The sequence below is a fragment of the Priestia sp. P5 genome (assembly GCF_029522155.1).
In the GTDB taxonomy this organism is placed as follows: Bacteria; Bacillota; Bacilli; order Bacillales; family Bacillaceae_H; genus Priestia; species Priestia megaterium_E.
Genome location: NZ_JAKWFJ010000003.1, coordinates 1 through 56,232 on the forward strand (window position 1 = coordinate 1; position 56,232 = coordinate 56,232).

68 protein-coding genes, 1 rRNA gene and 1 riboswitch (1 of these 70 only partly in view) are annotated in these 56,232 nt (G+C 37.9%); of the genes, 28 read left to right on the forward strand and 41 right to left on the reverse strand.

Going from position 1 to position 56,232, the window contains the following annotated elements; all coding sequences use genetic code 11:
* A 16S ribosomal RNA gene (locus MMB69_RS21510) occupies positions 1-110 on the reverse strand; the annotation flags it as partial.
* 350 nt (positions 111-460) lie between these two features.
* Here MMB69_RS21510 and MMB69_RS21515 point away from each other — a divergent pair.
* From MMB69_RS21515 to MMB69_RS21525, 3 genes are all read left to right on the forward strand, one after another.
* The gene (locus tag MMB69_RS21515; RefSeq protein WP_013059575.1) at positions 461-655 is read left to right on the forward strand and encodes a hypothetical protein; all 195 of its coding nucleotides are present in this window, start codon (positions 461-463) and stop codon (positions 653-655) included.
* 245 nt (positions 656-900) lie between these two features.
* Positions 901-2,487 carry an AMP-binding protein gene (locus MMB69_RS21520; RefSeq protein ID WP_277448426.1) on the forward strand — a complete coding sequence of 529 codons (1,587 nt, stop codon included), beginning with the start codon at positions 901-903 and terminating at the stop codon, positions 2,485-2,487.
* A 119-nt stretch (positions 2,488-2,606) separates the two neighbouring features.
* Positions 2,607-3,284, forward strand: coding sequence for an MgtC/SapB family protein (locus MMB69_RS21525; RefSeq protein WP_042991842.1), 678 nt, complete (start codon positions 2,607-2,609; stop codon positions 3,282-3,284).
* A gap of 27 nt (positions 3,285-3,311) precedes the next feature.
* Here MMB69_RS21525 and MMB69_RS21530 read toward each other — a convergent pair whose 3' ends face one another.
* From MMB69_RS21530 to MMB69_RS21560, 7 genes are all read right to left on the reverse strand, one after another.
* Complete coding sequence (locus tag MMB69_RS21530; RefSeq protein ID WP_277448427.1) at positions 3,312-3,920, reverse strand: NAD(P)-binding protein; 609 nt, start codon at positions 3,918-3,920, stop codon at positions 3,312-3,314.
* On the reverse strand, positions 3,901-4,668 hold the full coding sequence (locus MMB69_RS21535) for a sirohydrochlorin chelatase (protein ID WP_042991840.1): 768 nt from the start codon (positions 4,666-4,668) through the stop codon (positions 3,901-3,903). Before MMB69_RS21535 ends, MMB69_RS21530 begins: the two co-directional genes overlap by 20 nt.
* 13 nt (positions 4,669-4,681) lie before the next feature.
* Positions 4,682-5,461: a uroporphyrinogen-III C-methyltransferase gene (gene cobA / locus MMB69_RS21540; protein WP_014457933.1), complete on the reverse strand. Its 780-nt coding sequence runs from the start codon at positions 5,459-5,461 to the stop codon at positions 4,682-4,684.
* A gap of 91 nt (positions 5,462-5,552) precedes the next feature.
* Positions 5,553-6,152, reverse strand: coding sequence for an adenylyl-sulfate kinase (gene cysC, locus MMB69_RS21545; RefSeq protein WP_014457932.1), 600 nt, complete (start codon positions 6,150-6,152; stop codon positions 5,553-5,555).
* A 12-nt stretch (positions 6,153-6,164) separates the two neighbouring features.
* Positions 6,165-7,316, reverse strand: a complete 1,152-nt coding sequence (gene sat / locus MMB69_RS21550; protein WP_025752727.1) for a sulfate adenylyltransferase — start codon at positions 7,314-7,316, stop codon at positions 6,165-6,167.
* A 52-nt stretch (positions 7,317-7,368) separates the two neighbouring features.
* The gene (locus MMB69_RS21555) at positions 7,369-8,448 is read right to left on the reverse strand and encodes an inorganic phosphate transporter (RefSeq protein ID WP_277448430.1); all 1,080 of its coding nucleotides are present in this window, start codon (positions 8,446-8,448) and stop codon (positions 7,369-7,371) included.
* 19 nt (positions 8,449-8,467) lie between these two features.
* A complete protein-coding gene (locus tag MMB69_RS21560) occupies positions 8,468-9,181 on the reverse strand; it encodes a phosphoadenylyl-sulfate reductase (RefSeq protein WP_025752724.1) in 714 nt (237 codons plus the stop codon).
* A gap of 254 nt (positions 9,182-9,435) precedes the next feature.
* Positions 9,436-9,538, reverse strand: a riboswitch (SAM riboswitch).
* Between the two features lie 313 nt (positions 9,539-9,851).
* On the opposite strand from MMB69_RS21560, the gene cdaS reads away from it, so the two are divergent.
* From cdaS to MMB69_RS21575, 3 genes are all read left to right on the forward strand, one after another.
* Entirely contained in the window at positions 9,852-10,478 is a 627-nt protein-coding gene (gene cdaS, locus MMB69_RS21565; RefSeq protein WP_025752722.1) for a sporulation-specific diadenylate cyclase CdaS, read from the forward strand.
* A gap of 97 nt (positions 10,479-10,575) precedes the next feature.
* Complete coding sequence (locus MMB69_RS21570; protein WP_013085297.1) at positions 10,576-10,959, forward strand: VOC family protein; 384 nt, start codon at positions 10,576-10,578, stop codon at positions 10,957-10,959.
* 67 nt (positions 10,960-11,026) lie between these two features.
* Positions 11,027-11,815, forward strand: a complete 789-nt coding sequence (locus MMB69_RS21575; protein ID WP_028409582.1) for a potassium channel family protein — start codon at positions 11,027-11,029, stop codon at positions 11,813-11,815.
* Positions 11,816-11,824: 9 nt separating this feature from the next.
* On the opposite strand, the gene MMB69_RS21580 is transcribed toward MMB69_RS21575, so the two are convergent.
* From MMB69_RS21580 to MMB69_RS21590, 3 genes are all read right to left on the reverse strand, one after another.
* Positions 11,825-12,229 (reverse strand): YugN-like family protein, encoded by a 405-nt coding sequence (locus MMB69_RS21580; protein ID WP_014457925.1) that lies wholly within the window; start codon positions 12,227-12,229, stop codon positions 11,825-11,827.
* A 100-nt stretch (positions 12,230-12,329) separates the two neighbouring features.
* Positions 12,330-13,679, reverse strand: a complete 1,350-nt coding sequence (locus MMB69_RS21585) for a glucose-6-phosphate isomerase (RefSeq protein ID WP_013059589.1) — start codon at positions 13,677-13,679, stop codon at positions 12,330-12,332.
* A 245-nt stretch (positions 13,680-13,924) separates the two neighbouring features.
* A complete protein-coding gene (locus tag MMB69_RS21590) occupies positions 13,925-14,179 on the reverse strand; it encodes a hypothetical protein (protein ID WP_277448431.1) in 255 nt (84 codons plus the stop codon).
* Positions 14,180-14,386: 207 nt separating this feature from the next.
* On the opposite strand from MMB69_RS21590, the gene MMB69_RS21595 reads away from it, so the two are divergent.
* Genes MMB69_RS21595 through mnhG form a run of 7 tightly spaced genes read left to right on the forward strand, consistent with a single transcriptional unit; the run spans position 14,387 to position 20,140 of the window.
* The gene (locus tag MMB69_RS21595) at positions 14,387-16,792 is read left to right on the forward strand and encodes a Na+/H+ antiporter subunit A (protein ID WP_277448432.1); all 2,406 of its coding nucleotides are present in this window, start codon (positions 14,387-14,389) and stop codon (positions 16,790-16,792) included.
* Positions 16,789-17,211 (forward strand): Na(+)/H(+) antiporter subunit B, encoded by a 423-nt coding sequence (locus MMB69_RS21600; protein WP_013085301.1) that lies wholly within the window; start codon positions 16,789-16,791, stop codon positions 17,209-17,211. Before MMB69_RS21595 ends, MMB69_RS21600 begins: the two co-directional genes overlap by 4 nt.
* Positions 17,211-17,552 carry a Na(+)/H(+) antiporter subunit C gene (locus MMB69_RS21605; RefSeq protein ID WP_013059592.1) on the forward strand — a complete coding sequence of 114 codons (342 nt, stop codon included), beginning with the start codon at positions 17,211-17,213 and terminating at the stop codon, positions 17,550-17,552. Before MMB69_RS21600 ends, MMB69_RS21605 begins: the two co-directional genes overlap by 1 nt.
* Positions 17,542-19,026, forward strand: coding sequence for a Na+/H+ antiporter subunit D (locus MMB69_RS21610; RefSeq protein WP_277448433.1), 1,485 nt, complete (start codon positions 17,542-17,544; stop codon positions 19,024-19,026). Before MMB69_RS21605 ends, MMB69_RS21610 begins: the two co-directional genes overlap by 11 nt.
* Before the next feature lie 6 nt (positions 19,027-19,032).
* Positions 19,033-19,509, forward strand: coding sequence for a Na+/H+ antiporter subunit E (locus MMB69_RS21615; RefSeq protein WP_013059594.1), 477 nt, complete (start codon positions 19,033-19,035; stop codon positions 19,507-19,509).
* Positions 19,510-19,794, forward strand: a complete 285-nt coding sequence (locus MMB69_RS21620; RefSeq protein ID WP_013059595.1) for a Na(+)/H(+) antiporter subunit F1 — start codon at positions 19,510-19,512, stop codon at positions 19,792-19,794.
* Entirely contained in the window at positions 19,778-20,140 is a 363-nt protein-coding gene (gene mnhG, locus MMB69_RS21625; protein WP_221785928.1) for a monovalent cation/H(+) antiporter subunit G, read from the forward strand. Before MMB69_RS21620 ends, mnhG begins: the two co-directional genes overlap by 17 nt.
* A 44-nt stretch (positions 20,141-20,184) precedes the next feature.
* Here the strand turns inward: mnhG and MMB69_RS21630 are convergent, their stop codons facing one another.
* Positions 20,185-21,348, reverse strand: a complete 1,164-nt coding sequence (locus tag MMB69_RS21630) for an iron-containing alcohol dehydrogenase (RefSeq protein WP_013085305.1) — start codon at positions 21,346-21,348, stop codon at positions 20,185-20,187.
* Between the two features lie 220 nt (positions 21,349-21,568).
* On the opposite strand from MMB69_RS21630, the gene MMB69_RS21635 reads away from it, so the two are divergent.
* Positions 21,569-21,799, forward strand: a complete 231-nt coding sequence (locus tag MMB69_RS21635) for a DUF378 domain-containing protein (RefSeq protein ID WP_013059598.1) — start codon at positions 21,569-21,571, stop codon at positions 21,797-21,799.
* A 36-nt stretch (positions 21,800-21,835) separates the two neighbouring features.
* Here MMB69_RS21635 and yugI read toward each other — a convergent pair whose 3' ends face one another.
* The 3 genes from yugI to MMB69_RS21650 all read right to left on the reverse strand — a co-directional run bounded on the left by yugI (position 21,836) and on the right by MMB69_RS21650 (position 24,105).
* Positions 21,836-22,237, reverse strand: a complete 402-nt coding sequence (yugI, locus tag MMB69_RS21640; protein WP_013059599.1) for a S1 domain-containing post-transcriptional regulator GSP13 — start codon at positions 22,235-22,237, stop codon at positions 21,836-21,838.
* A gap of 207 nt (positions 22,238-22,444) precedes the next feature.
* Positions 22,445-23,605 carry an aminotransferase gene (locus tag MMB69_RS21645; protein ID WP_013059600.1) on the reverse strand — a complete coding sequence of 387 codons (1,161 nt, stop codon included), beginning with the start codon at positions 23,603-23,605 and terminating at the stop codon, positions 22,445-22,447.
* Positions 23,605-24,105 carry an Lrp/AsnC family transcriptional regulator gene (locus MMB69_RS21650; protein ID WP_013059601.1) on the reverse strand — a complete coding sequence of 167 codons (501 nt, stop codon included), beginning with the start codon at positions 24,103-24,105 and terminating at the stop codon, positions 23,605-23,607. The genes MMB69_RS21645 and MMB69_RS21650 overlap by 1 nt, the downstream gene beginning before the upstream one ends.
* A gap of 158 nt (positions 24,106-24,263) precedes the next feature.
* Between MMB69_RS21650 and MMB69_RS21655 the strand changes: the two genes are divergently transcribed.
* Together MMB69_RS21655 and MMB69_RS21660 are read left to right on the forward strand one after the other, a co-directional pair.
* A complete protein-coding gene (locus MMB69_RS21655; RefSeq protein ID WP_153253894.1) occupies positions 24,264-25,112 on the forward strand; it encodes an alpha/beta fold hydrolase in 849 nt (282 codons plus the stop codon).
* A gap of 168 nt (positions 25,113-25,280) precedes the next feature.
* Positions 25,281-26,453 (forward strand): MalY/PatB family protein, encoded by a 1,173-nt coding sequence (locus tag MMB69_RS21660; protein WP_221785786.1) that lies wholly within the window; start codon positions 25,281-25,283, stop codon positions 26,451-26,453.
* A gap of 35 nt (positions 26,454-26,488) precedes the next feature.
* Here MMB69_RS21660 and MMB69_RS21665 read toward each other — a convergent pair whose 3' ends face one another.
* Positions 26,489-27,013, reverse strand: coding sequence for a superoxide dismutase family protein (locus MMB69_RS21665; RefSeq protein WP_277448434.1), 525 nt, complete (start codon positions 27,011-27,013; stop codon positions 26,489-26,491).
* A 103-nt stretch (positions 27,014-27,116) separates the two neighbouring features.
* Complete coding sequence (locus MMB69_RS21670; protein ID WP_082595915.1) at positions 27,117-27,314, reverse strand: hypothetical protein; 198 nt, start codon at positions 27,312-27,314, stop codon at positions 27,117-27,119.
* 85 nt (positions 27,315-27,399) lie between these two features.
* On the opposite strand from MMB69_RS21670, the gene kapB reads away from it, so the two are divergent.
* The gene (kapB, locus tag MMB69_RS21675; protein ID WP_013059606.1) at positions 27,400-27,780 is read left to right on the forward strand and encodes a kinase-associated lipoprotein KapB; all 381 of its coding nucleotides are present in this window, start codon (positions 27,400-27,402) and stop codon (positions 27,778-27,780) included.
* A 36-nt stretch (positions 27,781-27,816) separates the two neighbouring features.
* Here kapB and kapD read toward each other — a convergent pair whose 3' ends face one another.
* Positions 27,817-28,431, reverse strand: coding sequence for a 3'-5' exonuclease KapD (gene kapD, locus MMB69_RS21680; protein WP_013059607.1), 615 nt, complete (start codon positions 28,429-28,431; stop codon positions 27,817-27,819).
* Between the two features lie 346 nt (positions 28,432-28,777).
* On the reverse strand, positions 28,778-29,161 hold the full coding sequence (locus tag MMB69_RS21685; protein ID WP_028409588.1) for a hotdog fold thioesterase: 384 nt from the start codon (positions 29,159-29,161) through the stop codon (positions 28,778-28,780).
* 106 nt (positions 29,162-29,267) lie between these two features.
* On the opposite strand from MMB69_RS21685, the gene MMB69_RS21690 reads away from it, so the two are divergent.
* The 3 genes from MMB69_RS21690 to MMB69_RS21700 all read left to right on the forward strand — a co-directional run bounded on the left by MMB69_RS21690 (position 29,268) and on the right by MMB69_RS21700 (position 30,657).
* A complete protein-coding gene (locus tag MMB69_RS21690; RefSeq protein ID WP_221785788.1) occupies positions 29,268-29,636 on the forward strand; it encodes a YuzC family spore coat inner layer protein in 369 nt (122 codons plus the stop codon).
* Between the two features lie 176 nt (positions 29,637-29,812).
* Entirely contained in the window at positions 29,813-30,349 is a 537-nt protein-coding gene (locus tag MMB69_RS21695; RefSeq protein WP_153253900.1) for an HD domain-containing protein, read from the forward strand.
* 116 nt (positions 30,350-30,465) lie between these two features.
* Positions 30,466-30,657 carry a hypothetical protein gene (locus tag MMB69_RS21700; RefSeq protein WP_277448435.1) on the forward strand — a complete coding sequence of 64 codons (192 nt, stop codon included), beginning with the start codon at positions 30,466-30,468 and terminating at the stop codon, positions 30,655-30,657.
* A 52-nt stretch (positions 30,658-30,709) separates the two neighbouring features.
* On the opposite strand, the gene MMB69_RS21705 is transcribed toward MMB69_RS21700, so the two are convergent.
* Positions 30,710-32,029 carry a Na+/H+ antiporter family protein gene (locus MMB69_RS21705; protein WP_221785789.1) on the reverse strand — a complete coding sequence of 440 codons (1,320 nt, stop codon included), beginning with the start codon at positions 32,027-32,029 and terminating at the stop codon, positions 30,710-30,712.
* A 266-nt stretch (positions 32,030-32,295) separates the two neighbouring features.
* Positions 32,296-33,789 carry a leucyl aminopeptidase gene (locus MMB69_RS21710; protein ID WP_264408646.1) on the reverse strand — a complete coding sequence of 498 codons (1,494 nt, stop codon included), beginning with the start codon at positions 33,787-33,789 and terminating at the stop codon, positions 32,296-32,298.
* A 246-nt stretch (positions 33,790-34,035) separates the two neighbouring features.
* On the opposite strand from MMB69_RS21710, the gene MMB69_RS21715 reads away from it, so the two are divergent.
* Positions 34,036-34,512: a divergent PAP2 family protein gene (locus MMB69_RS21715; RefSeq protein WP_013085319.1), complete on the forward strand. Its 477-nt coding sequence runs from the start codon at positions 34,036-34,038 to the stop codon at positions 34,510-34,512.
* Between the two features lie 42 nt (positions 34,513-34,554).
* Here MMB69_RS21715 and MMB69_RS21720 read toward each other — a convergent pair whose 3' ends face one another.
* From MMB69_RS21720 to MMB69_RS21730, 3 genes are all read right to left on the reverse strand, one after another.
* On the reverse strand, positions 34,555-35,202 hold the full coding sequence (locus MMB69_RS21720) for a 3D domain-containing protein (protein ID WP_277448436.1): 648 nt from the start codon (positions 35,200-35,202) through the stop codon (positions 34,555-34,557).
* 81 nt (positions 35,203-35,283) lie between these two features.
* Complete coding sequence (locus MMB69_RS21725) at positions 35,284-35,607, reverse strand: YuiB family protein (protein WP_013059616.1); 324 nt, start codon at positions 35,605-35,607, stop codon at positions 35,284-35,286.
* Between the two features lie 122 nt (positions 35,608-35,729).
* Entirely contained in the window at positions 35,730-36,944 is a 1,215-nt protein-coding gene (locus MMB69_RS21730) for an NAD(P)/FAD-dependent oxidoreductase (RefSeq protein ID WP_221785792.1), read from the reverse strand.
* 493 nt (positions 36,945-37,437) lie between these two features.
* On the opposite strand from MMB69_RS21730, the gene MMB69_RS21735 reads away from it, so the two are divergent.
* Positions 37,438-38,430, forward strand: a complete 993-nt coding sequence (locus tag MMB69_RS21735) for an NAD(P)/FAD-dependent oxidoreductase (RefSeq protein WP_277448437.1) — start codon at positions 37,438-37,440, stop codon at positions 38,428-38,430.
* 27 nt (positions 38,431-38,457) lie between these two features.
* Here the strand turns inward: MMB69_RS21735 and MMB69_RS21740 are convergent, their stop codons facing one another.
* From MMB69_RS21740 to MMB69_RS21755, 4 genes are all read right to left on the reverse strand, one after another.
* On the reverse strand, positions 38,458-38,976 hold the full coding sequence (locus MMB69_RS21740; protein ID WP_013059619.1) for a hypothetical protein: 519 nt from the start codon (positions 38,974-38,976) through the stop codon (positions 38,458-38,460).
* Positions 38,977-39,125: 149 nt separating this feature from the next.
* The gene (locus MMB69_RS21745; protein ID WP_013059620.1) at positions 39,126-39,491 is read right to left on the reverse strand and encodes a HesB/IscA family protein; all 366 of its coding nucleotides are present in this window, start codon (positions 39,489-39,491) and stop codon (positions 39,126-39,128) included.
* Positions 39,492-39,566: 75 nt separating this feature from the next.
* Entirely contained in the window at positions 39,567-40,421 is an 855-nt protein-coding gene (gene dapF / locus MMB69_RS21750; protein ID WP_277448438.1) for a diaminopimelate epimerase, read from the reverse strand.
* 301 nt (positions 40,422-40,722) lie between these two features.
* Positions 40,723-40,962 (reverse strand): YuzB family protein, encoded by a 240-nt coding sequence (locus MMB69_RS21755; protein WP_013059622.1) that lies wholly within the window; start codon positions 40,960-40,962, stop codon positions 40,723-40,725.
* A gap of 381 nt (positions 40,963-41,343) precedes the next feature.
* On the opposite strand from MMB69_RS21755, the gene MMB69_RS21760 reads away from it, so the two are divergent.
* Entirely contained in the window at positions 41,344-42,408 is a 1,065-nt protein-coding gene (locus MMB69_RS21760) for an NAD(P)/FAD-dependent oxidoreductase (RefSeq protein WP_013085326.1), read from the forward strand.
* 43 nt (positions 42,409-42,451) lie between these two features.
* Here the strand turns inward: MMB69_RS21760 and MMB69_RS21765 are convergent, their stop codons facing one another.
* Positions 42,452-42,778, reverse strand: coding sequence for a YuzD family protein (locus MMB69_RS21765; RefSeq protein ID WP_098600767.1), 327 nt, complete (start codon positions 42,776-42,778; stop codon positions 42,452-42,454).
* Positions 42,779-42,971: 193 nt separating this feature from the next.
* Here MMB69_RS21765 and MMB69_RS21770 point away from each other — a divergent pair, with 193 nt between their 5' ends.
* On the forward strand, positions 42,972-43,202 hold the full coding sequence (locus MMB69_RS21770) for a NifU family protein (protein ID WP_013059625.1): 231 nt from the start codon (positions 42,972-42,974) through the stop codon (positions 43,200-43,202).
* A gap of 89 nt (positions 43,203-43,291) precedes the next feature.
* Here the strand turns inward: MMB69_RS21770 and thrB are convergent, their stop codons facing one another.
* The 5 genes from thrB to yutH all read right to left on the reverse strand — a co-directional run bounded on the left by thrB (position 43,292) and on the right by yutH (position 48,912).
* The gene (gene thrB / locus MMB69_RS21775; RefSeq protein ID WP_221785796.1) at positions 43,292-44,206 is read right to left on the reverse strand and encodes a homoserine kinase; all 915 of its coding nucleotides are present in this window, start codon (positions 44,204-44,206) and stop codon (positions 43,292-43,294) included.
* Entirely contained in the window at positions 44,200-45,261 is a 1,062-nt protein-coding gene (gene thrC / locus MMB69_RS21780; RefSeq protein ID WP_221785929.1) for a threonine synthase, read from the reverse strand. The genes thrB and thrC overlap by 7 nt, the downstream gene beginning before the upstream one ends.
* Entirely contained in the window at positions 45,261-46,562 is a 1,302-nt protein-coding gene (locus tag MMB69_RS21785; protein WP_013059628.1) for a homoserine dehydrogenase, read from the reverse strand. Before MMB69_RS21785 ends, thrC begins: the two co-directional genes overlap by 1 nt.
* A 241-nt stretch (positions 46,563-46,803) precedes the next feature.
* The gene (locus tag MMB69_RS21790) at positions 46,804-47,793 is read right to left on the reverse strand and encodes a 2-hydroxyacid dehydrogenase (protein WP_221785797.1); all 990 of its coding nucleotides are present in this window, start codon (positions 47,791-47,793) and stop codon (positions 46,804-46,806) included.
* Between the two features lie 117 nt (positions 47,794-47,910).
* Entirely contained in the window at positions 47,911-48,912 is a 1,002-nt protein-coding gene (yutH, locus tag MMB69_RS21795; protein ID WP_013059630.1) for a spore coat putative kinase YutH, read from the reverse strand.
* Between the two features lie 176 nt (positions 48,913-49,088).
* Between yutH and MMB69_RS21800 the strand changes: the two genes are divergently transcribed.
* Positions 49,089-49,589, forward strand: a complete 501-nt coding sequence (locus tag MMB69_RS21800) for a phosphatidylglycerophosphatase A family protein (RefSeq protein ID WP_221785798.1) — start codon at positions 49,089-49,091, stop codon at positions 49,587-49,589.
* Positions 49,590-49,626: 37 nt separating this feature from the next.
* Here the strand turns inward: MMB69_RS21800 and MMB69_RS21805 are convergent, their stop codons facing one another.
* Together MMB69_RS21805 and MMB69_RS21810 are read right to left on the reverse strand one after the other, a co-directional pair.
* Positions 49,627-50,397, reverse strand: coding sequence for a TIGR01457 family HAD-type hydrolase (locus tag MMB69_RS21805; protein WP_013059632.1), 771 nt, complete (start codon positions 50,395-50,397; stop codon positions 49,627-49,629).
* Between the two features lie 74 nt (positions 50,398-50,471).
* A complete protein-coding gene (locus MMB69_RS21810; protein ID WP_014457896.1) occupies positions 50,472-50,909 on the reverse strand; it encodes a DUF86 domain-containing protein in 438 nt (145 codons plus the stop codon).
* Between the two features lie 162 nt (positions 50,910-51,071).
* Here MMB69_RS21810 and MMB69_RS21815 point away from each other — a divergent pair, with 162 nt between their 5' ends.
* Entirely contained in the window at positions 51,072-51,338 is a 267-nt protein-coding gene (locus MMB69_RS21815; protein ID WP_013059634.1) for a DUF3055 domain-containing protein, read from the forward strand.
* Between the two features lie 48 nt (positions 51,339-51,386).
* Here the strand turns inward: MMB69_RS21815 and MMB69_RS21820 are convergent, their stop codons facing one another.
* A complete protein-coding gene (locus tag MMB69_RS21820) occupies positions 51,387-51,662 on the reverse strand; it encodes a YutD family protein (protein ID WP_013059635.1) in 276 nt (91 codons plus the stop codon).
* Positions 51,663-51,858: 196 nt separating this feature from the next.
* On the opposite strand from MMB69_RS21820, the gene MMB69_RS21825 reads away from it, so the two are divergent.
* The gene (locus tag MMB69_RS21825; RefSeq protein WP_277448439.1) at positions 51,859-52,500 is read left to right on the forward strand and encodes a YhcN/YlaJ family sporulation lipoprotein; all 642 of its coding nucleotides are present in this window, start codon (positions 51,859-51,861) and stop codon (positions 52,498-52,500) included.
* A 38-nt stretch (positions 52,501-52,538) separates the two neighbouring features.
* Here MMB69_RS21825 and lipA read toward each other — a convergent pair whose 3' ends face one another.
* A complete protein-coding gene (lipA, locus tag MMB69_RS21830) occupies positions 52,539-53,438 on the reverse strand; it encodes a lipoyl synthase (protein WP_013059637.1) in 900 nt (299 codons plus the stop codon).
* A 316-nt stretch (positions 53,439-53,754) separates the two neighbouring features.
* Here lipA and MMB69_RS21835 point away from each other — a divergent pair, with 316 nt between their 5' ends.
* Positions 53,755-54,756, forward strand: a complete 1,002-nt coding sequence (locus MMB69_RS21835) for a M23 family metallopeptidase (RefSeq protein ID WP_277448440.1) — start codon at positions 53,755-53,757, stop codon at positions 54,754-54,756.
* 62 nt (positions 54,757-54,818) lie between these two features.
* Here MMB69_RS21835 and yunB read toward each other — a convergent pair whose 3' ends face one another.
* The 3 genes from yunB to MMB69_RS21850 all read right to left on the reverse strand — a co-directional run.
* Positions 54,819-55,571 (reverse strand): sporulation protein YunB, encoded by a 753-nt coding sequence (gene yunB / locus MMB69_RS21840; RefSeq protein WP_013059640.1) that lies wholly within the window; start codon positions 55,569-55,571, stop codon positions 54,819-54,821.
* Positions 55,572-55,660: 89 nt separating this feature from the next.
* Positions 55,661-55,963, reverse strand: coding sequence for a YunC family protein (locus MMB69_RS21845; RefSeq protein ID WP_013059641.1), 303 nt, complete (start codon positions 55,961-55,963; stop codon positions 55,661-55,663).
* A 120-nt stretch (positions 55,964-56,083) separates the two neighbouring features.
* Positions 56,084-56,232, reverse strand: the 3' end of a protein-coding gene (locus MMB69_RS21850) for a DUF72 domain-containing protein (protein ID WP_277448441.1). Its footprint extends 706 nt past the window's final position; the window shows 149 of its 855 coding nt (coding positions 707-855); its start codon lies beyond the right edge, outside the window; its stop codon occupies positions 56,084-56,086.

Below are 56,232 nucleotides of genomic sequence, written 5' to 3' on the forward strand. Positions count from 1 at the left end.
CCGTCCGCCGCTAACGTCATAGAAGCAAGCTTCTAATCAGTTCGCTCGACTTGCATGTATTAGGCACGCCGCCAGCGTTCATCCTGAGCCAGGATCAAACTCTCCGAAGAAATGTTTGACTTGCTCAATTTAAAAAATAAAAATTAACGTTGACGTTTGTCGCTTTGTTCAGTTTTCAAAGTTCAACCGCCGCTCTTAAGCGACTTTACTATCATAACAAGTTGCAACCTAGTTGTCAACAAGTTTTTTTATTTATCACTTCGATGTTTACTTCAGCAGTTCATCTTAGCGACATTTAATAATATACCATGCCTTCTTTTATTGTGCAATAGTTTTTTGATATATTTTTAAAAACTATTTTCTCGTACACGAAACGTTAGCCAATTAATAGATACTAGCATATCTAGACCCAAACTAGCATAATGTCTATTAAATCATTATCCGCCAAGGAGGCGTTCACTTGGATACCTTAATTGCAGCTGCACTCTATTTGTCCTTTTGTATGTCTATTCTCTTAATTTCACTTGCTTATTGGGAATCAATTCAAATGTCTAATAAAGAAGGCAAAGTCAACGGCCTTTCATTTATTTCACTTTCAACATTCAGCATGATTTTTTGTTTGTTTACTTCATATTTTTATACCATTCTTTATTAACATGATGTTACGTTGTCTTCTTATAAAAAGGAGACATTTCTTTATTTTATTACAATATTCGCATTCGGTATACTTACTTATTGAAATCAATACGATAAATTTAGTTCCCCCCCCTTCTTCATACGTACGATGGACAGTGAAGGAATTTGTCGAATGATTTTTTGGAACACTTTCTTTAAATTTGATAAACTACTTTTAGAAAGCGCTTTCATGTATACTTTAACATTATTCAAGGAGGAAACCAAATGAAACCATTGCTTGAATTAACGGTTGGAGAACTTTTAAAAGAAAGTACAAAAAAGTTTGGGCATCAAGAAGCGGTTATCTACTCTGAACAAAATATTCGCTATACGTACGCAGAGTTTTATCAAGAAACCTCTCGAGTTGCAAAGGCACTTCTAGCCACCGGTCTCAAAAAAGGCGATCATATCGCTATCTGGGCTACCAATGTGCCGGAATGGTTGCTTCTGCAATTCGCAGCAGCTAGAATAGGCGCTGTTTTGGTTACCCTTAATACAAGCTACCAATCCTCTGAATTAGAGTATGTATTGAGTCATTCTGATACAGCAGCGCTATTTTTCATTGATGAATTTAAAAGCACTTCTTATACGTCTATTATCACCGGTATTGAACATAATCTTCCCAAACTAAAACATCTTATAAACTTAAGTGGATCAAGCGAACATACTTCTTGGAACGAGTTCTTAATGAGTAGCTCAATGGTATCGGATGAGGTTCTCGATAAGCATGAGCAATCCCTACATATCCATGAAGTTATCAATATGCAATATACTTCCGGAACAACAGGTTTTCCAAAAGGAGTTATGCTAAGTCACCATAATATAGTAAACAACGGCTTTTTAGTTGCTCAGTCTATGAAACTGACTAACGAAGACCGCTTATGTATCCCAGTTCCTTTCTTTCATTGCTTTGGATGTGTGCTGGGCGTTCTAGCATGCGTATCCGTAGGTGCTACTATGCTACCGATTATTGAATTTCAGCCTTCCTCTGTTTTACGCACCGTAGAGAAAGAAAAATGTACAGCGCTTCACGGTGTACCAACTATGTTTATTGCGGAATTAAATGCACTTGAATTTAATCAATATGATTTATCTACTCTTCGCACAGGAATCATGGCTGGTTCTAATTGTCCAGCAGAAGTAATGAAGCGAGTCATAAATGACATGGGTATCAACGAAATTACTATCGCCTATGGTCAAACCGAAACATCTCCTGTAATTACCCAAACAACCCCAACTGATTCTATCGAGCGGCGAGTACAAACGGTTGGCAAAGTGCATGATCATGTACAGATTCAAATTATTAATCCAGTTACAGGTAAACAAGCTTCTTTCGGAGAACAAGGAGAACTTTGTGCAAAAGGATATTTAACAATGAAAGGGTATTATAAAATGCCGGAGGAAACAGAAAACACAATTGTAGAAGGTTGGCTACATACAGGAGATTTAGCTACCATCGATAAAGATGGCTATGTAAGAATTACGGGACGTTTAAAAGATATGATTATTAGAGGAGGCGAAAATATTTATCCAAGAGAAATTGAAGAGTTTTTATATAGAATACCCGAGGTAGAAGATGTGCAAATTGTCGGTATTCCTGATCCAAAGTATGGAGAAAGAGTTGCTGCATGCATTAAACTCAAGCAACATTCTTTTCTTACCGCTCAAGAAATCAAAGACTTTTGCAAAGGTAAGCTTGCTCATTTCAAAATTCCGGAACATATTTATTTTATAGACGACTTTCCCATGACGGCATCCGGCAAGATTCAAAAATATAAATTAAAAGAAAAGATCATAGCGCTTTATAAATAATCAGATTTTTTCGAATTTCACCTGTCATTATGAAGAAAAGTTTACTATACTGATACATATCTGTTTTTCTTCTTTCATACAGATATAAACAACAATGTCTATTGAAATAGGTGAAAATAATGGAAAATGAAATGTTGCTCAAATTAGGTGTTTCTGCTGTACTTGGTCTTATTATTGGAATTGAAAGGGAACTAAAACGAAAGCCTGTTGGTTTAAAAACATCTCTCGTAATTTCCATTATTAGCTGTTTACTCACGATTGTTTCGATTGAGTCTTCTCAAATTTTTAATAAAGGTGATCATATCACAATGGACCCGCTTCGTCTGGCTGCTCAAATTGTTTCTGGAATTGGTTTTTTAGGAGCCGGTGTCATTTTACGAAAAGAAAATGACAGCATCTCCGGGCTTACAACAGCGGCTATTATCTGGGGGGCAGCAGGTATAGGCATTGCTGTAGGTGCAGGGTTTTATCCTGAAGCTATTACCGGAGTTGTACTGCTCATCATCAGCGTTGAACTTCTCCCTTTCCTTATTACGATTCTAGGGCCTAGGCAACTGCGCGAGAAAGAGCTTATTCTTCAACTCAAGCTGGCTGATAAGCACAATATTTTTGATACAACTAACAGCATTAGAGAAAAGAATATTACGATAAAAAATATTCGAATCAAAGATTTAGACACCAATGAATTATATATACGTATGAAAGTGTCAGTTAATAATCAGCGTCCTACTACAGAAGTGTATTACGAGATTCAAAAAATCAGTGGTATTCGTAGCATTGAAGTTGAAAATGTATAAATGAAAAACGGCCAATTGGCCGTTTTTTTATTTATATTTTTCAATCTGTTGTAAAAATCCCCTCTGTTTTACTAGAGACAGCCGGTATTGATCATCGATAATTTCTGTTAATAACTCATGTTTACGGCTCTTTGACACATTCAATCTGTGGATAAGAACTCTGCATTCATACAAAAACTGTGTATACTGTGTGTAACTCTCATCATAATTTGAAGATAATTCTTCTTTAATTCGTTTTGTCAACAAAGGACTAGCGCCATCTGTGGATATTGCTAGCGATAATCTCCCTCTAGAAAACTGTGCAGGAATTTGAATATTTCCATCGGAAAAACTGCTGGCCATATTAACCAACTGATCATTTTTAATATGCTGCTTAACAAACTCGTTCACAGCTTTATCATTTGTAGCTACAACAATAAAAAAAACATTAAGTAAGTCTTCTACTTCTACTTTTTTTATTTTTACACACAGCTGACCTTTAGCTTCCCACTCATTTATTTGAGATGAAACAGTTGGAGCAACCACTGTAATGGCTGCTCCTTCTTGTAAAAAACCTTTAATTCTACGAGTTGCGATTGTTCCGCCTCCAACTACTAAGACCGAACGATCCTTTAAATCAAGCATAACGGTATACATCGTATTGATTTCCTTTGCTCGATAATAACGTTTTTACTTGATGACTTAAAATGCGTGCAAGTCCATCATGATAACCTAGGTAGTTGGCTAAGATAAACTGCTGGTCATCTGTTGATAACTGCTCCAATTCTTCCTTAATTTCGTTCATTAAAATACCGGTAAACAAAAGGTAAGGAAGAACGAATACTTGCTTATACGAAGTTTGTTTCGCAAGGTGCAGGCCTTCTTTTAAATTAGGGGAAGCCGCAGCTAAATAGCATGTGCTCACTTCTTTAAAAGCTCCTTTACCTTTTAGCAGTTGAGCTATTTCATTAAAATCTTTTTTTACAGCAGGATCACTGCTTCCTCTGCCGACCAACAATACCATCGAATCTTCATGCTTATCCACATTGGTTTCATTTATTCTCTCTACCAAGATATCAACAATTCGTTCGTCCACGCCGAACGGTTCTCCGTACAACACTTCTACCTGGGGATAACGTTCATATACTTTGTGTATTTCTTCAGGTATATCATGTTTTGCATGCGCAGCTGTTAATAAAAGAAGAGGCACAATTGCAATACGAGTAGCACCTTGTTCAATACACGCTTCAAATCCTTGTTCAATAGTGGGGGAAGCTAGTTCTAGGAAACAAACTTCTTGAATCGGTACATCTAGATTTTTTTTACATCTTTCAATAAAAGCAACTGCCTGATCAGCGCCTTCTTTTACGCGGCTGCCATGGCAAACATATAAAACTGCATCCATATAATCAACCTCTTTAGTAAGCTTCTTGTGCAAACGAATAGTAATGCTGTCCCGTCTTCTCAAACCAATTTAATCGGTCATGAAAATTCACAACTTCACCAACGATAATCATACTTGGATTTTCAATTTGTTCTTCTTTAACAATATCAACAATTGTACCAAGAGTTCCAGTTACAGTGCGCTGATCCGTACATGTTCCCCAGTGAATCAATGCAATTGGCGTAGCAGAAGTTTTTCCGTGTTTCATTAATTGTTGGCAAATGTACGGTAAGTTCCGCACCCCCATATAAATTGCAAGAGTATCTACACCTTTGGCTAGGCTATCCCATTTGATTGCATCGTGCTCGCTATCTTTACGATGGCCTGCTACAAAAGCAAAGCTTGCGCTGTATTCCCGGTGAGTGACAGGGATTCCTGCATAAGCAGCAGCTGCGATGCCTGATGTAATTCCTGGAACAATTTCAAATGAAATGCCCTGCTGCACGAGAGCTTCTGCTTCTTCCCCTCCGCGTCCGAAAACAAATGGATCTCCGCCTTTTAAGCGCGTTACAATTTTTCCTTTTTTAGCGAATTTCACTAAAAAGTTGTTAATTGTTTCTTGCTTGAGGGTATGGTAGTTCGGAAGCTTTCCGCAGTAAATGATATCTGCATCACTTTTAGCATACTCCAGCAGGTCCTTATTCACTAAACGATCATATAAGATAACATCTGCTTGCTGAATTGCTTTTAACCCTTTTAACGTAATTAAATCTGGATCTCCCGGTCCTGCACCGACTAGATATACTTTCCCCATGAATGCCTTTCACCCTTCCATCATTTCCACGTCTCCGCAGCGCTCCCACATTTTAATTTGAATTAGAACAGCGGACAAAGTCCGCTGTCATTTAGATAAATTTTCGGTTAGCTAAATATTCAATAACAGTTTGTACACATTCTTCTACAGACTGTGTGCTTGTATTAATTGTTAATTCAGGGTTAGCCGGCGACTCATACGGAGAATCAATTCCTGTAAAATCACGAATTTCTCCGCTTCTTGCTTTTTTGTAAAGGCCTTTTGGATCTCTTTTTTCACATTCTTCTAACGGACACTCCACGTATACTTCTAAAAATTCATTCCCCTCTAAGATCTCACGCACCTGAGCGCGGTCCTCTTGGAATGGAGAGATAAATGCTGTTAGTACCACTTGACCGCTGTCTACAAATAGCTTAGAAACTTCACCGATACGGCGAATATTTTCTGTACGATCTTCAGCAGAAAACCCTAGATTCTTATTTAAGCCGAAACGAACATTGTCACCATCTAATACATAGTTACGAATATTTTTATCAAAAAGCGCTTTTGCCACTGCGTTTGCTACGGTAGATTTACCTGAACCCGAAAGACCTGTAAACCATAATACAAAACTGTGATGATTATTTTGCTCCCGTCTTTCCTCTTTTGTAATTCCAGCATCATGCCACGTAATGTTTGTTGATTTGCTCACTTCAACCGCTCCTTATTTTGAAGATACTTTTTGTTTTGCTAATCCTTTAATTAACACTTCAATTACTTCTTTACGGCTGAATGTGCTTGGTGGCACTTCTCCGTTACGAAGCATTTCACGTACCTTTGTTCCAGATAGAATCATATGATCTTCCTTGCTGTGAGGGCATGTTTTCGTTGACGCCATCGATTCACACTTCTTGCAGTAGAAGCTGTGTTCAAAGAATAAAGGTGTAATTCCTAATTCATCTGCTGTAAAGTTACTGAAGATTTTTTGTGCATCATATGTTCCGTAGTAGTCACCAACACCAGCGTGATCACGGCCTACAATGAAATGCGTGCATCCAAAGTTTTTTCGAACCATTGCATGAAAAATCGCTTCTCTAGGTCCAGCATAACGCATCGCAGCAGGGAAAACTGCTAAAGCTACACGATCGCTAGGATAATAGTTCTCTAAAAGTACTTCATAACTTTCCATACGGATATCTGCTGGGATATCATCTGACTTTGTTTCTCCTACAAGAGGATTTAAGAACAGGCCGTCTACAATTTCTAATGCCGTTTTTTGAATATATTCGTGCGCACGGTGAACAGGGTTACGAGTTTGGAATCCAACAACCGTTTTCCAACCGCGTTCTTCGAATGCTGCTCTTGTTTCAGTTGGATCTAGGTAATACTTTTCAAAACGCGTTTTAGGTGTACGTTCTACTAGTACGATTGGACCTGCTACGTATACATTTGGGCGTTCCATCATTTTTTTCACGCCAGGATGAGCAAGTTCTGCTGTGCGGTACACATTTTCCGCTTCTTTTTCTTTATTTGGCGTATATACTTCAGAAACTTCTAAAACACCATACGTTACGCCGTTTTGAACAAGCTTTACTTTGTCGCCAATGTTTAATTCTTTAGCTTGCTCTTCTGTTACAGGAAGAGTGATAGGAATACTCCATACTGTTCCATCTGCTAAACGCATATTTTCAACAACTGATTGATAATCTTTTTCTCCTAAAAATCCTGTAATTGGGCTGTAAGCACCAATTCCAATTAGTTCTAAATCACTTAAAGCCATGTTATCTACTTCGATTTCTTTTGTTAGTGACGTGTAGTCATATGTTGGTTGATATAAATTAATTAATTCTCCACCGTGTGCTTGAATTGTTGTCATTTTGTAAAATCCTCCTTAAATAATTAACACAATATAATAAAAAGCACTTGAATCACGCAGTCATTTTTTCTTTTTCCGACTGCAAGCTTGCTCTTTTTCTTCTAGTCGTTCTAGCTAAGCTTAGAACACCTGCTGTGGCAATGCAGCCGCTAGCTAGCACCACAAATGAATATAAGTCGCTTTCAAGTACTAATTTCACAAGAACATATGAGATTACGAGTGAAAATACGGGGGATACCATCCAAACCTTTAACATTTGAATGACCACTTCACGCTGTTCTTTCGTGAATCCCGTTTTCGCTGCTCCTATTCCAATAATAGAAGACGTAGTGACCTGTGTAAGCGGTACTGGCAAACCAAAAAGTGAAGCTGCTGTAACAAGAGAAGCACCAGTACCCGAGATAATGCACCCTTCTCCTACAGAATAGCGAGTAATTTTTTTCCCGTTTGTTTCAATAACTCTGCTTCCTAGTAAAAGGGCTCCAAGCGCCACAGCCAATCCTCCTGCTATGACACCCGTTGTGGCATCCATTAATCCAGCTCCTACTAGAGGACCGACAGCATTTGCCACGTTATTCATTCCAGCTGAGAAGGCTTCAAAGAATCCCGTGGCTATAACTAAAATCGTTAAAACTCTTTTCCATTTTCCCTCTACTTCTTTTTTATGCGCTCTGCGTTTTATCACTTTTCCAATCAAAAAAGCAATGACAAATGAAACCAGTGGAACAATAATCCAAAAAGACATGATAACTAAAAGTTTTTCCACATACAGAGATTGATAAGCTACTCCTACTCCAACAACTGAACCAACCGTTACTTCACTTGTTGATAGAGGGATACCAATTAAATTCGCGAAAAAGAGTGACAGCGTTGCAGCAGCCAGAATGATAATAACTAATTCTACTGACAGCAATTTTTCAGGTATGATACCTGAACTGATGGTTTTTACCACCTCGCCGCCCCCGATAATGGCTCCGAGCACAATACCTACAGCACAGATGAACAGGGCTACTCTTCGCTTTTTAATCGCACCGGAGCCGTATGAAACGCCCATAGCTGCTGCTGCACCGCTTGCCCCAATATTCATTGCAAAAAAAAGCGCAATGATAAAGGCAACATATAAAAGCATCATTTATTCAGCTCTTTCGTATTTAAGATTCGTGTAATCCGCATTCAACTTTTTGTGTACCTGCCCATCTTCCTGAACGTAAATCGTCTACATTGTAGGCAGGTGCGGTACAGGGCTCACAGCCGATGCTTGGGTAGCCTTGATCATGAAGTTTGTTATATGGTAAATCATGCTTATACACATAGCGCCAAACTTCTTTCCAAGACCAATGAATTAACGGGCAGACTTTCACTTTCTTGAATTTCTCATCTTTATTAAAATAATTCGTGTTGGCACGAGATTCAGACTGCTCGCGTCTCAAACCAGAAATCCACGCATCATAAGGAGCGAGAGATTCCCTTAACGGGATGATTTTTCGAATTTGACAGCATAAGTTAGGCTGACTCTTCCAAAGCTCATCTCCATGTTTCTCAGCTTGTTCTGCAAGCGTTAAATCCGGTTTTTTCATATGAATACGCAAATCAGGAAAGCGTTCTTTAATTGCATCAATTACTTCATATGTTTCTTTAAAATGAACGCCCGTATCTAAAAAGACAATTTCAGCATCTTTTTTCACTTTTGAAATTAAATCAATTAACACGATCCCTTCAATACCAAAGCTTGATGCATAAATAATTGAATCTCCGTAGGTATCATACGCCCACTGCAATGCTGAAAGGGCTCCTTTTGTTTCGTCTTCACTGTCGAACTCTGGAAATGTATCACTCCAGTTTTCGTACGTATATAAGTCTGCCATTTTCTTCACTCCAATTCTTAGTTATCCGCGTTATCCAATAAAAAAAGACGGTTTTACCCACTAGAATTGGATAAAACCGCCTCTAGTGTGTCTAGTCAGCGAAACTATTTAATTCTTACTTTGCTTCCACGTGCTCAAAGATTTGTTTTAAGTCGGGGGTTACAGTCATTAATGTCCTTCCTTAAATTATCGCTTGCGCTATATCAAAATAAAAAGTCTTCCATATTGAAAGACTGGGTAGGCAATAAATTTTCACCTTATCTTTCAAAATGATACACACTTTGCTGGAATTAGCACCTTGCTAAGCAGGTTGCCGGGGTTCAGCGGGCCAGATCCCTCCACCACTCTTGATAAGCATTTTTTAAAAATTTTAGCATATTTAGAATATTTGTCAACATTAAAAATCATATATCCGATAAGAAAACTATACTTTAAATTCACAGAAATATCTATACTTTTATTTAAAACAACATATGTAAATTTAAACCAAATGTGAACATACCAGTTTATAAAACGCTTTCTTTTTTCTCCAACTTTTTATATTCTCTTGCTAAATAAAACACAAAACCTCCCTATAAAATTAATAAGGGATTTATAAGCTTTACGGATAATTCACCCACATTAGCACACATTACAGATAACACTGACTGACAGATAGGAGCTATATAAGATGGAGAGACAACCCTTTCAATTAGACGATACAATTAAAAATAATGTGCGAACATATTTACAGCAAATTTCAACTGAAGCCTCTAATTTAATTAAACATTTAGACACGAGTGATCATTGTATCCTATGTGATTTTGAGGAGATGAGAAGGTTATTTCAAGATGTTCAAGCTACGGCCGCCTCTTATTACTTGCGTCATTACTTATCGCCTTATACATTTGAATATGCTGCTCTGTCCTTAGCTATTCATAACCTTTCTGAGAAACGTCACGGCGCTTTAATTGTCATTGAACGGGAACAAAATGTAGACCCTCTTATTCAAAAAGGAATGCCTATTCAAGCTCCTGTCAGCGCTACGCTAGTTGAAACACTGTTCTATCCAGGGACACCCTTACATGACGGAGCCGTCCTAATTAGAAATAATCAGCTTATCTCAGCTGCTAATGTTTTACCTCTCTCGTCTATTATTTCAACGACCAAAAAATTGGGAACACGTCACCGTGCAGCCATTGGAATGTCGGAAAAATCGGATGCATTAATTTTAGTTGTATCTGAAGAAACAGGCAAAATTTCGTTTGCTCTTGATGGAAGCCTCTACCCTATTCACTCCAGCAAAAATATGATTTAAGAGCCCTTTCCTGATAAGCAGCCCTATCTTGACTTCTATATCCTTTCTCTTTAATATATTTCATAGTTTTTACATACTATAGATACGGGTGATGCATATGACAATTTTAAAATTTGAACATGTAGGCGTTCAAGTAAAGGATATAGAAGAATCTATTGAGTTCTATACGCAAAAAGTGGGATTAGAGCTCATCGAAACACTACCACATACCGATCCATCTTTGAAGCTAGCTTTTCTAGGTTTAGAAGGCAATGTAATCGTAGAGTTAATTCAAGGGTATAACTCAAGCTTACCTAACGAAGGTAAAGTTCATCATTTCGCGCTAGCAGTAGACGGAATTGAAGAGGAGTTTGAGCGTTTAAAATCAGCAGGCGTTTCATTTGTGGAAGAAAACATTGTAACTTTGCCAAATGGAGCAAGATACTTATTTTTCTATGGTCCAGACAAAGAATGGATTGAATATTACGAAGTAAAAAGATAAAGATATCTTATACCTTCAGTGAAAAATGGTCATACTGTGGCTATGACTAATCACTGGAGGTATTTTTATGATGGAATGGCTATTATTTCGACTTTTTCGTCGTTCTATTTTAGTGCGGCTTCTTTTTATTATCGGCTGCCTTGTTTTACTTTTCGGCATGCTTATACATTTCCTAGAGCCGCAAACGTTTGGGAATGTGTTTGAAGGAATTTGGTGGGTTATTATTACAATCTCTACTATAGGGTACGGTGATTTTGCTCCCACCACTACGATTGGAAGGTTAGCTGCAATTATTTTAGTCCTCATTGGAACGGGATTTATTACTACTTATTTTGTCACGCTTTCTAAAATTGCTGTTTCCGCTGAGAGCGCTTATCTGGAAGGAAATTTAAAGTTTTATGGAAAAGATCACTTCATCGTTGTGGGGTGGAATGAGCGCGCCAAACTCGTGTTAGAGTCTTATCGCGACGCATTTCATAAAGAAGACATTGTTCTTATCGACGACTCTCTGACTAAAAACCCCATGATCTGTGATCGCGTTCATTTTATTAAAGGAAGTCCCTCTCACTATGAGGTATTAGAACTTGCTAATGCTCGGTACGCAAAAAAAGTGCTGATTACTGCGGATCAGCATAAGACAGAAGAATATGCAGACATGAATACTATTGTTACGCTAGTCGCTCTGCAAGGACTGAACCCTTCTATTTACAGCATCGTTGAACTTTTAACAAAAAAGCATATTCAAAATGCGCAAAATTTGGGGGTAAATGAAATGATTAAAACAAACGAGTTGATTAGTCAGGTCATGTACGAACATATTTTTGTAAAAAAATTAGAGAGTTTAAAAAAAGAATAGTCCCTTCAATTACCGAAGCAGCGCCTCTTCTGCCTCTCTAATTAGCTCTTCTCCTAAGCTGATATACTTTTCTGGAAATGAAGCGTCTGCGTCTTGGGGTTCTGCAAACTGATTAAATGAAGCACCCACGTTTCCATTGTGAACATTGTCATCTAGGCCAATTTGATACTTATGTGAAAGTAAAAATGGCGTACCAATCTGTACGGTTGTTCCTTTAGAATCCAGTTCTCCATTCGTAGCTGTAAACGGGATACGTAAAAACTGATAGCCGACTTCATCATTCATCTTATAGTCGAATGAACCATGATCATAATCCCAATTTCCTCCAATGTTATACCCAAGCGGCTTAAGCGTTTTTTCTAATTCATAAAGCTTGAATAATGTGCCGTCTAATCTTGAAGATAATTCAATCATCTTATCCCTCCTCTGTTTTAACATGTCCTTTTTCCAGCTTTTTATCCTTTATCTCAAAAGCAAAAAAGTTCACCTTCTAACAAGAAGGTGAACTTTTTATTTATTTCAAACGCTTTTCTAATTCTGCTTTTTTCTCTTCAAAACCAGGTTTTCCAAGAAGAGCAAACATATTTACTTTATATGCTTCTACTCCAGGCTGATCGAACGGATTTACTCCTAGTAAATAGCCGCTGATTGCGCATGCTTTTTCGAAGAAGTATACAACATATCCAAACGTATACTCATCTAACGCCGGAATGTTTACAACTAAGTTTGGAACGCCTCCGTCTGTGTGAGCAAGCATTGTACCTTGGAACGCTTTTTTATTTACAAAGTCAACTGTTTCCCCAGCTAAGTAATTTAGTCCATCTAAGTCCGCTGCATCTTCTTCAATTGTTAGCTCATGACGAGAATCTTGAACTTGTACAATTGTTTCAAAAATATCGCGACGACCTTCTTGTACATATTGACCTAAAGAATGAAGATCCGTTGAGAAGTTAGCAGATGAAGGGTAAATACCTTTTTGGTCTTTTCCTTCACTTTCACCAAATAACTGTTTCCACCACTCAGCAAAGTATTGAAGAGCTGGCTCATAGTTAATCAGCATTTCAATTGTTTTTCCTTTATTATAAAGAACATTACGAGCTACAGCATATTGATAAGCTGGGTTTTCTTCTAGCTCTGATGATGAGAATGCTTCTTGAGCATCAGCTGCACCTTTCATCATTTGTTCGATATCAAGACCCGCAGCGGCAATTGGTAATAAGCCAACCGCTGTTAATACTGAATAACGGCCGCCTACGTCATCTGGAATAACAAACGTTTCATAGCCTTCTTCGTCCGCTAATGTTTTTAATGCACCGCGCGCTTTATCTGTTGTTGCATAAATACGCTTGCGTGCTTCTTCTTTGCCATATTTCTCTTCTAATAATTTACGGAAGATACGGAAAGCAATCGCCGGCTCTGTTGTTGTACCAGATTTTGAAATAACATTAATAGAGAAATCCTTATCTTGTAAAACATCCATTAAGTCTTTCATGTATGTTGAGCTGATGTTGTTACCAGCAAAAATAACTTGTGGCGTTTTACGCTGTTCTTTTGATAATGTGTTGTAGAATGAATGCTGAAGCATTTCAATAGCAGCACGAGCACCTAAGTAAGATCCTCCAATACCGATAACAATCAATACATCTGAGTCAGATTTAATTTTTTCTGCACTTTTTTGAATGCGTGCAAATTCTTCTTTGTCATACTCCGTAGGAAGGTCTACCCATCCTAAAAAGTCGTTTCCAGCACCTGTTTTTTCATGAATTGAATGGTGAGCTACTTTCACGGCATCACGTAAGTATGTAAGTTCATGTTCACCAAAAAATGATAACGCGTTTGAATAATCAAAACGAACATGTGTCATAGTCTGTTCCTCCATTAAAATATCTTTATTTTCCACTTTATCGAAACTGTTAGCTGAATTCAAGTGAATCCACTTACAATTTGACACAATCATTATAGTTTGTTGTAACTGCAATCATTGTATGTACCCTTTTATTTAACGATAAATTCAGTTATGAAGTCAACTAATGTTCTTTGATTACAGAACGTAATTCATGCACGATTACGCAAATAATAAGCAAATAAAAAACGACTAAAGAGTGGTCTTCAATCGTTTTTTATTTGCTTACCGGATGGTGCAATATAGTTCATTTCACCTATCTTTACATATTGTCTCGGTTTATAAGAGGCTTTTAACAGGGAAGAATCTATTGATATGGAATTTTCAGCTTCACTTTTAGAAGTGATTAGCATCCTGTTTTCTTCTTTCATTTCCAAGTGATTATTTAGCACAAATCCACTCATACATAGTGCGGTAAAAATGAGAAAACTGATGGCTATTTGTTTCCTACACATTTCCATCACCTCACTCTTAGAGTGACAATTTCGCATGATTTTTATACGTCCAAAAAAATTTTTTATGTTTTTTTTATGGATTTTTTGACGAGTTTCTATTTATTTAATAAGCCTTGAAAATTCTGCTGATACTAAGAATTAGCATGGATGCATGCATAATTAAATTATTATATAATCGGTTACAGAATTGAATATCACAAGGAGGTTTGTCTTTTGTCGTGGTTGCACTTGGTGATTTTATCGCCTTTTTTATTAGCCTTTTTTGTCCCCCTTCTGTATAGGAAATTCCAGCGTATTCATACAGGGTGGTTCGTTTTACCTCTTCCACTTGTGTTGTTCATTTATTTTACACAATATATCAGTGGTGTTTCTAAGGGGGAAACATATCTACATTCAATGAAATGGATACCTAGTCTGGGCATTAACTTTGATGCCTATGTGGATGGACTTGGTCTTCTGTTTTCTCTATTAATCACCGGAATTGGGACACTTGTTATTCTTTACTCCATTTATTATCTTTCTAAGACAAAAGAAGCACTGCATTCGTTTTATGTCTATTTGCTTCTTTTTATGGGGTCGATGCTAGGAGTTGTATTATCAGACAACCTAATGAGCCTTTACAGCTTTTGGGAATTAACAAGCCTTTCATCTTTTTTATTGATTGGCTATTGGTACAAACGAGAGAAATCTCAATACGGAGCCTTAAAATCTATGCTCATTACCGTATTCGGAGGACTTTCCCTATTAGCAGGAATTGTGCTTTTATACGTCATGACAGGTACTTTCAGCATACGCGAAATTATCTCAAACGTAGATGTAGTCACATCAAGTCATCTATTCATTCCAGCTCTAGTCCTCATTTTATTAGGGGCCTTTACAAAATCTGCTCAGTTTCCTTTTCATATTTGGCTGCCAGATGCAATGGAAGCTCCAACCCCAGTGAGTGCATACCTTCATTCAGCCACAATGGTAAAAGCGGGAATTTATCTTTTAGCAAGACTTAGCCCTGTTTTTGCTATAAGCGCCACTTGGTTTTTTGTTATTTCAATTATAGGACTAATTACACTGTTTTGGAGCTCATTTTCAGCAGTAAAGCAACAAGACCTGAAAGGGATTTTAGCTTTTTCAACCATTAGTCAGCTCGGGATGATTATGTCACTTATAGGAGTAGGTAGCGCAGCTATTCACTATGATTTTTTAGACGATAATATCTACTTAGTAGCTCTTACTGCAGCGGTTTTCCATTTGATTAACCACGCTACCTTCAAAGGCAGTTTGTTTATGGTAGTAGGGATTGTCGATCATGAAACAGGCACGCGTGACATTAGAAAGTTAGGCGGGTTAATGAGCTTCATGCCTGTGACATTTACCATTGCTATCATCGGAGGATTTTCAATGGCGGGTCTTCCTCCCTTTAATGGATTCTTAAGTAAAGAGATGTTTTTTACAGGTATGGTAAACGTGACAAAAATGGATATGTATAGCATGCAGACGTGGGGAATTTTGCTGCCTATCATTGCTTGGTTAGGAAGTATTTTCACTTTCGTCTATAGTATGATTCTTGTCTTTAAAACCTTTACAGGCAAATACCAGCCCGAAAAACTAGAGAAGAAGCCGCATGAAGCACCAGTAGGCATGCTTATTTCACCTGTTATTTTAGCATCACTGGTTGTTATTTTCGGCTTTGCTCCTAATTTATTAGAATCAACCCTTATTGAGCCAACAATGGCCTCTATCGCACCTAGCCTGCTAGCTGAAGGTAAAGAATATCAAGTGCATATTAAATTTTGGCATGGTTTTACGCCAGAATTATTTATGACGCTAGGGGTCATCATATTTGGTATTTTGTTATTTATGACGATTCAAAAGTGGTCAAAAATTTATACACAATTCCCTTCTTCTTTAACGCTTAATAACGGCTATAATTATGGAATTAAAGGGATGGAAAAAGGGTCAACACGTGTCATGAAAACATTAATGACGGGATTTATTAGAGACTATCTTTTAATCATTTTTACTTTCATAGGCATTTTACTTCTCGTGACGCTCTTTTCTCAGAATGCCTTCGCGATTGATTTAAAAGATGCTGCTTCTATAGGCGTTTATGAGGCCATATTAGCAGTCGTAATGGTTGTAGCTACTATTACAACTTTATTAGCAAAATCACGCCTAACAGCCATTATTTCACTCGGAGTTGTCGGTTATACGCTCTCTTTATTTTTCGTATTATTCCGAGCTCCTGACTTAGCTTTGACTCAATTAGTCATTGAAACTGTATCGGTATCCCTGTTTTTACTATGTTTCTACTACTTGCCGGAGTTTCGGAAGCGAAAAGTAAGGGTGACGTTTGAGCTGCCAAACTTACTGGTTGCTCTTCTTGTAGGAACGACTGTTACACTACTTGGCATATCAGCAAACAGTACGAAACTCTTTGAATCGATTTCACATTACTTTATTGAAAACAGCTATGAAAAAGCAGGCGGCGAAAACATGGTAAACGTAATCCTTGTGGACTTCCGCGGATTTGATACATTATTTGAAATTACCGTACTTTGTATAGCAGCTCTTGCTATCTATGGCATGATTCGTCTTCGGTTAACAAAGGAGGAAGAAGAGTGAAAAAAAATGATTTGATACTACAAACCACAACGAAAGTAGTCACGTTCATTATTATCATTTTTGCCATTCATCTTTTCTTTGCAGGTCATTATACACCTGGAGGAGGGTTTGTTGGGGGACTTACTACCTCAGCAGCCCTTGTATTACTACTGCTGGCTTTCGATATAAAAACGGTATCGAAAGTCATCCCATTTGACTATAAGAAGGTGGCGGCCTCTGGACTGCTGCTAGCTATTTTAACGGGGCTTGGGTCATTTATTTTCAAAGTCCCATTTCTAACTCACACATATAGCTACTTTAACCTTCCCCTTCTCGGGAAAACATCTTTAGCTACCGTTGTACTGTTTGATTTAGGTGTATATCTAGTAGTTGTTGGTGTTACGATGACCATTATTCAAACGATTGGAGAGAGTGAATAGTGGAAATATTAATGTCCATAGTGGCAGGGATTCTATTCACTGCCGCTGTATATCTCATGTTATCCCGCAGTTTACTGCGAATTATTATTGGAACAGGCTTATTAAGCCACGGTGTTCACCTGTTAATTTTAACGATGGGCGGATTAAAAGGGGGGAGTGTTCCCCTTCTGGGAGAAAAGGCTTCTTCTTATACAGATCCTTTACCTCAAGCACTAATTTTAACTGCCATTGTCATAAGCTTTGGCGTCACTTCTTTTTTCCTTGTACTAGCGTACAGGGCTTATCAAGAACTCGGAACAGACGATATGGACAAGTTAAGGGGTAATGAACATGACGAGTAATTTTGTAATCATCCCACTGCTTATCCCGTTTGTTGTAGGTGTTGTGCTCATTTTTTTCAAAGACAATATTAAACTTCAAAGGATAATCAGTGTTTTATCATTAATCACAACCACCGCTTTTGCTGCATATTTAGTACAGTTGGTTCAATCAAAAGGTGTTTTAACTCACGAGCTTGGGAACTGGAAACCTCCTTTTGGAATTATTCTAGTAGCGGACATGTTCACTTCCCTTCTCGTACTTACTGCTAGTATCGTAACACTATGCTGCGTTCTTTTTGCTTTTTATACAATTGGCGAGAGACGTGAACGCTTTTACTTTTATTCATTTGTGCAGTTTTTATTAGTAGGCGTATTTGGCGCCTTCTTGACAGGTGATATCTTTAACTTATTTGTCTTTTTTGAAGTCATGCTTATGTCTTCGTACGCTCTTATTGTAATTGGCGGTACAAAAGCACAGCTTCGAGAGTCTCTTAAGTATATTTTAGTCAATGTCATTTCATCCGCTTTGTTTGTCATTGCCGTTGCTTATTTATATGCCGTAACAGGAACTCTCAACATGGCGGACCTTTCACAGCGAATTGCTGAGGCGAACCAGCCTGGAATTTTAACAACGATTGGCATGCTTTTATTTATCGTCTTTGCCTTAAAAGCAGCTTTATTTCCAATGTATTTCTGGCTTCCAGGTTCATATAGTGCCCCTCCACCTGTTATCATCGGGTTGTTTGGTGCTTTGCTCACAAAAGTAGGCGTTTATTCGATTTTCAGGACTTTCACTTTACTGTTTTACCATCATCCTGAATTCACTCATCAAATTATCGGTTACGTTGCGCTTTTGACTATCGTTGTTGGTGCAGTAGGCGCCATTGCTTATTCGGATGTGAATAAAATTTTAATTTATAACATTATTATTGCTGTCGGAGTCATTGTCTACGGTGTAACTTTAACAACAAAAGCAGGTTTTGAAGGAGCCATTTATTATTTAATTCACGACATGATTATTAAAGCAGCTCTCTTCCTTCTTGCTGGAAGCATCATTCGAATAACTGGAACAACAAAATTAAAGAAAATGGGTGGGTTAATTAAAGACTATCCGCTGCTTGGCTGGATGTTTTTTATCGCTACTATTTCGTTAGCAGGAATTCCTCCCCTAAGCGGCTTTATTGGAAAATTCCTTTTAGTTCAAGGCGGTTTAGAATCAGAGAGCTACACGTTTGTAGGAGTTTTACTCGTTTCAAGCCTGCTCGTTTTATATTCTGCCATTAAGATTTTCATGAGCTGCTTCTGGGGTGAACCTACGCTTTCTTCTGGTCAGGAAAAAGTATCCCTTAAAGGTATTCTATACCCATCCGCTATCTTACTTGCTGTTTCTGTCTTTTTAGGACTAGGTGCAGAAGCTGTTATTCCTTATGTGTCGACAGCCGCTCAAACGCTTATGGATCCTTCAATTTATATCCAATCGGTGTTAAAGGAGTAGATCTGCATGTCATTTCAACTATTATTAAACGTAATCATTGCATTCACATGGATGTTTTTGAGAGGGATTTGGACACTACCTTCCTTTATTATAGGATTTTTCTGGGGAGCGGTACTGCTGTTTGTTTTCCGCCGTTTTTTTCACAGACGTTTTTATTTGCATAAAGTGTATGCGATCATTAAACTGCTGTTTATTTTTATACGAGAATTATTCAAAGCCAATATTGCAGTGACTAAGGACGTATTGCGCCCTAAATTAAATATTCAGCCAGCTATCTTTGCAATGCCAACCCGCCTGGAGAGTGAATGGGAAATTACCATTCTTTCTCTTTTAATTACGCTAACGCCAGGCACACTGGTGATGGATGTGTCAGATGATAATTCTACTATCTATATTCATGCAATCAATACAGACGATATTGATGACATTATTACAGATATTCAGCAAACATTCGAAAAAGCTATTATGGAGGTGAGTCGTTAAATGCTCGATATTTTTTTAAACGTTTCACTCATTCTCATTTCTGCTTCAACTATTGGATTTGTTTATCGAGTGGTAAAAGGTCCGTCAACTGCTGATCGAGCAATGGCCCTTGATGCTATTGGAATTAATATCATTGCCATCACGGCTATCATCTCGATTATTTTTCGAACTCAGGCTTTTTTCGAAGTCATTTTACTGCTAGGCATCATAGCCTTTGTAGGTACGGTTGCTTTTTCTAAGTTTTTAGAGAAAGGAGAAGTGATTGAATATGAACGTGATCAGTGAAATCATTGTAGGAGCTTTCGTACTAATAGGGTCTCTTCTGACAGTTGTGACCATGATTGGGCTTATTCGCTTGCCTGATACGTACACAAGAAGTCACGCTGCATCTAAAAGTGCTACCTTGGGCGTTCTGTTTATATTAGTGGGCTGCTTACTCTACTTTTGGATCGACACCGGCCATATTAGTGCACGGTTAATTTTAGCGATTGTCTTTGTGTTTATCACCTCTCCTATTGCTGGCCATTTACTAGGAAGAGCGGCTTATTACAGCGGAGTTCCTCTTTCTGATAAAACCGTTCGGGATGATTTGAAAACCAAACAGCAGAAAAAGCTTAGCCATCATGAATAGAAAAAAACGCCGTGCGGTTTGCACGGCGTTTTTTATCGAGAATCTTATAAAGAAGCGCGTAGGATTGCTAGTACATCTTCTTTGTTTAATTTTTTAAATTTACCAAATTCACCTTTAGCCATTGCACGATCAGCCATAAGATCTAATTTGTCTTCACCAATATCATAATCAGCTAAGCGAGTTGGTGCACCTAAGCTTGACCAGAATTCACGAAGCTTATCAACACCTTCAAGTGCTACTTCTTTATCCGTCTTGCCTTCCGTATCTACGTTAAATACGCGCACAGCTACTTGCTTGAAGCGATCTACGTTCTCATCCATTACGTGTTTCATCCAGTTCGGGAATAAAATTGCCAATCCACCTGCATGTGGAATGTCATATACAGCTGATACCGCATGCTCAATATTGTGAGTAGCCCAATCGCCTTGGTGTCCCATTTGTAACATACCGTTTAATGCGATTGTCCCGTTGTATAAAATCGTTTCACGTAACTCGTAGTTCTCTAAGTCATTTAATAATTTTGGTCCGGTTTCAATAACCGTTTGCAGTACTCCTTCACACATGCGATCTTGAAGTGGCGTATTTGTTGCAGCATGGAAATACTGTTCAAATACGTGGCTCATCATGTCGACCATACCATAAACTGTTTGATTTTTTGGTACAGTAAATGTATTAACGGGATCTAAAATAGAGAATTGAGGGAATGTTGCCGGACTGCCCCAGCCGTATTTTTCTTGTGTTTCCCAATTTGTAATAACAGAACCAGCATTCATTTCTGAACCTGTTGCTGCTAATGTTAGCACTGTTCCAAATGGAAGAGCTTCAGCTGCGAATACGTCGCGGTTAATGATGTCCCATACGTCTCCATCATATTTTGCGCCTGCTGCGATTGCTTTTGTACAATCGATTACGCTTCCTCCACCAACTGCAAGTAAAAATTCAATACCGTTTTCTTTACAAATATCGATTCCTTTGCGAACAGTTGTCAGACGAGGATTCGGTTCTACTCCCGCTAACTCATGTACTTCTGCATTCATGTCATTCAGTACATCCATTACTTGATCGTATAAACCACTGCGTTTTACGCTTCCTCCGCCGTATACTAATAATATCTTTTTACCAAAGCGACTTGCTTCTGTTTTTAATTGCTCTAATTGACCTTTACCAAAAATTAATTTTGTAGGGTTATAAAATGTAAAATTGTTCACTATAAACTCCTCCTTACGAGCTTGATTACATGCATCATTATGAAGAACAACTTTTTGATTGTAAAGAAAATTGACTTCCTAAAGATTATTCCCTGTTGCCTAGACGCTCACCCCATCCAAATGAACGTTTATTTGTCTGTATCTTCCAAAAGCAAATATGTATATTTTCCTCTAAAAAAAGCAGGCTAATAAGTGAACTACAAAACAAGGAGGGTTCATCATGAGTGGTATTCAACGTATTGCGCTCGTATTAACGATTATTGGAGCAATTAACTGGGGACTTATTGGCTTTTTTCAATTTGATTTAGTAGCAGCAATCTTCGGCGGTCAAACATCTGCTTTCTCCCGCATTATTTATGGATTGGTTGGAATCGCAGGACTGATTAACCTAGGTCTATTATTTAAACCTTCTGCTGAAGTAGAGCGTACAGAACCTAGAACGGAACATTAAAAAAAGAAGGATAGCTAAGCTATCCTTCTTTTTTTCTTATTTCTTAATTAGATCTTCGCGGTTTGATTGCTCAATCCACTCTTCTAATTTTTCTTTTAATGTGTTGAATCCTTGAGTAGATTCAGTATGAACTGTTGCTTGACCTTGACGCTTTTTAGCAGGTTTTTTAGGTGCAGAAGCTTCAGTTTTTTCTGGAGCTGGCTCAGTTGCACGAATAGATAAACCAATTTTACCAGTTGACTCATCAACAGATAAAACTTTAACGTTTACTTCGTCTCCTACTGATAAATGTTCGTTAATATCTTTAACGAAGCCATGTTTTACTTCTGAGATATGAACTAATCCTTGAGTTTCTTCATTTAATGCAACGAATGCACCGTATGGTTGAATTCCTGTTACTTTACCTTTTGTAACAGTACCGATTTCAAATTTTGACATATAAACACTCCTAGATACCTTATTATTTTCACCATTATAGCCAATTTAAAATTATAGCACAGTTCATAGATTGAATCAAAAAGTAGTTATACTATATTTATTATTTACCAATTTCGTCACAAATATAAACTAACACTACATTTCATCATAGCAAAAAAGATATTATATCAAACCGTCTATACGATATGACATAACATCTTATTTTTATTATAACTTATTTTCAACAAAACGGCTAATCCGTTTTATGGATTCTTCTAATGATTCCATCGAAGAGGCGTATGAACAGCGAATATGTCCCTCTCCGCCTTTTCCAAATACATTGCCTGGCACCACGGCTACTCGCTCTTCAAGCAAAAGCTGCTCAGCGAATTCTTCCGATGACAATCCAGTTTTCTTGATAGACGGGAACACATAAAACGCTCCTCCGGGAGAATGGCATTCCAGACCAATTTGATTTAATGACTTCACCATGTAGTTCCGTCTTCTGCGATAGCTTTTTCTCATCTCTTCTACGTCATGCTGTCCGTTTTGTAGTGCTTCAATTGCTCCATATTGTGCCATGGTAGGAGCACACATCATTGTATACTGATGAATTTTCAGCATTGCTTTAGCAATCTCAGTTGGTGCACATATGTACCCAAGACGCCATCCAGTCATAGCAAACCCTTTAGAAAAGCCAGAAATAATAATGGTTCGTTCTTTCATTCCTTCTAAAGAAGCAATAGATGTAAATTCTTCATCATATGTTAATTCTGCATAGATTTCATCCGTGATAACAAGCAAGTCATGCTTGATTACAATATCCGCAATAGCCTGCAGCTCTTCTTTAGATAGTGAGCTTCCTGTTGGATTATTAGGAGAGCATAAAAGAAGAGCTTTCGTGTTGCTTGTAATGACTTCTTCAATCTGTCTAGGCTGCAGCTTAAACTCTGTTTCTGCCGTTGTTTCAATTGCCACAGGAACTCCTCCTGCTAGCGAAATTAACGGGCTGTAAGACACAAAGTTTGGCTCCACGACAATAATCTCATCTTCAGGGTTAATCAAAGCCCTCATTGTAATGTCTAAAGCCTGACTTCCTCCAACGGTCACAATAATATCATCTTTATAATCATACGAGACGTTAAAATTTCTTTTCATATACTTCATAATTTCAAAGCGGAGCTCTAAAAGCCCCGCATTTGCTGTATAAGAGGTATATCCTCTTTCCAACGATAAAATACTCGCTTCTCGAACAGCCCAAGATGTGACAAAATCAGGTTCACCTACTCCAAGAGAAATAACGTTATCCATACTTGCTGCTAAATCAAAAAAGCGACGAATACCTGAAGGTTTCAGCTGTTGTACAGTTGTTGACAAGCGCTCTTTCATTACGGAGACACCACGATTCTGCGATCTTCATCGCCTTGGTCGTAGATGGTACCATCGTGCTTGTATTTTTTCATGATAAAGTGAGTCGTTGTAGATAAAACAGAGTCTAGCGTAGAAAGCTTTTCAGAAACAAAAAATGCTACTTCAGACATTGATTTTTCTTCAATAATAACAGACAAATCATATGCTCCTGACATTAGGTACACGGATTTCACTTCTTGAAAACGATAGATGCGCTCCGCAATCTCATCAAAGCCTACTCCTCGCTTTGGTGCAACTTTTACATCTATCATAGCTGTGACGCCCTCATGTCCATCTACTCGTCTCCAGTTAATATCAGCTGAATATTGCACAATTACTTTTTCTCTCTCTAGCTTTTTAACAATATTAGAGGTTTCTTCAAACGTTAAATCCACCATTTTTGAAATACTATCTATCGAAATACGGCTATTTTTTTCTAGAATTTCTAAGATTTCTAACTCTTTTTCTTCTAAGAACACCGCGTTCCCCTCCTATACCGATTAAATTTTTTCACTTTTTCCATTATATCAAATTTAAACACATCTTTAATGTGAAATCTATACCGGTAATTGAGTTTCATTTTATAGATTGCTGGAAATTAGGACAGACTAGAAAGAAAAAGATGGAGTGAACCAAATTGACTGAATCTAAAATTACTTGCCACCAGCGTACTTTTAATGGAGTCAATGTGTACTACGAATGCCATAACTATCACCCTGATAAACCAGCTATTGTATTTATTCACGGCTTTTTATCATCGAGTTTTAGCTTTCGACGTTTAATTCCTTTATTTGAAGATACGTTTTCTATCATTACGCTGGACCTTCCGCCATTTGGGCGAAGTGAAAAATCGTTAACCTTTCAATACTCGTATAAAAATTTAGCCAGAATTGTCATCGAGTTAATTGAATATTTAAAATTGAAGGATGTTGTACTATCGGGACACTCAATGGGAGGACAAGTTTGTTTAAACGTAGCAAAGTTAAAGCCTTCTTGCGTATCAAAATTAGTTCTTCTGTGCAGCTCAGCTTATTTAGGCCCCTCACATTATGGGTTGGTCATGTCTTCTTATGTTCCCTTCTTTTATCTGTGGGTAAAAACGTGGCTGTCTCGCAAAGGTGTATTAGGTAACTTGCAAAATGTCGTATTTGATCATAAGTTAATCGACGAAGAAATGATTGATGGCTATACTGAACCATTTTTGGATGACCGTACGTTTATGGCTTTAACAAGAATGATTCGTGATCGAGAAGGAGACCTATCATCAAAGGATTTGCAGCACATAAAAAAACCAAGTTTACTCATTTGGGGAGAAGAAGACCGGGTTGTTCCTTTGCATCTCGGACGTAAGTTAAAAGATGATTTAACAGACTCTACCTTTATCTCTTTAAAGGAAATTGGACACCTTTTACCAGAAGAGTGTCCCGACATTGTGCAGTCTTATATGGTCGATTTCTTGTACGGTGAAAAAGCTCTGTCTCAATAATGATGGGGCGGGTTCGTATATTTCACACGAGGCGCTAACTTTAATAAAAAATTCATTAGTGGTGCTTCAGCAATTTTTTCACTTTCTTTATTGACTCCACAAGTTAACTTCGTTGACAAACGTATTAAAAATAAGCAAACTATTATATTAAAAAAGGGGGTACTTTTATTGTCTACTTATTCTTTTGATCAATTAATTAACCGTACAGGTACGCAGTCCGTAAAGTGGGACAAAACTGATCTTGTTTTTGGAGCAAAAGATGTTCTGCCTTTTTGGGTAGCTGATATGGATTTCCAAGCGCCGCCTAATGTTCTTCAAACCATTAATGAGCGTGTCAAACACGGTATTTTCGGCTACACTTCTCCTACTGAATCTACCGCGAAGGCTTTATCATCTTGGGTAGAAAAAAAGCATCAGTGGACCATTGATCATGAATGGATTACATACAGTCCAGGAGTTGTGTTTGCCCTGAGTATGGCTATTCAAGCATTTACGGAACCCGGAGATTCAATTTTAATTCAGCCTCCAGTCTATACTCCATTTTTTAACATGATAAAGGTAAATGATCGAGAAGTTGTTGAAAATCCCTTAAAACTTGCAGGCGATAAATACGAAATTGATTTTGCAGATTTAGAGAAAAAATTTGCAGAAGGCGTAAAATTAATGATTCTTTGCAGCCCTCATAATCCAGTAGGACGCGTGTGGACAAAAGAAGAACTGAAGAAGCTTGCCGATCTTTGTGAAAAATACAATGTATTAATTGTTTCAGATGAAATCCATTCTGATCTAATTTACCAGCCTTATAAACACATTCCCATCAGCATGGTGAGTGAAGATGCAGCCAATCGAACCATTACGTGTATGGCCCCTAGCAAAACATTTAATATACCGGGACTTCAGGCTTCAGCTGTTATTATTCCAAATGAAAAGCTGCGCACACAGTATGTTCAGCAGCAGCAAAAACAAGGATTTTCTAATTTAAACACATTTGGAATAATTGGATTAGAGGCGGCTTATAGCGAAGGTGAAGAATGGTTGGAAGCACTGCTGGTGTATTTGAAGAAAAATGTAGATCTCGTGACGCGTTTTATAAGTGAGAACTTGCCTGAACTGCGAGTGGTTCAGCCCGAAGGAACTTATTTACTATGGATTGACTGCAACAAGCTGCATTTATCAGAAGAAGAATTACATGAGCGCTTATTAAAAAAAGGTAAAATCGCCGTAGAAAAAGGCGAAAAATACAGCTCCACATATGGAAAAGGTTTTATCCGCTTGAACATTGGCTGTTCACATGAACAACTTCAAGAAGGATTGAATCGCTTAAAAGTAGCTTTAACGTAAAAAACAGCGTTCTTTCTCACGAAAGAACGCTGTTTTTAATGTTTTTTTGAAATAACCCCGCAGGCGATTCGCTTTCCAGAATTACCTGATGGCTCTGTCATTCCGTCATCCCCTTGTTCGGTAATAACAAGAGATGAACCATCCATACGCTTAACGAGAGATGTCTTTCCCTCTTTTAACGTGACTTGAGGAACCATATCTGTTCCTGTATACGTCTGATCGTCTTCTACCACAATATTTTTCATATCGCCTAAATGCGATCCTTTTGGATTTAACAGTCCGTGTTTCTTTTTATCAGGATCAAGGTGATTGCCCGCACTTTTAAAGTTAGGAGCTTTGCAAATCCCCATTTTATGAATATGTACGCCGTGTTCGCCAGGTGGAAGTCCGCTTAAGTTGTACGTAAACTCAATTCCATCGGCCTGCTCTTTCAATTTGACTGTACCGATGCTATCTCCATCTGCGTTATAGACTTTGACTTCTTTATTGGATATTTCTTTTTCCATACACCCCGTTAACAAGAAAAAAGGCACGGTTCCAATGAGTAGTAGTTTTTTCATGTTGCCCTCCAATCGCATATGCACTAGCGAAAGTTTTAGATGTCTTTCCATAGATTGTCCAGCAACATATCATTTTAAACGCTTACATTTTATTTGCATTTCATTACAGTGACTTCTTATTTTCTTGTTCCTTCAGCTTTGCTTCTAATTCCTTCGTTTTTTCTTCTTCTTTTTTCGAAATCTTAATGATTAAACGCCATACTGCAACTGCAGCTAGTACAAAAATCGCCATAGTAGCAAAAGCAGGAATATATTCTCTTTTATCTTCCGGAAAATAAAGCAAAAACATTAAATACATTATGTACAACATCCTTTCATAGAAACGGTAGTGGGTTTTGATTTATACTGGTGATAACAAACACTTTACTTAAAGGAGATCTGGCAATATGACATTTACAATTGGTCAAACCGTTACGGCACTTTATAAAACTGGGAAATACATCGGTGAAATTACACAAGTTCGAGACCTGCATTATGTTGTGCGGATTCAAGCTGTGTTAAAGCATCCAGAACAAGGTGACTTACATAATCCTGGACAAGTGGACGTACCATTTTTTCACGAGCGAAAAGCACTTGCATTTCGAGAGCAGGCCAATATTCCTCAAAAAATGGTTCATCTCTATGAAGACAGCGTTCCCGATTATAAAAATTCACTAAAAAAAGCACTTGAATTAAAGATAGCTGAGCAACAAGCCAAAGACAGCCCTTTTGCTCAAGCAAGTATTGCCTGTTTAGAAGAGTTAAAAAAAGAGTACGGTATTCATTAAGCAAAAAGCCAAATTCACATAGAAGTGATTTGGCTTTTATAATGCAAATTTATTTAATACTTTGGAAAAATCGATTCGATCTCCTATGGTCGTTGGCTCCGGTTTTTGAAGGTACCGCTTATCTTTTTCTACAAGCTTAAAGATATTGAGTGTCGTCATCGCATCATCAAGCGCGCAGTGGTGCTTTCCAGTTCCTTCTTTACCATACTCCTGCACAGCTTTCCAAAGGCCAGTTTGATTTTGATCTCCAAAAAAGCGCTTATACTCCATTGAAAGATCAATTTCTTTACCTGCAAAAGGAAATGGCACCTTATTTTTTTGACAGCACTGCCTCAATACTTTCATATCCATGTTCCCCCATGTAATAATCGTGCTGTGTTTATACATGCCCAGTCGCTGTACAAGCTGCTCTAGCGTAATGCCTTCATTTACTTGATTTTGTTCGATGTGGAGAAATGATTTACAGCGCTCAGTTAATTTTGTAAAGTGTGTAGGCTGTACGTAAGAGGAGAAACGATCAATGATTTCTTGATTTTTAACAAACACCAAACCAACTTCAATGATTTCCGGAAAAAAGCCTTTTGGAAAACCCTTATACTCTGGCATTGTAAATTCAAAATCAATGAATAAATACTGAGAGTTCTTATCCAATATTATCACCCCTTTGTAAAATAAACCGCCCTACTATACTAATGCTATTATAGCACGATTGAACAATCGGAAGGTCTATTTTCTGTTCTTATTTTTAATATTATGAATATTCTAGTTGCTGAATAAAAAGAATACTTTACTACTACTATATTCTAGAGCATGTCTCTATGCGCAGGGTAACTGTCACGAATAGACATAATTTCGCTTATTTTTTTACCTATTTTTTCACTTTTTTATGTATCCGCTCTTCCAAATTCTCTTTAAACTCTAACACGAGTGTGTGAGGTGGCTACTTCTGACTCCAGAAGCATACCTCACACCTTCTAGACTAAACATTCTTAATGTTTTAAGCTTTAGGCAGAATAGCAAGCGTACATCTGGATATACAGATTAAATTCTCTTTTTCATCTTGAATTTTCACTTCCCAAACCGCTGTTTTTTTTCCTTTATGTAAAGGAACGCCTATAGCTGTAACGATTCCGTCTTTTTTTCCTTTGATATGATTGGCATTAATTTCTAAACCTACGCAGATTTCTTTTTCGAGATCAACACTTTTAATGGCACCTAGACTAGCCACAGTTTCAGCTAACGCCACCGATGCTCCTCCGTGTAAAAGCCCGAATGGCTGACGCGTTCGCTCATCAACAGGCATCGTCGCTTCCACTCTTTCCTCACTCGCACTAATAATCTCAATTCCTAATGCTTCTAACAGCGTATCTTTTGTTTTCATATCCATACCTCCCTTTGTATCTAGTATACAATAACGGTTTTGCTACAACATATACGAACCCTCTACATATACATAATAAAAATCCGTTTTCTAGGAGGATTCTTATATGAAATCATTTGCTTCCTCGTCTTACTATTGGCCATCGTACTACATGCCTCACCCTTATACATACAGGGTACCTAACTTACCTGAGGCGGACATCGCGACATTTCAGCAATCTCTTAAAGTTATTCCCTCTACCATGCAAAGCGCTACTATCTTTATTCAAAGAGCTAATACTTCACCAAATTTAATAAAAAAAATAAAAGCTGCTGCTCAAGAATCTAAAATGAGTGAAGTAAAAAGACTCATTCTTTCCACTGGTGTTAAGACAAAAATCGATGTTTTTTATACCCCAGACTATATTAAAATTACGTTTATTCACCCCGATAACCAATTTGACTGCTGTCACGTATCGTTAAATATCAGATGGTAAAGTACAAGGAAAAAAGTCTTATTTTATTCAAAAAAAGATGTACATGTTGTTTTGTTTCGAATATTATAATATATGCCTTTTTTGGATGTAAAAACAAATTACACGATAATTGTATTTAGGATATAAATATGATATTGTATTTGGAAATATATTTTTTCTTTAGGAGGGATGACATGATGAGACATGTTACACTAGTAGAAATTTTCACGCATCCTATCGCTCAAAAATATTTAACTCGCTCTGGCGTTGCGCATGCTGTATCCGTCGCCTATCATGCGTTTCGTCTATCTGTACAGCATAATGTAAACCCCGATTTAGCTACAAAAGCAGCGCTGCTCCATGATATTGGTCACTATGAATGGTACACAAATGGTCAGTGGGATTATGAGAAGTATCGTCAAAATGATATTCACGCTATTAAAGGGGCTGAACGTGCACATAAATTACTCATTCGTTTAGGTGAGGAACCTCAGGCGGCAAAAGAAATTGCCTTAGCTATTTTACTACACACAGACTCATATTTACCTGAAGGAACAATTCAACAACGCCCTCTTCAAAAAGTAGTCAAACTAGCTGATGAAGCTGACGAAGAGCCAGGCGGCAAACACCATTACCGTGAAATGGAATATAGTCTGGCTGTAAAGAAAATTAAGGAGCTTGATAAGAAAGTGCTTGAACTTCTACATTCCAACCAATTTAAACAGTTAGGCTGACAGGATTAACTCCTTTCATAAGAGTTAATCCTTTTTATTATTTCTCCTCATAATTCCCTGCAAATTACTCATACTACTTATTGATTCTCATTTTTGGTTAGTTAGGAGGCAGAAGAATGTCTAAAAACGCTAGAGGTTACGTGCAAGATTCTTGTACATCATTAAATCAGGCAAAAGCAAGCCTTGAACAAGCTCTTCAAACAGTAGAGAAAGATTCAAATCGTGAACTCATTGAACAATCTCTTCAGGCTGTAGAGCAAGCATTAGGAGCTTGTGACAGCACTGCTTCTACTCTTTCTCAAGCATGACAAAAAGCAGCCGGTTTTGACCGGCTGCTTTTTGTCATTATAGGTCCTCTATTTACAAGATAACCGAGGCAATCCACCCAAAAATAATAAGTGGAATGTTATAGTGAAGAAAAGTTGGTACACATGTATCCCAAATATGATCGTGTTGACGATCGACTGCTAATCCAGATGTGGGTCCAAGCGTACTGTCTGAAGCTGGTGAACCAGCGTCTCCAAGCGCTCCCGCTGTACCAACAATACAAATCGTTGCCATTGGACTCATACCAAGTTCTAAGCAAAGAGGAACAAAAATCGTCGCGATAATTGGAATGGTAGAGAAAGAAGAACCAATGCCCATTGTCACTAAAAGCCCGATGACAAGCATAAGAAATGCACCTAGCATTTGGTTGCCGCCAATAAGAGCAACAGAGCCTTTTACAAGCGCTTCTACATCTCCAGTTTCTTGAAGAACTTTTGCAAAACCAGAGGCAGACAGCATAACAAATCCGATGAAAGCCATCATTCTCATTCCGTTCGTTAATACTGGATCTGCTTCGTTCCACTTCAAAGCCCCGCTGAAGTAAACGACAACAATCCCTGCAAGCGCTCCGAAAATCATAGAATCTACTAAGAGCTGCACAGTTAAAGCCGCTACAATCGCAAGTAAAGCTACTATAATTCCTCTTGTTGTGTAACCTGTACGCTCCTCTGCGCCTTGATCAATGTCAATGTCTTCATAACTGCGCGGCTTGCGGTACGAAATAAACACAGCAAATAATAACCCCACTACCATTCCTAAAGCTGGAAGAGCCATCGCCGTGGTAATATCTCCTTTATCAATTGTTAGTCCACTTTCTTTGATGTTAGTAAATAAAATGTCGTGATAAATCTTACCGAATCCTGCAGGAAAATACATATAAGGTGTAATCAACCCAAATGTAATAACGGTTGCGACTAATCGGCGATCGATTTTCAACTGATTAAATACTTTTAATAGGGGTGGAATTAAAAGCGGAATAAATGCAATGTGAACCGGAATAACGTTTTGAGAAAAACATGAAATAATAAGGATGATCAATAAGATCAGTACTTTTGAAAGTGACTTCTTTTTCGTTTCTCCTTCTTTCCCTACTATTTTTAACGCTAGCTGAACAACGGCATCAGGCAGTCCCGTTCGAGAAACAGCCATTGCAAATCCTCCAAGCAAAGCATAGCTTAATGCAACAGAGGCACTGTTTCCAAGACCATCTGTGTATATACTTACTGTATCTGTGAGGCTGATACCGCCAACAAGTCCTCCAATTAGCGCTCCGACTGCTAAAGAAAAGACAACGTTGATACGCAATAAGCTCAAAATCAGCATCACGAGCACAGCTATTAATACTGCATTCATTTTGAAACCTCCATTTTTTCTTTTACTTTATCTCATTAAAACATTAGAGAGATAAACAACATGTTCATTATATTAGGTATAGAAAAAAAGTCAATCATCTTACTAAATAAACGTTTGTTTAACTTCTCTCCAGCCTTAACAATATAAAGATTTTTCTAAATAATCTTTTCTTACTAAAAAAGAAAAAACATTATGTAAACATATTAAAAAAGAAGCATCATCGATGCTTCTTTTTACATTTCTTTCTATCACTTCTATATTTTTCATTAATTGGTTTCAAATGAACAAACCATTGCAGCTAATGTTCGCACCATCACGCCTGTTGCACCTGAAGGTCCTAACTCATGAGAAGCAGCGGATGTTGCAGTTCCAGCAATATCCAAGTGAACCCATGGCGTTTGCTCTGCAAACTCACCAATAAAGGTTCCTGCCATAATTGCATGCCCCTCCCGTCCAGGAGAGTTATTTAAATCTGCTACCTTACTTCCCCGAACACGCTTTTTGTCTCGTTCTGTAATAGGCAGCTCCCAAATCGGTTCGCCTGTCTCAATGCTCGCTTTCGCTATTTGCTCCAATAAAGCAGAATCATTCGTCATTGCCCCAGTTGTATGTGTACCAAGAGCTACAATTACACCACCCGTTAATGTCGCCACGTCTACTAAATAATTTGCTCCGTGGTGTTTGGCATAGGAGATACCATCAGCTAACGCTAAACGCCCTTCAGCATCTGTATTCAGTACTTCTATTGTCTTTCCATTCATTGCTGTAATTACGTCATCTGGCTTAAAAGCACGCGCGCTAATAACGTTGTCAGTTGATGGAATGACAGCTACTACGTTTTGATGAGGCTTTAATTCTCCAATCGCTTCCATTGCACCAAGAACAGATGCAGCTCCGCCCATATCTGTTTTCATACCTACAATCCCGTCTTTAGATTTAATAGAGTAACCACCTGTGTCAAAGGTAATCCCTTTTCCTACCAACCCAATAACGTCTTCCCATTTTTCTTTTCCTTGATATTTCAGGACAATCATTTTAGGAGGCTCTGCGGAACCTTGATTAACCGCTAACAGTGCGCCCATTCCCAATGTTTCCATCTCTTCTTTTTCTAAAATTTCATATTCAAAACCATATGTATGTGCCATTTCTACTGCATAATTAGCTAAATCTGTAGCCGTTAGCATATTGCTTGGTAAGTTAACAAGGGTGCGCGCTGAGTTTGTTGCTTTTCCATACGTATATCCAACCAAAGCAGATTGTACAACGTCTTTATAAAAAGAAAACAGTTCAATTTTCTCAAGCTGCTTGTCAGGTTCGTTTGATTTCTTTTTGTAGTTTTCAAACTCGTACATAGCAAGCTGTTGAGCTTCTCCTAATAAAGCTGCAGTTTCTTGCTCTGACCACGCTCCTGTATCAAACGTAGAAAGGGCAACCGATGCGTTTGAAATCTTCGCTTCTTTTAACTTTTTAAATAACAGCCCAAAGCTCTCTTTGAGCCCATTTTTAGTTAGCGCTTGCTTTCGTCCGAGTCCTACAAAATAAAGACGTTTTGCTCCTAATTTTCCTAGTGTATGAATCGTTGAAATACGTTTTTCTTGTACACGTATATCCCCTTCTTTAATCAAATGAATGAGCTGTCCACCTAAAGCTTCATCAATTTCTTTTAGAAGGCCTTCAAACTGTTGGTTTTGGTTAAATAACCCGATTACGAGCGCTTCTGTTTGATGATCAACACCAAATGTTTCTACATGCGAAAACATAAAATTCCTCCCTTTTACGTATAGAGATTTTATTTTTATTTATCATCTGCTTTGTTTAATCTATTCAGCAAGTGGAATATATATCATATTCACCACTGTTTTCATCTATATACATATGATAGCAGAAATACAATTTTTAATCACAGTTCAAAAACCTTAGTTTCACACATATACTTTCATCTACCGCTTTTTTTCATCATACAGGTTTAGCTTTTCAGACATTTTAAGTTGAGGGAGGACGTCTCAATGGAGTTATTCTCAAATTTTCCGCTTTGGAGTTCATTAATCGCTATTTTCTTTGCTCAATTTATTAAGATTCCCCTTTCTTTTGTAGCTACTAAGAAAATAGACGGCAGCTTATTTTTTAGTACGGGAGGTATGCCAAGCTCTCACTCCGCAGCAGTAACTTCCTTAGCAACTGCCATTGGGCTAGCAGAAGGTCTTAAATCCCCTATTTTTGCTCTCTCCGCTATTTTTGCCATTATTGTCATGTTCGATGCTAAAGGAGTAAGAAGACACGCAGGAGAGCAAGCAACGGTTTTAAATCGTTTGGTTGAAGACTTTCAGCGCGCGGTAAAAGAAGCAAAGCTGTGGACGACCAATGAAGAAGACGAAAAACAAGTGAAGCTAAAAGAGCTGCTTGGACATAAGCCTATTGAAGTTTTCTTTGGAGCCTTAACAGGGATAGCAGTTGCTTTTGTAACGTATTATGTATGGCCATAAAACATAAGAAAACACATGAAGAGTTCTTCATGTGTTTCTCGTTTATTTTACCTGCTGGCGAAAAACTTGCATCGACTTCTTTTCATTCAGCATCGTTAACTCTTCTTCAGTTAAGCGGCCGTCCCCTGATTTTACTACATAGACGTTTAATTCTTTTTTACCCCATATGTTGTACACATCGGAAACAGTCTCAAAATATAAATCAAGATGATTGCCTTTAATAGCCCCACCTTTATCTGCTACCACTCCATAGCCATAGCCCGGAATAAACAAGATCGTGCCGATTGGAAATATGGTTAAATCAGCAGCGATGGTTGAATACAAGTCACGTTTTACTTTAACGCCCGAATATGTAATACCATAACCTGGATGATTGGGATTTTTCCCAGTTGATTCGTAACCAGCTGTGTAACCCGTAGCCAATACATTCTTAGTTGGATAACGCGACCAATCAAATGCTTCTTCAATTGTAAGACGCTCTTTGTCATTGCTAGCCGCTTCAGCTCTTAGTGGTTTTAGAAATGATGGCAAGAGCCTTTCATTCATTAGAGGATGCCCTGTACGGTTTATAAAAGGCATATATTTGATGACTGTGGTTATTGGGAAGCCAGTAATTGCTTCATATGTTGTAAACAGCGCTCCGACCAGTAGTAGGCACATAATGAATCGCTTTGCTATTTTTCCAATCATTGTGATTTCCACAACTCCTCTCACGAATCTATTTGTTTCCAACATAAAAACAAATTATTCGTTTGCGAGAAGAATTTACATTTAAAACATTTGGTACCCTCTTGTTCGTAAAGATTTAATAGTAATGCCTGAAGCTAGTGCACCTATAAAACCAGCCATTAAAATCGCAATGTCAGCTGTGGCTAAAGATAGTACTTTTGTCCCTAGCTGCTGAAAGGAGTGAGCGGGATGTTGAATGTAATCAACCGCTCTTACATCATCAATAATAAAAATAAAAATCACGGGATAAATAATAGCCATAATCCAAGACATGCGAAGCAGCATATTCAATAAGAAACCGATTCCAAAAAACAAAACAAAAAACAACAAGATGGAGATAATTAGTACAGGCACACTCATTTCCATTGCTTTTCGCCTCCGTTACTCTTTATACTCTCAGTTTACTTAAGAGTAATGAAGGCGTCAATCACAGAAAAGTAAGTTAATACCAAAAAAGCAAAAGGCTTAAAGACCTTTTGCTTTTTGTTTTAAAAGAAATTAAATTTTCCTTTTTTCAATACAAGACCTGCTCCGCCTTGAAGGAAAAGCGAGCGATTATCAACAACTTTTTTCATAAAAGATGCGCTTGAACCAAATAGTTTTCGACCATATACGACGCCAATTGCGTCATCATGCCCTAACGAACATACCGTTCCTTTAATATCTGGTTTGAACTCGCTTAATTCTTTTTGACCTTTCATCAAACGGCTAATATTTTCAGCGCAGGTACCGCCTTGCTGCATAGCAATTTGAGCTGTTGGCGGATAAGGACGTTCTGTTTCAGGGTTAATCATTAGTGAACAATCTCCAATAACAAACACATCTTCATGCCCTGGTGCCAGCAAGCTATTGCTTACTTTTACGCGTCCGCGCATGTTCTCAAATCCAGCTTTTTCAATCACTTGACTGCCTCGAACACCCGCAGCCCATACAACTGTTGCTGATTTGATTTCTTCTACTTGGTCATCTTTTGATACAATAATCCCTTCTTCTGTACACTCTTTAATCGCTGTTCCGATCTTGAACTCGATTCCTTTTCGTTCTAGTTGTGTTACCGCATATTCTACAAGTTCCGGATCAAAACCTGGCAAAGCCGTAGGCGCTGCTTCTACACAAATAACGCGTACTTTTTCACGCGGGATATCAAACTCTTTGCAAAGCTGAGGGACTCGATTTGCTAATTCTCCCACAAATTCAATGCCGGTAAAGCCAGCGCCTCCAACAATAATTGTCAGAAGTTCGTCTCTTTTTTCCACTTCATTGTTGTACGTGGCAAACACATAATCAATATGCTCACGAATTTGACGTGCTGCATTAATGCTCGTAATGGTAAATGCATGTTCTTTTAAACCTTTAATTCCGAAAGTTTCTGCTTCATACCCTAAAGCAACAACTAAATAATCGTACGTTAGCTCACTGTTCTCAAGAAGAACACGCTTTTCATCTAACTTAATATCTACGACCGTGTCTTTGATAAATGTAACCTTATTTGTGTTAATTAAATTTTTAACAGGAACACGAGAGCGATCTTGATGAATTGTACCTGCTGATACTTCATGAAGCCATGTCGTTTCGTAATGGTAATCGTTTTTATTTACCAAAACGATTTCCGCATCACTAGCACCCAGTTTCTTTTGTAAATTAACAATTGTCATAATGCCGCCATATCCGGCACCCAAAATGACGATTTTAGGCTTTTTCATAGGAATGTCATCCACCTTTTTTAGTTATAGTCACAAGTATGTCTTACAAATATAATGATAAGAGCAATTTTATTTGGTTTGCTTTTTTATGTTAGTTTGAGCAAGAACGATCATCGCTATCCATTTATTATTCATATAAGAAAAATAATGTGAATCACTTCACGTTCTTTTTTAAAAAAATACATTTTTTCTTTTTTAAAAAAATGTAAGCATAAGTCCTAGCTTGATTTACACAAACATCTTATGCTTTTTTAATCGGTTTTTCAACCCTTCACTTTGTATTTACAAGCTTTTAAATTTTCAATTACTTTCCTGTATACCCAGTTTTATATTTGACCAAAACGTGTGGTTATGTTAATGATTACAAATACTGTTCTTTAAGTTGAGAAAGTTTCTCAAACATTCCAGCGTGTTTTAATGATATTTTATAATTTACTATGCTATCATAAAGTAGAATATGCATTGGCACAGAACAATCTAGAGGTGATTATAAATGAAAGAAGATAAACAAGTATATGATATTACCATCATCGGAGGCGGCCCTACAGGCTTATTTACAGCATTTTATGGCGGTATGCGTCAAGCGAGCGTAAAAATTATTGAAAGCTTACCACAGCTTGGTGGACAGCTTTCTGCTTTATATCCTGAAAAATATATTTATGACGTAGCTGGTTTTCCAAAAGTACGGGCTCAAGAATTAGTCAATAACCTAAAAGAGCAGATGGATCAATTTAAACCTGCAGTTGCGCTAGAGCAAGCCGTAGAAAAGGTAGAAAAACAAGCGGACGGTGTATTTCGATTAACTACTAATTCTGAAGTCCACTATTCAAAAACAATTATTATTACGGCTGGAAACGGTGCATTTAAGCCCCGTAAAATCGAGCTAGAAAACGCAGAACAGTTCGATCAAACGAACCTTCATTATTTTGTGGATGATATGAATAAATTCAAAGGCCGCAAAGTACTAGTATGCGGGGGCGGGGATTCTGCTGTAGACTGGTCTCTTATGTTAGAGCCGATCGCAGAAAAAGTAACGTTAACGCATCGCCGAGACAAGTTCCGCGCTCATGAACACAGCGTAGAAAACTTGCATAATTCATCAGTTGATATTAAAACGCCTTATGTACCGGTTGAATTTATTGGAGATGACCGTATTACACAAGTTGTGTTAGAAAACACAAAAGGTGAAGAAAAGACAGTAGTAGACGTAGATGATGTTATTGTAAACTTTGGATTTGTTTCTTCTCTAGGTCCAATTAAAGAATGGGACTTAGATTTAGAGAAAAATGCAATTGTTGTTAACTCAAAGCAAGAAACAAACATTCCTGGCATCTATGCAGCAGGTGATGTCTGCACATATGATGGAAAAGTAAAACTCATCGTGGCAGGATTTGGCGAAGGTCCGACTGCTGTTAATAACGCTAAAGCATACATTGATCCAAAGGCTCGCTTACAGCCTATGCACAGTACGTCAATGTTCTCATAAAAAAAGCAGGCTCTCGCCTGCTTTTTTTCATTGCTGGATTGGTGTAACCATTCGATGAATGATTTCACTCATCATTTCCGCATCACTGCTTATTAAACAGATTTCATAAAAGGAATGGTTTCCTTCTTGACTAGTTACGCTCATCCTGTAGGCCTTCAAACCTTCGAGCTTGCTTAAATATTTTACTACCTCTGATTGACCGGCAATACGTTCAATCAGCAGAATATGCTCTCCTTCAACTGCTCCGTAGCTTTCAGCCAGAGAGGCGTTAGCATTTTCATAATAGCGAATGTAAGGTTCAGAATGGTTAAGAGGCGCAGAGGACGAGTTTTGATAACAGGCTTCACCTGAGGAAAAAGGCAAATGTTGAACAAATAAATGCGATTCACTGAAGTGAATACTTTTTGCATCCTTAGACTCCATTTTCCTACTTTCAAGTTTTAACCAGTTTATAAACCCCTTCCATAGAATAGGCAGGGTGTTTTTTTTGCGAAAACTTCCGTAACCTCCTACTTGTTCCGCGTCGTAACGAGTCGCATCTATCAAATCCGTTCATCTCCTCTTTTTTATTGAGTATAAAAAAGACTGATTATTCAGTCAACATGTTTGGCAGATGATGTAACATACAAAAATTTCTCACTAAAAAAGCTTTCTTCACCAGATGAGGTGAAGAAAGCTTCTTTATAAAAATATATTTAGCACTCTTCAGGAGCACCTGCGTTGCTTGCTGTACGGAAAGAAGAGCCGCAGCCGCATGCTGCAATGGCGTTTGGGTTATCAATTGTAAACCCTCCGCCTAGCATAGATTGCTTGTAATCAATTTTTACATCTTTTAAAATTGGAGCACTTTCGCTATCTACAAGAATCTTAATGCCATGTTGTTCAAACAGCGTATCGTTTTCATTTACTTCGTGAGCAAAACCCATACCGTAAGAAAGACCTGAACAGCCTCCTCCATTTACATTAACACGTAAATAAGCATTTTCTTCTTCATGTTCTTTCATCATATCTTTTATTTGAAAGCTTGCAGCTTCTGTAATTGTTAGGATATCTTGACTCATTTTTAAACAGACCTCCTTTTTTGTTTAGTATACGACGAAATGGCTGTGACGACAAATCGTCTGCTTCTTCATTTTTTAATAATAATACGTGCCGTCACAAATCACATTGGCTGGACCTGTCATTAATACATTGCCTTTATTTTGCCAAACAATCGTTAAATCTCCTCCAGCGAGGTGTACGACAGTATGAGCATCTTTTTTCGTCTTCTCATTTAACACAGACGAAACAACAGCAGCGCATGCTCCTGTCCCACATGCTTGAGTGATACCCGAACCTCTTTCCCATACACGAAAGTTCAGCTCTCTTTCGTTCACTACCTCGACAAATTCAACGTTCACTCCTTCTGGAAAACGCGAATCTTTTTCAACCACGGGTCCTAATGTAGTAAGAGGCGCTTGTTCAATATCATTTACGTAAAAGACGACGTGAGGATTTCCCATTGATACAGCCGTCCCTTTTAACCGTTCTTTTCCAAATTCCATCTCTTCATTAACGACCTGGTCTTGGCTTGCTCCCGTCATTGGAATTTGTTCTCTAGCTAAAATAGGCGCTCCCATATCGATTGTTACTTCTGGAACTTCATTGCCTTGCGGATGCACCGTTGCTTCTACAACTCCAGAAAGCGTTTCGATAAAAAATCTTTCGCTTGTTACTAAATTATGTTCATATGCATATTTAGCTACACATCTTAAACCGTTTCCGCAGTTTTTTGCTTCCGAGCCGTCATTATTAAATACGCGCATTTTTACATCTGCACGTTCAGATGGACAAATAAGAATCATTCCATCCGATCCAATTCCCGTATAAACATTTGAGACTTTTACAGCAAGCGGTGCTAACTCTTGCTCTTCTATATGTTCTTCAAACATATTTACGTAGATATAGTTGTTGCCAAGTGCATGCATTTTTGTAAACTGAAATTTTTTCATATTATCACCCATTATTTTTTTATGTAGCTCTAGTATAAAGTGATTCTCTTTTGTACACAATAATATCATCCCCCGTTTTTTTAGCTCCTTAATCATAAAGATTAAGGGGTTTTTTATTTTGTCCTCCTTTGGAGTATTAAAAAACAAAAGAAGCATTATGATTGTAAAGAGGATGGTTAAAGCGCAGATATTTGCGCAAAAACGCATAAAAAAGCACGGCAAGACAGCCGTGCTTACATCATCTATTCTATTAGCCTCATGTCCCTCTTCTGATAAAAAGAGATACGACAGCGGGGATAGTTTAAAACATTGGGTTTTCTTCTAAATGAATGTAAATATTATCTACTAACTGTTCAGGTGTTTCCGCTGTAACAATCTCTCCGTTTACCAAGGCAAATAAAGATTGTGAACATTTCCCGCAATAACCTAAACATCCGTATTCAATAATATCTAGATTTGGATCTTTTTCAAGCTTTTCTAAAGCTGTTTGAGAACCACTGGCTAAATTGCTAACGCAAAATTCAATAATTGGCTGTATCACGTTTTTCACCTCTCTACTATTAGTTTATCCTATCTCCTTTCATTTTCAACGTCAACTTTGGAAATTCACGTTCATTTTGCGCACGCTTCTTAACTTCACAGACTTTTCAACAAAACGTATAAAGAAAGCTTTATTACAGGGATAGCTTGAAATTATGTTGAAACATATTGTGGTTTTTTATTAATTTAGTTATACTTTTATGTATAGAAAACCAAACGAGGTTATATTAAATTATTATTTAAGTAAAATATGTTATCTTATATAGCCTTTCATATCTTTTTGGCAACCATCCTTATTAACGGTAATTTGTACTCTCCTATTCTTAAAAGCAAGAATAATAGAGAGAAAACAAAAATGCATGAAGCTAAAGGGGAAATTCACATGAAGAACCTTGTCATACTGGGCGGCGGATACGGTGGTATGCGCGTTCTGCAGCGCCTTTTTCCGAATCAATTGCCTAACGATGTAGAAGTAACGCTTATTGACAAAGCACCTTATCACTCACTAAAAACTGAATTCTATGCTCTTGCAGCTGGAACAATCTCTGATCAGCATGTTCGTGTTGCTTTTCCTGAACACCCTCGCTTAAAAATTCGCTATGGCTGTGTAAAACGCATAGACCTGAAAGAAAAATGCGTCTATGTAGATGATCAAATGATCGCTTACGATGACCTGATTGTAGGACTTGGATGCGAAGATAAATATCATGGAGTTCCTGGAGCTCTTGAGCATACATACAGCATTCAATCCATTGATGCTTCACGAGCAACTTATCAGACATTAAACAACTTGCCAGCCCACGCTACTGTTTCAATTGTAGGAGCGGGATTAAGCGGAGTAGAACTAGCGAGCGAGCTAAGAGAAAGCCGCCCGGATTTAAAAATCATCTTATTTGACCGCGGTAAATTAATTTTGTCTGCTTTCCCAGAACGTTTAAGTAATTACGTTCAAACTTGGTTTACTTCAAACGGTGTTGAAATCGTAAATAGTGCTAATATTACAAAAGTAGAACCGAACATTCTTTATAATCATGATGAGCCCATTCAAAGCGATGCAATCGTGTGGACAGCAGGTATCCAGCCAAATAAAGTGGTACGCGATTTAGACGTAGAAAAAGACCCTCAAGGACGCGTGGTATTGACGAAATACCATAACTTGCCTGACGACGAAAATGTCTACATTTTAGGTGACTGCGCAAGTCTACCGCATGCACCAAGCGCTCAGCTGGCAGAAGGTCAGGCTGAACAAATCGTGCAAGTACTTCTCCATCGCTGGAAAGGCGAAGCGCTTCCGGATGAATTACCAACTATTAAATTAAAAGGCATACTTGGTTCATTAGGCAAGAAGCATGGATTTGGCTTAGTTGCCGAACGTCCAATTACAGGACGGGTAGCTCGATTATTAAAATCAGGTATTCTTTGGATGTATAAACACCATAGTGGATAAAATAAAAGCCGTTAGATGACTGACAATCTAACGGCTTTTTTCATTATGATGCGCAGAAACCATACTTCTCCATTTCCTCAAATACGCGCTTTAATTTCGGGTTGCCTTCCCCAACAATTTCTCCGTTAATGACCACTACAGGATAGAATAAATCTTCTTCAATCACACGCTTGGCAAAAGCTGCTTTCTTCGGATCGGCAGGCGGCTCGTTTATATCTACATACGTGATAGCAAACGGCTGATTCGGATATTTACGAGAAATAGCTGCCTCTAGCCAATCATAGGTGTCTTTTGAAGACGGCAGGTTAACGCAGCTTGCACAAACAATTTCAGCTCCATAAATACACACTTCTACCTCAGTTGATTGCATAGCACATCCCCCTTGAATCTTTACATATAAACTGTACGATTATTCACACTTTTACTTCATTATGAATACTATTTTACACAAAACTGATTCATTGCACATCTTTTTCTTTTAAGGTAACATTACGATGTATACTCCGATAGATTTTTCATGAAAGACCGTTTATAATAAGAGTAGAAGAAAGGAGTCGATAGTTATGTCAGAAATGCACGAGCAAGTTCAAGAAGTATTAGAAAAACTTCGTCCGTTTTTACTTCGCGACGGTGGAGACTGTGAGCTAGTAGACGTAGAGGATGGTATTGTAAAATTACGTCTTTTAGGCGCTTGCGGAAGCTGCCCAAGTTCAACAATTACGCTAAAAGCTGGTATCGAACGTGCCCTTTTAGAAGAAGTACCTGGTGTAGTTGAAGTAGAACAAGTATTCTAATCTCTTTGATTTTATTATAAAAGCAACCTCCCATTGTATTGGGGCTTGCGAATGAAAAATCCTCATTCAAATGAATGAGGATTTTTTTATTAACTCGTTGTGACTTCAGCTTCTACAAATACACCTTTGCGATCAATTTGTAAAACATCTATTTCGCAGTTCGGCAGTAAAGCATACATATGTTCAGCAATCGCTTTTCCTTTTCCTTTTGGCGCTAAACATAATACACTCGGACCGGCTCCGCTTAGTGACACACCGTATGCGCCGAGAGCTTTTGCTTCTTTTCGCACAAGAGAAAGCTCTGGCACGAGTCTCATACGATAAGGTTCGTGATATAAATCTTTCTCCATAAATTCGCCTACCAGAGGTAAATCTTTATTTAACAGAGCTGCTACTAGCATATTGCCGATCGCTCCTGCTTCTACTGCATGACGATAATTAATATCGGAAGGCAGCACATCACGAGCATCCGTTGTTTTTAACTCATATTCTGGAATAGCCATCACGATATCAACATCAAATTCAGGTATTTGAGCAATGTACGTTTCATCTTCATGATGGTAACCAACAACGATGCCGCCGTAAATAGACGGGCTGACGTTATCGGGATGTCCTTCCATTAAGCTGCTGATGCGAAGCTTTTCTCTTTTTGATAAACGCAAGTCACACAGTACATTGGCCAGCTCGATTCCAGCTACGATAGCCGATGCGCTGCTTCCAAGTCCCCTTGCTAATGGAATGTTGCTCCAAACATTGACCTTCGCACTTGGAAGATCAATGTTAAATTGACGAGCCACGTCTTGTGCCACTTCATACATTAAGTTATCTGTACCTGTAGGAATACTTTGCACTTCTTTCGTTTCAGGGATAAAAATCCATTCCTCATGACGCTCTACTGTTAATCTTAAGTAGCGAGACAAAGCCACTCCAATGGAATCAAATCCCGGCCCTAAGTTAGCAGAGCTAGCTGGGACCGTAATGACAAAACGCTCATTTTCTAGCATGAAGCAACGACACCTTGGATATAATCAAATACCTTTTCTTCATCATTTGGTAAAACCACTGGCTTTACATTATGAGCATCGATTGCTACGTTTGGATCTTTTAATCCGTTACCTGTTAGTACAGCTACAACCGTTGAACCTTTTGCAATTTTACCAGAAGCTACATCTTTAAACACACCAGCTATTGAAGCGCAAGAACCCGGCTCTGCAAATACACCTTCTTTGCGTGCAATTGTACGATATGCTTCTAAGATTTGTTCATCTGTTACTTCATCAATTTTTCCGTTTGATTCTTTTGCTGCGTTTACAGCATAATCCCAGCTTGCTGGATTTCCGATTCGAATAGCCGTTGCAATTGTTTCTGGATTTTCGATAACTTGATTACGCACGATCGCCGCTGCACCTTCTGCTTCAAACCCGTGCATGTGAGGAAGAGACGTTTGGTGACGCTCACTGTATTCTTTGAAGCCTTTCCAGTAAGCTGTAATATTTCCTGCATTCCCCACTGGGATAGCTAAAACATCAGGCGCTTTTCCAAGCTGTTCACAAATCTCGAAAGAAGCTGTTTTTTGCCCTTCAATACGGTATGGGTTTACAGAGTTCACAAGTGCAACCGGTGATGTTTCACTTAGCTTACGAACCATAGAAAGCGCTTGGTCAAAGTTTCCTTCAATTGCTACAATTTCTGCACCATACATAACTGCTTGAGCTAATTTTCCCATCGCAATTTTTCCATTTGGAATAACAACGATACAGCGCATGCCAGCGCGTGATGCATAAGCTGCTGCAGCTGCGGATGTGTTACCTGTAGATGCACAAATAACCGTATTGCTTCCTTCTTCTTTCGCTTTTGCTACAGCCATTACCATTCCGCGGTCTTTAAATGACCCCGTTGGATTTAACCCTTCTACTTTCACATGTAAATCAATGCCTAGCTCTTTTGATAAATGAGCAAGATGAATTAAAGGCGTATTTCCTTCATGTAGTGTAAGCATAGGTGTGTTCTCTGTTACAGGTAAAAACTCTTTATATTCAGCTAATAGACCTTTCCACATCATACTGTGCCAACTCCCTCTACGCGGTAACTGCTTTTTACATTTTCTACAATTGGTAAATCCCGAAGCTGCTGAAGGATTTCCTCATAATCTTTTTGAGATGTTTTGTGTGTAACAACAACAATCTCAGCTAATTCGCTTCCTTTCACAGGAAGTTGAATAATTTTTTCGAAACTCACGCCACGCTCTGAAAATAGTGTTGTTAATTTTGCAAATGCTCCAACTTGATCTTTAACATGAATACGTAAGAAATGCTTCGAGAACATTTCATCTTCTGCTTTTAACTGTTTTGGATACTGAGGTGTTACCGCACTTTTACCATTCACACCTAAACGCATGTTTTTCATAACGCCTACTAAATCTGACACGACAGCAGTGGCAGTTGGCAGGCTTCCTGCCCCCGGTCCATAAAACATCGTTTCTCCAACAGCTTCTCCGTATACATATACAGCATTGTACTCATCGCTTACTGAAGCAAGAGGATGTGTGTCTGCTAAAAGAGTTGGCTGAACACTAACTTCTACATTGTCGCCGTCACGATGTGCATATCCAATCAGTTTCATCGTATAGCCTAATTGTTTACTATATTGCAAGTCTTCTTCGGTTACTTCTGTAATACCTTGAACACGAACATCGTCCAAGTCAATTTTCATTGAAAATCCTAGTGTAGCCAAGATTGCCATTTTGCGAGCAGCGTCTAAACCACCTACGTCAGAAGTTGGATCCGCTTCAGCATATCCTAAATCCTGCGCTTCTTTTAACACTTCATCATAAGCGCTTCCTTCTTTTGTCATTTTCGTTAAAATGAAGTTTGTTGTACCATTTACAATTCCCATCATTTTGGTAATACGATCCGATGCTAATCCATCTGCTAATCCACGAAGAATTGGAATACCGCCTGCTACACTTGCTTCATAAAATAAATCACAGTTATTTTCAGAAGCTACTGTTAACAATTCTGAGCCGTAAACTGCCATTAAATCTTTGTTTGCCGTTACAACATGCTTTTTATTACGAAGGGCTGTTAAGATATAATCTCTTGTTTCTTCAACGCCACCCATTACTTCAATGACAACGTCAATCTCCGCGTTATGTAAAACGTCTTCAACATTCGTTGTTAATTTATCTTCACTGATTTCTACGTCACGTTTCTTATCAATATCTTTAACTACTACTTTTTTAACTTCTACAGGACACCCGACTTGATGACTTAATTTATCCTGATGATTTTCAATAATTTTGACTACTCCGCTTCCTACCGTTCCTAACCCTAATAATCCTACTGAAATACTTTTTGTCATATTCCTCACCTCTGTGTTCTTTCTACGTATACATTTGTTCTCTTATAGAGGACATTATAGACCTTATTTTTCTTTTTTACAAGGTTTACTTGCCATCTTTTCTCATAAACTCGCTAAAAAAATTTGTATATAAAGATAAATGTAAATTTTTAAAATATTTCATTTTATTATCATAACATGGCTCCCACTGTTTTTTAATAAAAAAAAGACAATTTCACCGAAATGAAATTGCCTTTTTCTGTTATGATTTTTTCGCAAACGCTTCTTTATTTACAATTGTAATAGGAGACTCGTTTGTAAGTACTGCTTTAATATTTTTAACACATAAAGAAATCATTTCCGTGCGCGTTTCGATACTCGCACTGCCGATATGAGGAAGAGCTACAACATTAGGCAATTGAAGAAGAGGGTGAGAAGCAGAAATAGGCTCTTGATCGAATACATCCAAGCCAGCTCCAGCAATTTCACCGGATTGAATCGCATGTAACAATGCTTGCTCATCAACCACTGCTCCTCTTGAAGCATTAATAAAAATCGCAGTTTTTTTCATCTGTTCAAATGCTGAAGCATTAAATAAATGTTTGGTTTCGTCCGTTAACGGTGTCAAACAAACAACAAAATCAGATCGTTCAAGCAGCTCATTTAACTCACAGTAAACTGCATCGAGTTTTTTTTCTGCTTGAAGGTTGCGGCTTCGATTGTGGTACAAGATTTCCATATCAAAACCTGTAGCACGTTTCGCAAGCGTCTCTCCAATTTTCCCCATTCCAACAATACCTAATGTTTTATGATGAACATCTCTGCCCGCTAACAAAAATGGACTCCAGCTTTTCCACTGATTTTCTTTCACATATTCAGCAGCTTCTACTAAACGTCTAGCTACACTCATTAATAAACCAAACGTTAAATCTGCTGTTGTATCAGATAAAACATCGGGCGTATTAGAAACGATAACTCCTCGTTCAGTTGCCGCTTCTACGTCAATATTATCGAATCCGACCGCCAAGTTAGCTACAAGCTTTAAATGAGGAGCTTGCGTAAGCAATTCACTGTCAATACGATCTGAAAGCATTGTTAATAGAGCATGTGCGCGCTTAGCTTTTTCACAAAGCAGCTCATGAGGGACTGCCTCATCTTCTTTATCCCACATTTCCACATTCGCTACTGCCTTTAAAGGTTCGATTAATTCATTCGGTATTTTTCTCGTAATAAATACAAACGGCTTGTCCATATGTACGCCACCTCTTTATCCTTTTTAAACTGCATGCACAAAAACAAAATAGAAAAACGGGTTTGGATTATCCAACACCTATTTTTCTATTTTATCATATTCTATAGTAATCGCTTTTTAATGAATCCATGTTAATTCAGGAATGTGATAACGAGACGTTGAAATACCCACCGACTGGTAAAAGCGCTTCAGAAAAGCTTCGTAGTGAGAAGAGTGAGCCAATACTCCTTCAAGCTTCTCATAATACTTTTGTTTTTGCCGCTCATCTTGTACACTGTAGTACCCTTCAATGACCTCAAAATAATGAACGGGAAAAAGAAGTCTAGCATATAACAGTCTCCATGAAAAAGAAGAAAGTGGATTTACCTTTTCGTATTCACTTAAAAACTGATGCATGTGCCTTTCATCGACAGCGTATGTTAATAAATATTGTTCCCTTATATATTCAGCTATATCTCTGCTAGGATGGTCGAAGACCCAGTCTGCTGGGAGCTTGTAAACGTAGTCTTCCCCCCATGTTTTTTGCCCGAACCGATGGTGACAAATCGTCGCAGCGTCAACTGAACGAGGCAAATCGTCAATTTCCGTGTCTACTAGGTATTGAATAGCATTTTCCGTTAATCCTAGGTAATAAGGAAAAGTTTCTAAAAAACGTTTTTCCATCTCTTGATTAGGTAAAGCACGTAATCTTCCATACCAAAATTGCTCCATCTGGTCGAGACGCTTCTCCCACATGGACTTCCATTGCCCTAGCCGGTTTGCTTTTTCCACTTCATAAGGAAACAGCCTCCCTTTTTGATGAAAAACAGCTAGCTCATGCCCAGGTGAAAAATTGGGGTTTTTCTCTTCCGCAAGACAGCGGCAAATGATAAATTTTTCAGTTTCAGTTTCTGTAATCATTTCACCATTCAAATTAGGCATAAATGTTGCCACATGGCGATCACCTTGGCCCATCAGAAATTGACTCATTTGATATAGTTCATTTAACTCGTCTTGCTCCATTTGCTTTACATTAATGATTGTATATAAAATATCTCGATACTGAAAACCTTCAAATTTACCAACGGGCATAAATTCATTTGGACGTAATCCGTAATGCTCATAAATGGTTTGTATCATTTTAATCCCTCTCTTCATTCATTCAAGAAATTATATGATGGAAAACAACATTACTTGTCATAATATTTACGGAGGAATGAATAGATTAGAAATACACCATTTATAGTTATTTACTCCGGGTTAGTAGTATGAAACAACTTTAGACTTAAAAATATATAGAAAACAGGTGATGATACTTGGAGAAAAAACATAAACAAAGTGAGTTAGAAAAAAAAGCAAGAGAATGGTTAATAGAACGCGGCGTGGCTCTTACAGACATTGCTGAACTGGTCTATTACTTGCAAAAAAAGTATCACCCAAACTTAACAATCGAAGACTGTTTATATAACGTTGAACGCGTCATTTCTAAACGAGAAGTTCAAAATGCTATTTTAACGGGTATTCAACTAGATGTCCTCACGGAAAAAAAAGTGATTGAGCCGCCTCTGTTAGATATTCTTGAAAAAGACGAAGGTTTATACGGTATCGACGAGATTTTAGCATTATCGATTGTAAATGTGTACGGATCAATCGGCTTTACCAATTACGGGTATATTGATAAACAAAAACCAGGTATTCTAGAACGATTAAACGATAAATCGACTGGAGAGTGCCACACTTTCTTAGATGATTTAGTAGGCGCAATTGCCGCCGCTGCTTCTAGCCGGTTAGCGCATCGGGCTGCCAGTCAAGAATAGGTTTTAAAAACAAAAAAAGCTGTCAATTGACAGCTTTTTAAATTCGCTCCATCCACTCTTTTAGTGAATCTACCGTATAAGTTGGCTTTTTCTCATATCCTTCTAGTAACTCTCTTGTAGTTACTCCTGTATGGACTAATAATGTATCTAATCCTGCATTCATCCCTGCTAAAATATCTGTATCATAGTAATCACCAATCATGATTGTTTCTTCTTTTGGCGTACCGATGACTTCAAGGGCTTGCTCCATAATAATACTTTCTGGTTTGCCAATAAATACTGGATTTGTTTGAGTAGAAACCGTAATAACGGACGTGATAGATCCATTACCAGGCAGTAAGCCTCTTTCAGTAGGAATCGCAATATCTCCGTTCGTTGAAACAAAAAAGGCACCGTTTCGAACGTTTAAACATGCTTTTGCTAATTTTTCATATGTAATTTCCTGATCCAAACCAACAACTACGAAATCCGTATCTTCCTCTTCAATGGTAAATCCTTTTTCAAGCAACGCATGTCGGATTCCTTCTCCACCAATTACATAAGCTGAAGCATTTGCTTTGCGTTCGTGTAAATAATTAGCTGTTGCCTGGCTCGTTGTAAAAACTTGCTCTTCTGTTGCAGGAATGCCAAATGCCTCTAGCTTTTCAGCTACTTTATCGGGCGTTTTTGTTGAGTTGTTTGTTACAAATAAATAAGGAATTCCTTTTTCCTTTAATTTAATAACAAAATCACGCGCCTCGGCAATTAGCTCTGTTCCTTTGTACATTGTTCCATCTAAATCAATCAAATATCCTTTATATTCCTTCATGTTGTGTGATCTCCTTTCAAGTCTCATACTTGAAATCATAGCTTATTTTTTATACAACTACAAATTGCTTGCCTTTAGTTACGAAAAGCAGACACAGGTCCTAACTCTGTCTCTAGATATGTCCTTACGCGCTCTGAAAATGCTGCCAGTACGTCTTTATGCTGCATCACTTTTTGATAAATATCCTGATGATTAACATCCACATATTCTTGAACAAGGCTTTTACGCAATTGAACGATCTCTTTTAATGGCGTTTCTTCCTCTTTTTTAACCACTTTCTCATCAACTAAAATGTCAATGATATCATCGTAACTGCCTGGGTCTCTCATAATAAACCCATCAATCATTGCATTTCCTACATCTAAAACGTTTTCAATTAAAAGGTGTACAATTCTCTCTAATGCCTTTTTCTCTATTTCTGTGTTCCAGCTCCCATGCTCAGCAAACAAACGAACGTGCTCATCAAAAAAAACAAGCGTAGCTTCTATTTTTTCACGATCTACAAAGTACATATTATTTCCTCCCTAGTTGTCAGCTCTCTATAAATCTTTTTTCATAAACAAACGGGGCTCCTGTTCTATTTTATCATGACCCATTATCCATTTGATAAATTCATTTTTGTTTTTGACCTTATTTGATATGATACAAATACAACCTATGAAAGGAGTATACCTATGAGCGAACGCTTTTATCTATATGACGATGTTGTATCTACAAAGACCCGGTTTGTCAGCTTTATGGGCGAAAATCAACGATTTGATTTAGCTATTATCCAAACCGACCGTTATTATGGCAAACAAGTTGTTCTTGATATTCAAGGAGGACGCTTTGCCATCATTGGACAAGATGACCTTGAAGAACCAAACTATCTTGAAGAAGTATTTAAATTAAACAGTGAAGACGGTCAGGAACTTCGCGAATTTTTATATGAAATCATCTAAAAAAAAAGGCAGCGTGAAGGACAATTAGTGTCTTCGGCTTGCCTTTTTTTACTTATGGACTTTTTTTAAGACAAAATACGCACAGCCAAAATTACAATACTCATGTAAATAGTCTTGAAGCGTACTAATCTTCGTATCATACGTTGCCTTTTGATTTCGGTCATCAAAAAAGCCTCGCAGTCGAAGCTGATTGTATCCCCAATCTCCCACAATATAGTCATAGCGGCTCAGCACGTCAATAAAGCGACCTCTAAACGCCTCTTCATTAAATGCCTCGCGCTCATCTTTTAATACTTCATAACAAATATTATTGATACAGACCATTGCTCACACCTCTTCTCTTAAAATTTACCATACCATAATTATGATGATGAAACCATCAATTAACATGAAATTTTTCACGTATAAGCAGCACTCTAATCCTGTAGGAGTTTTATCGGTATACCTACTGATCTTTTATGCTCCACATGAAGGTTCGCCGGTTTACCTGGCGTACGATATTTAACTACAGGAGGTGGAAATGGTGAAGAAATCTATTCTTGGAATCGCTTTGATAACAAGTGTTTTAACCATTGGCTGTCAAAATAAAAACACAGCTGAAAATGAAAATTTATCACCAAACAACCCAGATGCCATTAATGTAAACGAGCCTAATCATTATTATAATCCAAATAATAATAGCGGCACAAATTATGGATATGTCCGATACACTAAAAACACAAATGAACAAAATTCCAATATGAACCAAGTAGGAACATTTAATCGAGAGGAAGCAGCCGACAATATTAGTAAACTGAGCACCGCTATCCCAAATATTAAGCAAGCCGCTACGCTAGTGACGGATAAAGATGTGCTTGTTGCTTATAAAACAGATGCTAAAAATAGGAATAACGCAGCCGATCAGGTAAAACGTACAGCTATGTCTGTAGTCCCTCGTTATTATCATGTATACGTCTCAGATAATCCGAAACAGATGGACCAAATCGAAAATATCAGTGAAATGAATACACAAACGAATGAGGCTAGAAAACGAATCGATGCCGTTATTCAACAAATGCTAAAATCTCCCCAAGGGCGTAAAATGAACGGCGGAGAAGATGCAAATGGAAGAGAGAAAAACGAATTGAATGAACCGATGACAGACAAAGATATGGTGGAATAAACAAAAAAGGTGATGAGCATATCATCACCTTTTTTACCTTATTTGCTTTCTTGTGCTTTGTTTTTTGCCGCAGCGTTAACTTGCTCATCTGCATGGTAAGAAGAACGTACAAGAGGACCTGCTTCAACATGGCTGAATCCTTTTGACAATGCAATTTCTTTTAGCTCTTCAAATTCATTTGGATGGTAATATTTTTGAACTTTTATGTGCTTTTTAGTTGGCTGTAGATATTGGCCTAGCGTCATAATATCTACATTATTCGCACGCAAATCATCCATCGTTTCAATAATTTCTTCTTTTGTTTCTCCTAGACCAAGCATGATACTTGATTTCGTAGGGATATCTGGCTGCATTTCTTTTGCACGGCGAAGGAACTCAAGAGAACGCTCATATTTAGCACGAGCACGAACACGAGGCGTAAGGCTGCGTACTGTTTCAATATTATGATTTAAAATATCAGGACGTGCGTCCATTACAATACGTAAGTTCTCTTCCACACCACCCATATCAGAAGGCAATACTTCAATTGTTGTGAATGGATTTTTACGACGAATCGCACGAATTGTTTCAGCTAATACGCTTGCTCCTCCGTCTTTTAAATCATCGCGAGCTACTACTGTAATAACCGCATGTTTTAAGTTCATTAGCTGAACGGAATCCGCTACGCGTTCTGGCTCTTCTAAATCTAATTCTGTTGGTAAACCTGTCTTAACCGCGCAAAAACGACAGGCACGTGTACATACTTCTCCTAAAATCATAAAAGTTGCCGTACGACGAACAGCCCAACACTCATGAATATTCGGACATCTTGCTTCTTCACAAACTGTATGAAGGTTTTTCTCACGCATCATTTTCTTTAAGCCTGTGTAATTTTCGTTTGTGTTTAGCTTAATCTTCAGCCACTCGGGTTTGCGGACATGCTCTTCTTTTGTTGCCATATTATCAACTCCACCAATCTAGAAAATGTCTATAACCTATATGCTTAATTTTAACTACATATTAAAAACATAACTATATGTCACTTTATCATAAAAAAGTGAGATTCGACAAGTTGTCTGCTCTTTATTTTCCTCAGTTTTCTTCTATTTTCCACTCAAATGTGTGCGTTTTCATCCTCCGTATAATTTCCATTTATCTTCTGAATAAAATTCTTTAAAAAAGTTTTGACGCGATTTCCATTAATTAATATTTATGAAATCTTTTTTCTCGCTGCAAACTAGTGTTACACACTATTTTTAGAAAGGGGGAAACACGATGCGCAAAACGATTATCTTACTTTTTATGTTCATGTCTATATTCACAGGATGGCAACACGTAACAGCTGAATCATCAGCAGATCAAGAAAAAATACTTATTCAAAAAAGATTAGAGCTGTATAAACAAATGGAAGCCGCTACTACGATTCCCTGGTACTACTTTGCTGGGATTGACCAGTATGAACGAAATATTCGACGCTCTCATAAAGATATTCCAAGAGAAAAAGGTGGAATCGCCATTTATTATCCTCCAGAAAAATGGTCAGGTTCTTTAAATCCAAATTTGGAAGATACAAACCCACTTACTATTTCTCTCCTCGGGGGAATGGGTAAAGATGGGAACGGAGACAAAAAAGCAGACCAATTTAATGATGAAGATATGCTTTTTACAATGGCAGATTATATTCGGACGTTCGGGGTGTCCGAAGACTATATTAAAATTGCGCTTTGGAACTATTATCACCGGGCTAAAGCGGTTGATATTATTTTAGGGAATGCTAAAATTTTTCGCCATTACGGTCGCATTGATTTAAAAGGTTCTTCATTTCCTGTGCCTCTCCGTGCGAACTACAGTTACCGCAGTACATGGGGAGATGCGCGCGGCTGGGGTGGCAAACGAATTCATGAAGGAACAGACATTTTTGCAGATTATGGAGTTCCAGTAAAATCCCCTTGCTATGGCATTATTGAGCTTAAAGGATGGAATAAATATGGAGGCTGGCGAATCGGTATTCGTGACCTTCATAATAACTATCACTATTTAGCTCATTTAAGCGGATTTGCAAAAAATTTAAAAGTAGGACAAATTGTAGAACCAGGAACACTCATTGGCGGAGTAGGAAGTTCCGGTTATGGACCTCCTGGAACTTCTGGGAAATTCCCTCCTCACTTGCACTATGGAATGTATAAAGATAACGGCAAAAATGAGTGGTCGTTTGACCCATATCCTCAGTTAAGAACTTGGGAACGAAATGATCGTTTAGAACTAAAGAAAAAATAAAAAAACAGGAAGCTGATGCTTCCTGTTTTTTTATCCTGATGCTTTAAGTTAATATCATATTGTTAATTTTTCTTCGGAAGTTCAATTGCCGGAGAAGATGAATTTCCACCGTTAAAATAATCAGGAACATTTCCAGGGATAACAGTTCCTCCTACAGGAATTGTAGCCGTAACGGTTGTTTTTCTCGTTGCAAATGGGATAATGATTTGCATGTTTACTTTTACTTTGATAGATACTTCAAGAAACGCATTATTTATTCCATACTCCTCGATTTTTCGCACTACGTCTGTTTGAACGTCACCAATAGCATGAAATTTAACCGGAATCAGCGGACCTAGATTTCCAAGCAGCGCATTATTAGTTGCTTGCCCAAGAGGAACTTGGTAGACAATTCCTTGATTCCGCAGCTTTTCATTTTTTTCAATACGAATATCTGTTGGAAGTTCAAGTGCATCTAAATTCCCTTTCTCTGCCTCTTTTAAATTAGCTTGAACAAATGACGTAGTCTGAGCTCTAACCCGATTTACAAGTGCTGTGTCAATTTTGGCTACTTGACCGTTAGGTGTAGATTCCACTTTAATAACATCTACGTCCAGTTGATCAAGTACCTGTTTATTCACCGCTTTATTAATAACTAAAGTTGCAATCTCTTTTGTTTGTGCTTCAGCATATTTCATTAACGTCGGTTCAATCCCTCTATTAATTAGCCATAATCCTACCCCTGTGGAAAGCATAAAAAAAAGAAAGGTGAGCAACAGAACGTAGCGAAAAGGAAGCGGGCCTTTTCTTGTTAATTTCCGACGAAGTTTAACCAAAAAAAATCCCTCCTTACAAGCTATATGTATGCATGTATAAGGAGGTTCACGCTTCTTTTAAAAAGTTTTATCTTAAATTTTCCACTATATTAAAGCATTTTCAATAAAGCATCTTTGCCAATTGTGCCTTTAAAAATCCCTCTTTTTTCAGCTTCAAGCGTTACAGATTCAAGGGGCGCTTCAAGAAGCTGCTCAATTGTACGTACACCTACAGCTCTTCCAGCTATTATTTGACGATCAGCTAATTTATCATTTAATAGACCTACGTCTAGTGCTCCGCACATAATGTACCCTTTATCTGATGAAATTGTTAACAGAGTTGTTTTTGGCAGCAATACGGTAACTGCATTAAACGTATGACCTTCAATTACGATAGGCGCTAAGGTAATCATAGTAGCTCACTCCTTTCTTAATCAATTTATGATTTTGAAAGAAAAAAGTGAGGTTTTACATATACTTTTCTACCTATTTGACGTTTAGAGTAATCCTCATACATTTTATAGAACTCGGTGCTAAAATTCGTTAAAAAAATCTAGTTGCTTAGGAGCTAAATTCTCATATTCAATATTTAATAAATTCATGAGCTGTTTGGCATTATGTACAGCATCTCCGCCGGAGTTATTATTAAATAACAGGTAAATGTCCTTCGTTTGTTTTTGCA

Bases quoted from the DNA above. Each gene is read 5' to 3' on its own strand.
- MMB69_RS21520 (WP_277448426.1), top strand. From the start codon at position 901: ATGAAACCATTGCTTGAATTAACGGTTGGAGAACTTTTAAAAGAAAGT.
- MMB69_RS21525 (WP_042991842.1), top strand. From the start codon at position 2,607: ATGGAAAATGAAATGTTGCTCAAATTAGGTGTTTCTGCTGTACTTGGT.
- MMB69_RS21530 (WP_277448427.1), bottom strand. From the start codon at position 3,920: ATGTATACCGTTATGCTTGATTTAAAGGATCGTTCGGTCTTAGTAGTT.
- MMB69_RS21535 (WP_042991840.1), bottom strand. From the start codon at position 4,668: ATGGATGCAGTTTTATATGTTTGCCATGGCAGCCGCGTAAAAGAAGGC.
- cobA (WP_014457933.1), bottom strand. From the start codon at position 5,461: ATGGGGAAAGTATATCTAGTCGGTGCAGGACCGGGAGATCCAGATTTA.
- sat (WP_025752727.1), bottom strand. From the start codon at position 7,316: ATGACAACAATTCAAGCACACGGTGGAGAATTAATTAATTTATATCAA.
- MMB69_RS21555 (WP_277448430.1), bottom strand. From the start codon at position 8,448: ATGATGCTTTTATATGTTGCCTTTATCATTGCGCTTTTTTTTGCAATG.
- MMB69_RS21560 (WP_025752724.1), bottom strand. From the start codon at position 9,181: ATGGCAGACTTATATACGTACGAAAACTGGAGTGATACATTTCCAGAG.
- cdaS (WP_025752722.1), top strand. From the start codon at position 9,852: ATGGAGAGACAACCCTTTCAATTAGACGATACAATTAAAAATAATGTG.
- MMB69_RS21570 (WP_013085297.1), top strand. From the start codon at position 10,576: ATGACAATTTTAAAATTTGAACATGTAGGCGTTCAAGTAAAGGATATA.
- MMB69_RS21575 (WP_028409582.1), top strand. From the start codon at position 11,027: ATGATGGAATGGCTATTATTTCGACTTTTTCGTCGTTCTATTTTAGTG.
- MMB69_RS21580 (WP_014457925.1), bottom strand. From the start codon at position 12,229: ATGATTGAATTATCTTCAAGATTAGACGGCACATTATTCAAGCTTTAT.
- MMB69_RS21585 (WP_013059589.1), bottom strand. From the start codon at position 13,679: ATGACACATGTTCGTTTTGATTATTCAAACGCGTTATCATTTTTTGGT.
- MMB69_RS21590 (WP_277448431.1), bottom strand. From the start codon at position 14,179: ATGGAAATGTGTAGGAAACAAATAGCCATCAGTTTTCTCATTTTTACC.
- MMB69_RS21610 (WP_277448433.1), top strand. From the start codon at position 17,542: ATGACGAGTAATTTTGTAATCATCCCACTGCTTATCCCGTTTGTTGTA.
- MMB69_RS21615 (WP_013059594.1), top strand. From the start codon at position 19,033: ATGTCATTTCAACTATTATTAAACGTAATCATTGCATTCACATGGATG.
- MMB69_RS21620 (WP_013059595.1), top strand. From the start codon at position 19,510: ATGCTCGATATTTTTTTAAACGTTTCACTCATTCTCATTTCTGCTTCA.
- mnhG (WP_221785928.1), top strand. From the start codon at position 19,778: ATGAACGTGATCAGTGAAATCATTGTAGGAGCTTTCGTACTAATAGGG.
- MMB69_RS21635 (WP_013059598.1), top strand. From the start codon at position 21,569: ATGAGTGGTATTCAACGTATTGCGCTCGTATTAACGATTATTGGAGCA.
- yugI (WP_013059599.1), bottom strand. From the start codon at position 22,237: ATGTCAAAATTTGAAATCGGTACTGTTACAAAAGGTAAAGTAACAGGA.
- MMB69_RS21645 (WP_013059600.1), bottom strand. From the start codon at position 23,605: ATGAAAGAGCGCTTGTCAACAACTGTACAACAGCTGAAACCTTCAGGT.
- MMB69_RS21665 (WP_277448434.1), bottom strand. From the start codon at position 27,013: ATGAAAAAACTACTACTCATTGGAACCGTGCCTTTTTTCTTGTTAACG.
- kapB (WP_013059606.1), top strand. From the start codon at position 27,400: ATGACATTTACAATTGGTCAAACCGTTACGGCACTTTATAAAACTGGG.
- MMB69_RS21685 (WP_028409588.1), bottom strand. From the start codon at position 29,161: ATGAAAACAAAAGATACGCTGTTAGAAGCATTAGGAATTGAGATTATT.
- MMB69_RS21690 (WP_221785788.1), top strand. From the start codon at position 29,268: ATGAAATCATTTGCTTCCTCGTCTTACTATTGGCCATCGTACTACATG.
- MMB69_RS21695 (WP_153253900.1), top strand. From the start codon at position 29,813: ATGAGACATGTTACACTAGTAGAAATTTTCACGCATCCTATCGCTCAA.
- MMB69_RS21700 (WP_277448435.1), top strand. From the start codon at position 30,466: ATGTCTAAAAACGCTAGAGGTTACGTGCAAGATTCTTGTACATCATTA.
- MMB69_RS21705 (WP_221785789.1), bottom strand. From the start codon at position 32,029: ATGAATGCAGTATTAATAGCTGTGCTCGTGATGCTGATTTTGAGCTTA.
- MMB69_RS21710 (WP_264408646.1), bottom strand. From the start codon at position 33,789: ATGTTTTCGCATGTAGAAACATTTGGTGTTGATCATCAAACAGAAGCG.
- MMB69_RS21715 (WP_013085319.1), top strand. From the start codon at position 34,036: ATGGAGTTATTCTCAAATTTTCCGCTTTGGAGTTCATTAATCGCTATT.
- MMB69_RS21720 (WP_277448436.1), bottom strand. From the start codon at position 35,202: ATGATTGGAAAAATAGCAAAGCGATTCATTATGTGCCTACTACTGGTC.
- MMB69_RS21725 (WP_013059616.1), bottom strand. From the start codon at position 35,607: ATGGAAATGAGTGTGCCTGTACTAATTATCTCCATCTTGTTGTTTTTT.
- MMB69_RS21730 (WP_221785792.1), bottom strand. From the start codon at position 36,944: ATGAAAAAGCCTAAAATCGTCATTTTGGGTGCCGGATATGGCGGCATT.
- MMB69_RS21735 (WP_277448437.1), top strand. From the start codon at position 37,438: ATGAAAGAAGATAAACAAGTATATGATATTACCATCATCGGAGGCGGC.
- MMB69_RS21745 (WP_013059620.1), bottom strand. From the start codon at position 39,491: ATGAGTCAAGATATCCTAACAATTACAGAAGCTGCAAGCTTTCAAATA.
- dapF (WP_277448438.1), bottom strand. From the start codon at position 40,421: ATGAAAAAATTTCAGTTTACAAAAATGCATGCACTTGGCAACAACTAT.
- MMB69_RS21760 (WP_013085326.1), top strand. From the start codon at position 41,344: ATGAAGAACCTTGTCATACTGGGCGGCGGATACGGTGGTATGCGCGTT.
- MMB69_RS21765 (WP_098600767.1), bottom strand. From the start codon at position 42,778: ATGCAATCAACTGAGGTAGAAGTGTGTATTTATGGAGCTGAAATTGTT.
- MMB69_RS21770 (WP_013059625.1), top strand. From the start codon at position 42,972: ATGTCAGAAATGCACGAGCAAGTTCAAGAAGTATTAGAAAAACTTCGT.
- thrB (WP_221785796.1), bottom strand. From the start codon at position 44,206: ATGCTAGAAAATGAGCGTTTTGTCATTACGGTCCCAGCTAGCTCTGCT.
- thrC (WP_221785929.1), bottom strand. From the start codon at position 45,261: ATGTGGAAAGGTCTATTAGCTGAATATAAAGAGTTTTTACCTGTAACA.
- MMB69_RS21785 (WP_013059628.1), bottom strand. From the start codon at position 46,562: ATGACAAAAAGTATTTCAGTAGGATTATTAGGGTTAGGAACGGTAGGA.
- MMB69_RS21790 (WP_221785797.1), bottom strand. From the start codon at position 47,793: ATGGACAAGCCGTTTGTATTTATTACGAGAAAAATACCGAATGAATTA.
- yutH (WP_013059630.1), bottom strand. From the start codon at position 48,912: ATGATACAAACCATTTATGAGCATTACGGATTACGTCCAAATGAATTT.
- MMB69_RS21805 (WP_013059632.1), bottom strand. From the start codon at position 50,397: ATGAAGGAATATAAAGGATATTTGATTGATTTAGATGGAACAATGTAC.
- MMB69_RS21810 (WP_014457896.1), bottom strand. From the start codon at position 50,909: ATGTACTTTGTAGATCGTGAAAAAATAGAAGCTACGCTTGTTTTTTTT.
- MMB69_RS21815 (WP_013059634.1), top strand. From the start codon at position 51,072: ATGAGCGAACGCTTTTATCTATATGACGATGTTGTATCTACAAAGACC.
- MMB69_RS21820 (WP_013059635.1), bottom strand. From the start codon at position 51,662: ATGGTCTGTATCAATAATATTTGTTATGAAGTATTAAAAGATGAGCGC.
- MMB69_RS21825 (WP_277448439.1), top strand. From the start codon at position 51,859: ATGGTGAAGAAATCTATTCTTGGAATCGCTTTGATAACAAGTGTTTTA.
- lipA (WP_013059637.1), bottom strand. From the start codon at position 53,438: ATGGCAACAAAAGAAGAGCATGTCCGCAAACCCGAGTGGCTGAAGATT.
- MMB69_RS21835 (WP_277448440.1), top strand. From the start codon at position 53,755: ATGCGCAAAACGATTATCTTACTTTTTATGTTCATGTCTATATTCACA.
- MMB69_RS21845 (WP_013059641.1), bottom strand. From the start codon at position 55,963: ATGATTACCTTAGCGCCTATCGTAATTGAAGGTCATACGTTTAATGCA.